The following is a 57,671-nucleotide window of genomic DNA, read 5'->3' on the forward strand; positions in this document are numbered from 1 at the left end:
TCATCGAGCGCCGCAGTGTTGCCGAAGGTGGATCGGATCGCCTGATCGAGCGTCGCAGGGTTGCCGAAGGCGGATCGGATCGCCTGATCGAGCGCCGCAGTGTTGCCGAAGGTGGATCGGATCGCCTGATCGAGCGCCGCAGTGTTGCCGAAGGTGGATCGGATCGCCTGATCGAGCGTCGCAGGGTTGCCGAAGGCGGATCGGATCGCCTGATCGAGCGCCGTGTTGCCGATGTTGGCAATGCATACAACGGCGGGATGGATATCAATGCCCACTTTTCCATGGACTGACAGCTGTCGCGGGGGCGAGGACTCATTTCGCCGCTACGGTTACGCCCAGAAGCGTAAACATTCCGGGCGTAACACGGCGAATGCGAGCGGTGTCAGGTTCAATCCGTCGCAACAGGCAGCGTGAATTGGACCGTGGCCCCGCAAGGTTGATGAGCGCTTGCCCACAACCGGCCACCATGGGCCTCGATGATCGAGCGACAGATCGACAAGCCCATCCCCAGACCCGCAGGCTTGGTGGTGTAAAACGAGGTGAAGATCCGCTCAGCGGTTTCTGCCTCAAACCCGGGGCCCGAATCGCTGACGCTGATCAGCAAGTAGCCTGAGTCGCCCTCACCTGCGCTGATCAACAGTCGACGTTCGCCTTCAGGGTTGCTACTCATGGCTTCCAACGCATTCATGATCAAGTTGAGCAGAACCTGTTGCAGCTCTACCCGATCCCCCTCAATGGATGGCAACCCGTCCATGAGTCGAGTGTCCAACAACACCCCGTTTTTCATCATCTGGCCCCGGGTGAACTCGATCATTTCGCCGACTGCCGAATGAATATCGACTGGCCCCTTGGGCTGCGGCGCCTTGCGAATATGACCGCGGATTCGTCCCAGCACATCAGCCGCGCGATTGGCATCCTTGATGAGGCTGTCGAGTACCTGACGAACCTCGACGAGTTCAGGGGGCTGGGCGTTGAGCCAGCGTTTCGCCGCATTGGCGTTAAGGATGGCGGCGGCAATGGGTTGATTGACTTCATGAGCGATGGACGCCACCAACTGGCCCATGGTCGCCACGCGGTTTGCATGGGCCAACTCCGTCTGAACCTCGCGATATCGACGTTCGCTGTCACGGATTTTTTCTTCCGCCTCCTTGCGCTCGGTGAGATCCAGCACAAAAGCGACCCCTTCCGTGCTGCCAGGTTCGATCATGGCCAGGCCCACGATAACCGGCAGGCGACTGCCGTCCTTTTTGAAGTATTCCTTTTCGAAAGGCTGGGCATGTCCGGTTTGCACCGCCATCACCATCGAGCGTTCGCTGTTGTCGCGAAACTCCGGGACCGTCAGGTCACGCCAACTCAAAAGGCCCTTGTCCAGATCCTCCCGGGCGTAACCCAGCATGCTGAGAAAAGCGTCATTGGTTTCCAGAATGTCGCCGTCGGCGTTCCACACGACGATCCCGATAATGTTGGCATCAACGAGGCGCCGGATCTTCGCTTCGCGCTCCCCGACCTCGCGGTACAAACGGGCGTTTTCCAGTGAAATGGCCGCCTGCGACGCCACCAGTTTGAGAATCGCGACGCGGTCCGGACTGAACACCCGCACGCTCAGATTGTTTTCGAGGTAGAGCGCGCCGACCAGATTGGCCTGGTTCATCAACGGCAAGCACAGAACAGAACGGGTGCGATGCTGACGAATATAAGCGTCTGCGGCGAAGGGCGACTGCGTCACGGCATCGTCCAGAAACACACTTTCCCGGGTGCGCATGACATGGTTCAACACGGATTCGGGCATCAGTTCCATGCTGACCGGCGCATCGCGCAGTTGCGCGGCGCTGTCACCGGCGGTCACCTGCGCGGCGATGCGGTACTCGGCGCCCTTGCACAGAATCAACAGGCCGCGCTCGGCACCCGCCAATTCAATCGCCGTGCGCATCACCGTATCAATCAGTTTCTCCAGCACGATTTCACTCGACACGGCCTGCGACACCTTGAGAACGGTGGCGAGGTCAAGGTGCTCGACCGGCGTGGCCATGGTCGTTATCGCGCCAGGCGCGTGTTCTTCAGTCCTGAGCGACGGATACTTGGCTTCAAGCTGACGCACCTTGCCATCGCTGCCCCAACGCAAGTAGCCATACCGGGCATCCTGCAAATAGACACGGGCAATCTTGCCAAGACCGCGGGCCGCGTAGAAGCGTGAGGCAAGTTCGTTGGCCAACGCTTCGATGTGGATGAAACCGCTTTCCTGCGCCGTTTTGATCGCCTGCTCGTACAGCAGCTCGGCCTCAATGAGGCGCCCTTGCAGTCGTGCGATTTCGGCACCGACCAGTGCGGCCCGGCTCGCGAAATTCTCAGGACATTGCTGCTCCCACGTCTGCAGCTGCGCATGATCGGCCTGCATGGCGAGCAGGTGCTGCGCGCGTTGTTCACCCGAAACGCCATCACACGAGGCGGCCCGGGCCAGCGCGTCGTAGAAGTGATACTCGGCTTCCTCGAAAAACGAGTAGGACGTCCAGAGCAACTGCCGCGCCTTGGCGGAAGCGGACATTGCCGCCTCGATTTCGTCGGCCATGTAGTGCGCTTGCAGTTTACGAACCCAGTACCAACAAGCGGCCAATGCCAGGTCCGGACTGCTGGACAGATGGGCTTCGGTCTCGCGTTCCTCGAACTGTCCGTCGTCGAAGCAACCGAAGGCAGGCGTCAGGCCTCGGAGCATTCGGATCAGGGCAAGCTGCGTCACCATGAAATCAATGACCAGACCAAAACGGACTTTCCTCGCGTACGCCAGCCCCCGTTCGGCTTCGGCCTGGAGCTCGGGAAGCGAATCCCCGGCGAACAGTGAATCGGAGGTGAGGCAATTGCCTGCATAAGCGCCGTATGGAAGGTCGCCTATGCGGTTCGCCGCGACAAAGGCCCGATGCAGCAGGTCGCGACATTGCTCTACGGGTTTCATCCAGCGGACGGCAAAACTCGAGAAGCATAAATAGGTGCTGGCCTCGAATCGCTTAAGGCCGCGTTGCTCCACAAGATCACAGCCGAGTTGCCCAAACCGGAACCCCGCCTGGTAGTCACCGAAGCGCCTTCCGGCCACTCTGAAGACGTTGGCATAAAGCACACATGAGGCGTCGCAGTTACCCCGTTCGAGGCTGAGACTGACCGCTTTGCAAATCAGCAGGCAAGCCAGGTTCGCGTCCGTCTGCAAGGCGGGTGCAAAGAGCTTGCCCAGTGTGTTGACGGTCATCAGTGACGCCGCATCGTCCATCAACGGCAGGTCGATGAGTTCCTCGATCTGTCGGCTGCCCAGCAACGACCAGATGTGGTCATATTCTTCGCGCACTTCATCGTCGCTCGGATGGGCAGACCACTCGATGCCCACATGCCGCAGGTAAGCGAGGCAGACCGCCACGGCGCCGTCGCTGCGGTCCAGAAGCAAGTAGACGTCCATCTGCAAGCAAGCGACATTGGCTCGTTCGACCGTCGTCGTCGCGTGTGCCGACAGTGTCGTCAGGCGAGTGTCCGCGACGGCCAGTTGCCCGGTCAGGAACTCGCACTCGGCCCGGTTCAACTCCATTTCAAAGCGCAACGTGTGGCGGCGCACCCAACACTCGTCGTCCAGCAACTGGACGCCGGTGGTGAGGTAGTTGAGCGCTGACGCATAGGCGCTAGATGCCTTCGCGCGCTGGCCGGCGATCAGGTTGAACTCGGCCAGTTGTTCCTTTTCACTGGTGTCGGTGAGCAGTGCCGCGCCTTGATTGAGTTGACCCACGATGTCAAAGATCGCCTCATCCAACACTGACACCGGCGTTTGTGCGGCCAGTAACCGCCCTATTCGCAGGTGCGTGTGGGGGCGCAGTTCGACGGGGATCAGCGAATACGCCGCCTCATGGATGCGGTCGTGGACGAAACCGAACGCCCCGTCCAGGCGCTCGACCAGTTCCAGTCGGATCGCCTCCCACATCACCGCACGCAACTGTGACTTCGACAGGCCCAGTGCCAGGGAAAGCGTAGCGATTGCAGCGACGTTGCCCAGGCACGCCAGATGCTGCAGCGCCCGCTGTGTCTCGGCAGGCAGTCGGGCGAGTTTAGCGACCATCAGGTCTACAACGTTGTCTGTGTAGCCCATGGCGTGGATGCGATTGGGGTCCCAGCACCAGCGGCGTGCGCCATGATCGAAGGTCAGCAACTGCGCTTCGGCGAGTGCCTGCAGAAACTGAATCACGAAAAAAGGATTGCCGGCGGTCTTGTCCTCGATCAGCTGCGCCAAAGGTTCGACTCGCACGATCTCTTCGTGAAGGGTCTCGGCAATCAACTGCTCAATGTGGGTCCTGGCGAGCGGTGCCAGCATGATCTCATGGACCCGGCCCCCAGCCTTGCGGATGGACTTGAGCTTGGTCGTCAGTGGATGCGTGACATCCACCTCATTGCTGCGATAAGCCCCAACCAGCAACAGATGTCGCATGTCGGCGCTGGTGAGCAGATCCTCCAACAGGTCGAGCGTGGCGACGTCGAGCCATTGCAGATCATCAAGAAACAATGCCAGCGGATGTTCGGCCCGGGCGAAAACGCCGATGAAGTTGCGGAACACCACCAGGAAACGCCGTTGCGCCTGTTGCGGATCGAGCGTGGGGACCGGTGGCGGTTCGCCGATGACCAGTTTCAGCTCCGGAATGAGATCGGTCATGAGCCGTGCATTGGCCTCCAGTGCCTTATGCAACTTCTCACGCCAGTCCGCCAGTTCGGCGTCACTCTTGCCCAATAGCGTACGCACCAGGCTTTGAAAAGCCTGCACCAACGTTGCATAGGGAACATCACGGCGATACTGATCGAACTTGCCGGACACGAATATTCCGCGTGGCGGCACTAACACTTTGTGCAGTTCGTTGACCACCGAAGACTTGCCGATGCCCGAATACCCGGTGACCAACACCAGTTCCGGCGCGCCGTTGGCAACGATCCGACCGAATGCGGCAATCAGTGTGTCGACCTCTTGCTCGCGACCGTACAGTTTTTCGGGGATCAGCAGGCGTTCCGAGGTGCCATGCTCGCTCAACGCGAAGGCGTTGATGGTGCCCAGGCGCTCCCAATCCGCCAGGCACTGGCGCAAATCATGTTCCACGCTGGACGCGGTCTGATAGCGCTCCTCGGCGGTCTTGGCGAGCAGCTTCATGACGATATCGGAGATCACTGGCGGTATGGTTTCAACGCGCAAACCAGGCGCCACCGGTTTTTTGGCGATATGGCAATGCACCCATTCCATCGGATCGGTCGCCGTGAATGGCAGCGAGCCGGTCAACATCTGGTAAAGCGTGATGCCAAAGGAATACAGGTCGCTGCGCGAATCGATCGAGCGATTCATCCGGCCGGTCTGCTCCGGTGCCATGTAAGCGAGTGTTCCCGCCATGGTTTCGGGCGCCTGCCGCTCGCGCGGTAACCGCGAGGTCAATCCGAATCCGGTCAGGCGCGCTTGCCCGTCGGCACAGTTCACCAGGATATGGCTGGGCTTGATGTCTTTGTGAACAAGCCCGCGCTGATGGAGCTTGCCCAACGCCACCGCAATGCTGATGGCGTGCTGCAAGAACGGCGACGTTTGCATGGGCGCGGCAAGCAGCTGCACCAGCGGGTCACCGCCGACATCCTCAAGCACCAAGTGCATCTGGCCGGCTTCGCGCACCAGTTCGAGGGGCCTGAGCGCCCAACTCTCGTCCAGTTCGTCCTTCAGGCCGAACTCATGCACGATGCGGCCCAGGCAGGCTGGATGCGGTTGCTCCGCTGCCGCTCGCGCCAGGAGAACCGTGCGATCACTGCCGCCCTGGCAGCGTCGCTCCCGACTGAACGTGCGCTCACCATCGTCCCACAGTATTTGCATTCTGGAATCCATTGGAGTTGGACATGCCGCAGTATGGCCTGCTGCTTTAATCTGTCGACTGATCGTCCAATGAATTCCAGTTGCCGGCACCATCGCACGGACGTGGCTTCCGGGGCTGCCAAGGGTCTGAGTACTGCGCAAGATGGCACTGAACGGCGGCTGCGGCATCAACACCTAAAGGTTAGTCAGTCATACATAGGTATACTTTCCCCCCCATCTGGACTGCGTATCTTGTAGTGACGACAAGTGCTGTCACGAGAAAACCCAATGACGCAAACCACTGCCATCCGTACGACAGCAATTATTGCGATTGTCGACGATGACGACTCCGTACGGAGTGCCCTGCAAAGCCTGTTAAGGTCCGGCGGTTATCAGACCCGAACCTACAGCAGCGCCTTGGCGTTTCTCGACGCAAACGTGTCGGCTGAAACCCATTGCCTGGTGTCCGATATTCAAATGCCGGGAATGAGCGGTGTCGAGATGTGTGAGCGGCTGGTCTCGATGGGCTTTCACATCCCCACGATTCTCATTACCGCCTACCCTGGTGCGGCGCCCGCCCTGAGTGCCCACAATCCAGAGCTGATCGCCTGCCTGTCCAAACCCTGTGACGCCGACAGACTGCTGAGCTGCATCGAAGCCGCCCTGCTCCAGCGGCATTGAGGGCCGACTAAACCTATGGATGATGGCGACGCTGTCCGAAAGATGATGTATTCACGGACAACGCATCTTCCATTCCTGCCTGACGCCGCGACTCACTCGCCAAGGAAGACCAATGTTAATCGGTTCCACCGCATCGAAAAGTGCGATGTCTGCCTACACGACTGCCGTCGACACTCAATCCGCCACTGAAGCTCAGCAGCGCATGGCCCAGGACGAGGCGCCACCGGTCAAAGCGAAAGAGGCCGATTCGGTGAGTCTCTCCAGCACCTCTACCGACTACAGCAAATCGATCGCAGGCAATGCGCCGTATTTCCCCGTGCGCGAGGGCATGAATGCCGATGCCCTGGTGTTAGGCGCCTCCAAGCCGGGCGCGGTCTCGAGTTCGAAGGACAAGACGTTTGAGCAAGTGGCCACCGATGCTCGCAAGCGCATGGATGAGAAATACGCCCAGATGAACGCCAGCGGCAAACCGTACACCGGCAGCGATGAGGACCGTAATGGCCTGATGGGTGATCTGGATCGCCGTTCGCTGAACGCAGTGGCCACCAATGAAGGCGGGATTTTCACGGCGCAGGAACAGGCCTCGGCACAAGCCTTGATGCGTCAGCAGGGACGGCTTGCCACCGGCTATTACAGTGGCCCGGCGGACCAACAGCAAAACTGGAAAGATCCGTTTGCCAACGACCCTTTTGGTCGCGCCCGGGCGGCACTGGATTTTATGAATAACATGAGCCCGGAAGAAAAGGCCACGCCCGAATGGCTGTCACAACGCCTGTCTCTGGAAGCCGCCTTGAACCTGGGTCACAACACTGGCGCAGACCCAGTGGAAAAGAAAAGCGGACACTTTCACAACCTGGCTGAAATTCTGGCGGGGGTGGTGACCGAGCCGGATACCCGGCAATCCAGCCAAGCCAAATACGGCGATCCCTCCACGCAGATCTTGAAGAAACTCCAATCGCTGATCGCCTGAGCCAGAGATAACGAAAACGCCGCCTCATCGGGCGGCGTTCTCATTTATCGGACAAAGTCCCCAACCATTGATCTTATGAGCTTCGATGCTCAGGGCACGCTTTCAGCCAGAGGGGCGTCGCTGAGGCCTTGTGTCAGGTCGGTATAACGGGCGACACCCAAGTCGAACAGACCGGCCATGCGCGCGGCCTCGAAATCCAGTGGATCTGTATCCAGATCGGATGGCAGCGCCGCATACCGGAGCTGTACGTGATGGCGATGGGCAAACGCCGTGGCCATCGCAACGTGCATGCGCAGGTTGGCGCGGCTCAGCGAGTCGAACGAACGCCCCATGATAGCGACGGCACCGCCACTCAATTGATTGTTACGGGGCGCCATCGGCGCGTTGATGATGATGAAAATCTTGCCCGGCATCAGGCTCGGCTGATTGATCTGCCACTGCACCAACGCTTCCGGCAACAGCAGGAAAGGCACATTGACTCCGCCATCGGCATGGATCTCCGAGGTATTACCATCAGCAATCGGTATCGGCGGAAAAATCCCCGGGACGCTGGCTGAAGCGGTCATGATCGTGCGAAACAGCGCCAGCGCCTGGTGTTCGTTTCCGGGTTCTTGAGCGGACAGCGCAATGGCCCCCATGTCCCAGATGTGCGTTTCCTGGGTATCGAGGTTGGTGGTCGCCACCAGCAGACGGCGACCCAGACGGTGCTGATCCGCCACGGCGTGCAACAACGCCGCACTGGTGTAGTGCTCAATGATCGCTGCAAGCGGTTCACCACTGTAAAGCGAGGGTCGCGCCAGCATGCCCAGGCCGCGCTCGGTCAATTGCGTCGCACCGACATTGCGGTAACCCCGAATCAGGCGCGGGTCCCAGTATTTCCCGGCAAAGGCCAGTGGCGCGATCAACGCACCGGTGCTGACGCCGGTCACGAGATCGAAATCAGGGCGGGTGCCACTGCGACTCCAGCCCACCAGAACCCCAGCGCCAAACGCGCCATTGGCCCCTCCCCCGGAGATCGCCAGCGCAGTGATGCTCGTTCTCCCGGCCTTTTTGCGATCCGCCTCCCAGGCTTGCATGAACGCCATGGATTGCTGCGCGTTATCGGCCACAAAACGGAAGCGATTCAACGACGCGAATTCGCGAGTCGGCTGCGGGGTGGAAACCGTATCAATCATCGGGCGGCGGAGCGAGCCGCAGCCGCTCAACATCAATTCGAAAGTGATCATGATCACCAGCAAAGGCTGGCGAAATTTCAGGCGTAGTGACTGATCGACCATGACAACGGATCTCTTGGCGAATGCTGGGGAAATTCAGGGAGAGCGCCCTGGTGAAGACAGCGCTCTACATAACAAACGTCAGTTTTTGCCAACCCTGAAAAGAAACAGCCAGACAGGTTTTGGGCGATATCTTTTTAGTTCTTAGTCGCTTAGTGAATTCGGTTACGAATCGTCGACTAACAGGAAATATTATCGATTGGCACCGTTATTCGATATGACATATAACCCTGAATTACGGCCAGGAAAACGGGGCCTGCTCCTGCGTATAACCATTCGCAGATTGAGTGATCGCGAAAACTTGACAGGTTTTCAATACCGGCTTATTTCAGTCGCGCCAGTCAAACCCCTTCATCGCCAATAACAGCGATAACCGAGTCTCGACGCAGCCATGAATTCCATTGTTCACGACACCGCCCCGCTCCATGAATCACTCTCTCAGCCGCGCAGCCTGGTGTTCCTGGCTTACCCCCAGATGGGCTTGCTTGACCTGACCGGCGCGCAAACCGTGTTCTGGGCCGCCTCCAAAGCCATGGCCGAACGCGGTCTGCCAGGCTACTCGCTGCACACGGCAAGCCACGACGGTGGATTGATCGCTACCGCCGAAGGCCTGTCGGTCCACACCACAGCCCTGCAGTCACTCAACGGGATGGCGATCGATACGCTGATCGTGCCCGGAGCGCCGAACATCCGTCAGGCCATGATTGACAGCGTCGACCTGGTGAATTGGTTGCGCGAGGCGTCGGTCAAGGCCAAACGCACGGCCTCGGTGTGCAGCGGCACATTTCTGCTCGCCCAGGCAGGGCTACTTGAAGGCTTGCGGGCCGCCACGCACTGGGCAATGTGCGACATGCTCAAGAGCGGTTTCCCGACGATTGATGTCGACATCGATGCGATTTTTGTCCAGCAAGGAACTGTCTGGACATCGGCAGGGGTCACCACCGGCATCGACATGGCGCTGGCGTTGGTCGAGGCCGATTGCGGTCGTGAGGTCGCGTTGCAGGTGGCTCGGGAACTGGTGGTATTTCTCAAGCGCCCCGGTGGTCAGGCGCAGTTCAGCCAACTGCTGCAATCACAAACGGACGACAGCGCCGGCTTCGACGATTTGCACCTGTGGATCAGCGCGAACCTCAGCGATGCCAGCCTGACGGTTGAAGCACTGGCTCGACAAGCCCAGATGAGTCCGCGCAACTTCTCCCGCGTCTACAAACGCAAGGTGGGACGGACACCAGCGAAGGCACTTGAGCTGTTTCGCATGGAAGCTGCACGGCGGATGCTCGAAGACTCTCAGCGCAACATCGACCAGATCGCGCAGTTGTGCGGTTTCGGCGATGAGGAGCGCATGCGCTACACCTTCCACCGCCACCTCTCGATTTCGCCTCGGGAATACCGCAGCCGCTTCTCACGCTGACGGCAGGCGTTTTTTCTGCAGCCAGCCGAGTAAGCCGCTGCGCTTGATGTGCGGCGTTTTTTTCGCAACCACCGACTCACGAATCTCCTCGCGCTGGTGCTGCAAATTATCCAGCGCGAGCTGCAGATCACTGTGGTGTTCCAATTGCGAGCCGAGCATGGCCTTCTCGATACGGAACAGACGCCCGCTGGTGAGGCTGCGAAATTCCGCTCTTGAGCGTCCTTGCGCGAGGATGCCCTCCTCGCCCATGACTTCGCCCGGGCCCAGGCGTCCGGCTTCGATGAAACGCTCGCCATCATGGATCGACGCTGAGATCACGCCGGTACTGATGAGCATGAGGCAGTCGGCGATTTCTTCGAACGCAAGAATCACTTGATCGGCCTGATAGTCCACGGCCGTCATGTGGTCGGCGAGTCGGTCACGGTCTTCCATGCTCAACGACCGGAACACTCTCACGTCTTCCAGCAAGCGTCGCGGCCGGCTCCATGCCTGAACGGCCGGTTCTGAAAGCCACGTCACCCCCGCCGCTTCGAGGTGCCGATGCGCGAGGTCGAACATCAGGTTGCGCACTTCGGTCTTGTGCGAAATCGATTCGATAAAGCCTTTGAGTTCGTATTCGTTGTATTCCAGGTGTGAGCTTTTCACCGACACTTTCGGCTTGAATCCGGGGAGCAAGGCGCGGGTGCCCTGCAAGGCTTTTTCCAGCGCGTCCATGGCCCGCCGTGGGCGCACATGACTGGGAATCGCGATGATCACAACGACCCCGTGCACATTGCCGGGACGGCTGAAATTGAGGATTTTGGTTTTCGCCGCCAGTGAGTTGGGCACGACGGCCATACTGCCCAGATCGGTCAGCAGGTGGGTGGAACGCCAGTCAATTTCCACCACTTTGCCTTCAATGCCGTCGATGGAAATCCAGTCGTCCAGGTCGTATGGCTTGGTGGTGTTGAGCACAATGCCGGAAAACACATCACTCAAGGTGCTCTGCAACGCAAGGCCGACAATGATCGCCATCGCCCCGGAAGTCGCCAGCAACCCTTTGACCGGCAACTGCAAGACATACGCCGCAGCGCCGACGATGGCGATCAGGAAAACGCCAGCCCCCATCACGTCATGCAACAAGCGTGCGGTGTGCCCTTCGCGCGAGGTCAGGCCATTGCCCAGAACCACCGTCAACGTCCTGGCCGCAAACAGCCACCAGGCGATGCCCAGAACGGTCGCCGCCAGATTCAGAATGGCGTCGTCAGGCCACAGCGGTGGCTGCAACGGGCTGATGCCGGCTGCCATCAATACCCAAGAGAACGCCACAAACAACACCATTCGTGAACAGATCCGCAACACAGGTTGGGTGGCGTCCAGGCAGTGCCACAGTGACAAGTCCAGCAGCATCAGGACGGCACCGATAATCAGCGGGTGTTCTTGCAAGAACATGAGCATTATTTCTTCCCGGAAGTCTGGATCGTCTCAGGCAACGGCGTAAGTGAAGGCCTCGGCCGACGCCGGGCGGCAGAGCGTTCCATCCTGCTCAGCCAGAAACGCGCTGCAGCGCGAGCGCAACCAGCGTTCGGCGGGGTCGTTGTGCGTCGCTCCGCGCCAGACCATTGAAAGTTCCTGCTGCGGCAGTTCGAGCGGCGCTACTTCGGCCCTCAGGCCACCGATCAAGGCCATGGACCGGGCAATGTAGTCCGGGACGATGGCAATCATGTCGCTGTTGGCCAAGAGCACCGGCAACGCGCTGAATTGCGGCACGGTCAACACGACCTTGCGATGACGGCCCAGGTGACTCAGCGCGCTGTCCGCGTCTTCAATGACATTGCCCATCGACGACACCACGGCATGTGGGCGTCGGCAGAATTCGTCCAACCCCAATTCACCGGCCTGCGAATCGGCGCGCAACAGCATCGGGCGAATCGAGCGCAGCGTTTTGCGCCGGGCATTGGCCGGCAGCTCAAGGGTGTGACTGATGCCCAGGGAGATGTCCCCTGAAGTCAACAGCTGCGGCATCTGCCAGTGATCCGCTCGGCGCACCACCAGCGTCATGTTCGGCGCCTCTGTCCGCAGGCGGCGCAGCAGTGTCGGCAGCAGCGCGTATTCGACATCATCCGAGAGACCGACATGAAAGGTTGCTTCGCTGGTCGCCGGATCGAAGGCCTGGCAACGACTCAGGGCCGCCGCAATGCCGTCCAGTGCTGGCGCAAGGTTGGAAAAGATCTCTTCCGCACGGGAGGTAGGCTCCATGACCCGACCGGACCGGATGAACAGCGGGTCGTCAAACATCAAGCGCAAACGCCCCAGGGCGCTGCTGATGGTGGGTTGGCCCAGAAACAGCTTCTCGCCGACACGACTGACATTTCGTTCGTGCATCATCGACTCGAAAACCACCAGCAGATTGATGTCAGCACGACGCAGGTCATTTCTGTTCATCATGGAAACCGCCCGACCATCAGGTCATTGAGGTTAAAGGATGCGGTGTCACCTCGCCCCTTCAAGCAATCGGAGCAGCGATGCGCGGTGTATGAACAGGTTATGCAAGTGGCCGCAGAACGTCTGTCGTACCTGAGGACAGCGCATTCATCCATGCGTCTAGCGTTCGATACTTGAGTATAGGGAGGGGGCATGAGCGGGAGCGCGGGAAGACTACGCGCGCGCACTTGGCGGTATTTCAGGGGTTTATGTCCTATTAGATGGAAACCATTGCTTTTACGATAGGCATCCATGCTCCGCCCCCATGACATCAGGAATGCATGACCACGATGAAAAACAACAGGTCAGCTACTGCGCGCAAATCGTCGCCATTTTTCTTCAACTTATTCGCCGCCACGCCGCGCACCTCCGACACGAGGACCGTTGACGCGGCCTCCAGCATCAGTCCCAATCCACTGATCAACGCATTGGGTTGGCTGGTCGGCCTGGTGGTGGTCATCGGCATCCTGGTGATCAACTCCGAAACCCGATCCGACTTCGCCCCGACGATTCTTTACATCACCTTGTTGTTGATGGCGGCCAATCTGTTCTCCATTAACGTGGTGATCAACATTGCACTAATGTGCATAGTGCTGCTGACAGCCACGTATTTTTACAACGGCGGTTATGAACGCTGGGAGTCGACCACTGGTTTTTTCCGGTGCCTGACGGCGCTCTCGGCAATCACCTTTCTCGCCCTGCGCAGCAAACACGCCGCGGACCGGCTGCGCCATAACGAGCTGTACCTGATCGGCGCGCAGCGCTTGAGCCAAACCGGCAGCGTCGGTTTCTGCGGTGACGACGAAGCAATGAGCTGGTCCGACGAATCGGCGCGGATTTTCGAATACCCCCTGACCCAACATCCGACGGCGGCGATGGTTCTGGCGCGGACTCATCCCGACGATCTGCCCTTGGTGCAGGGGGTGTTTGCCAAAGCAGCGCGCCATGAGCCGCTGCTCGAAATCCAGCACCGACTGCTGATGCCCGACGGCCGCATCAAGCATGTACATATGATTGCCAGCCCACTCTTCGAACAGCAGGACCGTTGTGAATACATTGGCGCGCTGATGGACATCACCGCCAGCAAGGAAGCCGAGACGGCGCTGTTCGGCATGCAGGCGCAATTGGCACATGTCACGCGCGTCACTTCACTCGGTGAGCTTGCTGCTTCCATTGCCCATGAAGTGAACCAGCCACTGACGGCGATCACCAGCAGCGGCGAAGCGTGTCGGCGCTGGCTTGATCGCCCAGTGCCGGATCAGAACGAAGCCCTGCAATCGCTTGATCGCATCATCGCCAGTTCGTGCCACGCCAGCGATGTCATCCGCCGAATCATCGCGCTGGCACGCAAATCCGATCCACTGCGACAGCGCGAGTCGCTGGAGGACATCGTCAGCCAGACGCTTGGCCTGGTCCAGCATGAGCTGGCCCTGCACAAGATCAGCTTGAAAGTCGAGCTCCCGGAGCACTCGAACTACGTGCATGCGGACCGGGTGCAATTGCAGCAAGTCATCATCAATCTGGTCGTCAATGCCTGCCACGCAATGGACGGGGTCAAGGTTGGCGACCGTTTTCTGCAGGTGCGCACGTGGGCAACGGATGATGAGGCCGTGGTGGAAGTGGCGGACCAGGGTTGGGGCATCGCGCCCGACGTTTTGTCTTCATTGTTCAACCCGTTCTTCACCACCAAGGAACGCGGGTTGGGCATGGGGCTTTCCATCTGCCGCTCAATCATCGATTTCCATGGGGGACGGATCTGGGTAACCAGTACAGTCGGGCATGGCGCGTCATTCAAATTCGCGCTACCGCTTCTCTCCCAATGCGAATCGGACTAAATTGCTTTGACGCAGAACATTTCGCTTGAATCAGGATTACTGCTCTCTATGGATGCCTCATGAACGAACATCACCCTATGAACAAAGTCGTGAACCATGAGCCGCTGGTCTATATCGTCGATGATGACGCCCCGCTGCGCGAAGCACTCGGCAGCCTGTTGCGCTCCATCGGATTACAGGTGGCGCTGTTTGGCACGGTTACCGAGTTCATGAACTACGCCCGCCCCGACATCCCCAGCTGCCTGGTGCTGGATGTGCGACTGCAAGGCACCAGCGGGCTGGATTTCCAGAATGAGTTGGTGGCCGCCAATATCAACGTGCCGATCGTCTTCATGACCGGCCACGGCGACATCGCCATGACGGTCCGGGCCATGAAGGCAGGCGCCGTGGATTTTCTGGCCAAACCGTTCCGCGAGCAGGATTTGATTGATGCCGTTTCCGCCGCGCATGCCCGAGACAAACTGCGCCGCGAATCCGAACGTGGCAATGAGGAGTTGCGCAGCCGCTACGCGACACTCACACCGCGCGAGCAAACCGTCATGGCGCTGGCGGCCTCGGGGCTGATGAACAAACAGATTGCGGGAGAGATCGGCCTGAGCGAAATCACGGTAAAGATTCACCGTGGTCAGGCCATGCGCAAGATGTTCGCCCGCTCCTTCGCCGATCTGGTACGAATGGCGCAAGCACTTGGCGTCGATCGTTCTCAGTAAGGTTTTATACGCACGTATAGTACGTCCCCCGGGTGGACGGCGTATCTTGCGCTGATGGCGGGCGCCCTTGATGGGCTGCCTGATATCAGTCCAGGGATTGAAATGCCCCATACCGCTGTTGTTTCCGTTGTCGACGATGATGAGTCCGTGCGCATGGCGCTCGACAGTCTGTTGCGCTCCAACGGTTATACCGTGCGGGTGTATGCCACCGCCGAAGCGTTCCTCGCCGCCACCGGGACGCAAGACACCGGCTGCCTCATCTCCGATATACAAATGCCCGGCATGTCAGGCATTCAAATGTATGACGAGTTATCGGCCAGGGGGATCAGGATGCCGGTCATCTTCATCACCGGCTACCAAGGCTCGCCGCCCCGGGTCAGCGACAGATCCCCCGAGCCCGTCGCTTATTTCCCCAAGCCCTTCCCCTGCGGCGAGCTGATGGCCTGCCTCGAAGACATCCTCGATCGCAAGGCCTGAGCGTCGACGCTCCCTTGCTTTAATACCTTGGTATACACACCCCACACTTAGGCGTGTCGCAAATTACCCTATGTAGAAGTGCCCTGCCCATCCCCCCTCGATACCATCTCCTACAGCGAACCAAGCCGGATTAAGTGTTGCGGTTTTCCATTGAAGCCACGCACCTGGATCAAGCCGCATCACGGTCACGCTTAAACCGACAAACCCTTCAATGATCGACTTTTGTCTTCAGGAGCAACCCCATGAAACAGAACATTTTAGTAATCGGCGCAGGGTTTGGTGGTGTGTGGAGCGCATTGAGCGCTGCCCGTCTGTTAGACAAACATGACCGTAAAGACGTGCAGATCACCGTTTTGGCTCCCCAGGCAGAATTGCGCATCCGTCCGCGCTTCTATGAAGCGGATGTCCACACCATGATGGCGCCGCTCGGCGACCTGTTCGACGCTGTGGGCGTGAAATTCGTCAAAGGCAGCGCTGATCATATTGATGTGGAAAACAAGCAAGTCGCCTACAGCGACGTGTTTGGTACCCAAGGCACGCTGAGCTACGACCGACTGGTGCTCGCCGCTGGCAGCCGCGTGATTCGTCCAGCGCTTGAAGGCATGATCGAACACGCTTTCGACGTCGACCAGATCGAAGAAGCCAGCCGTCTTGAAGCCCACATCAAGTCACTGAAAAACCTTCCGTACAGCACCGCCCGCAACACTGTGGTGGTCGCCGGTGGTGGCTTTACCGGGATTGAAACGGCCACCGAAATGCCCGCCCGTTTGCGTGCCGCGCTGGGTAGCGATGCCTCCATCAGAGTCATCGTGGTGGATCGCGGACCGCAAATTGCCGCCTCGATGGGCGATGGTATTCGTCCATCCATCATCGAAGCGTCGAACCACCTGGGGATCGAATGGGTGCTCAACAGCTCGGTCGCGTCGGTCGATGCCGGCGGCGTGACGCTCGCCGACGGCCAGCGCATTGAATCCAACACCGTGATCTGGACCGTCGGCTTTCGCGCCAGTCCGCTCACCGAACAAGTGGTGGGCACTCGCGACCCGCAAGGCCGTCTGCACGTCGACGGCAACCTGAAGGTGCTGGGCCATGCCGACGTTTTCGCCGCGGGTGACGTGGCGTACGCCGCCACCGACACCCTTGGCAACTTCGCCGGGATGTCCTGCCAGCACGCCATTTCACTGGGCCGCTATGCCGGCAATAACGTCGCGGCGGATTTGCTGGGCGTCGAACCGATAACCTACAGCCAGCCCAAGTACGTGACCTGCCTGGACCTTGGCGCCTGGGGCGCGGTATTCACCGAAGGCTGGGATCGTCAATTGAAACTGGTCGGGCATGAGGCCAAGGAGCTCAAGACCCAGATCAACACCGTGTGGATTTATCCGCCGGCGGCTGATCGCGCGACTGCGCTGGCTGCTGCCGATCCGTTGATTCCAGTGGCCTGAACCTCTTCACAATGACCGCTCGCGGCCTCGGGAGACCGAGCCGCAACTCGGCGAACGACAACGCTGCGAGCGTTCATTGTGCTTCACGACATCCACCAGGGGCTGACCGACATGTATGACTTTTTCGAAAATCCGCACCGTGTGTTGAAGCTGTCGCACCTATTGCTGATCGGCGGGCTGGTGATGCTGTTGGTCGGGATCATCCTGGCGTATGGATGTGAGGCCTACCTGAAGTTACCCGAACTGATAGGCGCCCATGCGATGACGATTCTCGGTCCGACCGCGATCAAGCTGGGTTACGTCATGCGATTGCTGGCTTTCAACCGCTTGCGCCTCGACGGGATCGCGCAAGGCTATGGCGTCGCCGTTTGATCTGAATGTTCTTCCCTGACCGGTTCGGCTCTCTCCTTGCCGAACCGGCACTTCCCAAGCGCCCGCCACTGTTTTTTTTGGCGGGCGTTTTTTTGCCTGGAATTCACCGGTGCTCAGCACTCACTTTTGAGCGCAGGCAACGCGATCGAGAACACCGCCCCTTCACCTTGATTGCTGGTTGCCCAGATGCGTCCCTCATGGAACTCGATGATGGAGCGGCAGATGGAAAGCCCCATGCCCAGCCCGTCAGCCTTGGTGGTGAAGAACGGATTGAACAACGATGGCAACGCCTCGGCTGTGATACCGGTGCCACAATCCCTGACTTCCAGAATGGCATCGTCGTTATGCACCCACGTGCGGATCTTCAATATCCGCGTGCGTGGATCCACCTCGGTCATTGCCTGACAGGCATTGATGATCAGGTTCAGGATCACTTGCTGAAGCTGCACCCGGTCGGCGCCGACGTGCACCGGTATCACGGCCAGCTCCACACGCAACTTCACATGGTTGCGGCTCAGTTCGTATTGCACCAGGGCCAGCGTGTCACTGACGATCTCGTTGAAAGATTCACGCTGACGTTCAGGGTCGCCGTTACGCGAAAGCGTGCGGATGCGCCGAATGACTTCGCTGGCGCGATTGGAACTGCTGATCATGCGGTCAAGCGATGTGCGCACTTCACCGAGATCAGGTTCGCTGCGGTCGAGCCAGCGATGACAGGCTTCACCGCTGGTTCTGATCGCGGCAAGTGGCTGATTGACCTCGTGAGCAATGGACGCAGCCAGTTCGCCCAGCGAGGTCACGCGCGTGACATGCGCCAGCTGTGACTGTGATTGGAACAGCGCGTCTTCGGACTTTCTGGCTGCCGTGACATCCATCACCGCGCCGACGTACTCGAAGCCGTTATGTTGAGCCGGCAAGGGGTGAGCAATCATGTGGATGTACTTGATGCGACCATCCGGCATCTGCAACCGATGCTCGACTTCCAGGCGCGGTTCATGATGCGAGACCTGGTCGAAAACGCTTTCGACCAAATGCCGGTCATCGGGGTGCGTGCGCGCCAGAATCTTCAGCATGCTGGGGGTTTCTTTTACTGAGTACTCGAAGATCCTCGCGGTCTCCGCCGACCAGAAAATCTCTGAACGGTCGACCCGAAACCCGACGCTGCCGACCTGGCTGAGCCGTTGGGCACCCACCAGATAAGTCTCGTTACGACGCAACGTGTCCGCCAGTTGCTTGCTGCGCAAGGCTAGAAAAGTGATGGCAGACAACGAAACGATACAACGCACATAAGCCCCCACGGCTTCAGTGTTCAGGTAATCGCGTTCGACGATAAAAATGAAGGTCAGCACTGACAGACACGCCAAAGCGACGCAGATCACCAGTTTCACCGAAAACACATTGGCGGACATCAGCACCAGGGTCACGTACAGGACCGTCGTCGCCACGCTCAAGTTGGTAAAGAATTTGAACACGACGACGAAAGAGGCGACCAGCAAGGCGATCAGCAGCGCCATGGCATCGGTCTGGAAGTAATCTTTTCTAAGGGTCAGGGGCGGCATGAATTGTCCGGGCGTAACGGGTTGGCAACATACCCGCAGCGGACCGTGAGCTCCGCACCGAGCGACTGAAAGTCGACGTATGGAACGTTCGAAATGTGGACCGAATATAGTAAAAACACAGGCCTGGTGACAGGACGAATAACCCTGAAATCAAGACGTGTCAGCGCCCAAGGCGCTGACCTGTTGCACCCGCCACGCCTTTCAACTCGATACGCTTTTCCGGATGAGTTTCTTGTCAATCTTCCCGACGCTGGTTTTGGGGATTTCGGCGACGAACTTGAACTGCTTGGGGATCGCCCATTTGTTGATGCGGCCGCGCTCGACAAACCCTTGCAGGTGCGTCTCCAGGATCTTGCGGTCGAGGTACTGCCCCGGTTCGGACACCACCAGCGCCATGGGCCGTTCGCCCCATTGCTCATCGGCGATGCCCACGACCGCGACCGACATCACGGCAGCGTGCTCGCTGATCAGACTCTCCAGTTCCAGGGAGCTGATCCACTCCCCGCCTGTCTTGATCACGTCCTTGATTCGATCCTTGATTTCCACACCGCCCAACCCGTCGATGGAAGCCATGTCGCCGGTGTGCAGCCAGCCATCGCGCCAAAGTTCTGCACCCTTTTCCGGTTCCTTCAAATAGCCCTGGGTCAGCCACGGCGCGCGCACCACGATCTCTCCCAGCGACTCGCCGTCATGGGCAACGTCTTTGCCACTGGCGTCGATGATTTTCAGGTCGACCATCGGCACCGGCGTGCCCGTCTTGATACGAGCAGTCAGTTGGGCTAACGGGGATTGTTCGAGGTCTTCGTTACGCAGGTACGTCAGGCACAGCAATGGACAGGTTTCCGACATGCCGTAACCGCTGTGCACCTGCATACCTTTGGCGTTCGCTTCGCTGGCTATGCCTAAGGTCAGCGCGCTGCCGCCCAGGAGCATTTTCCAGCCATCAAAACGGGTGTGTGCCGCTTCCTCACAACCCAGGATCATTTGCAGAAGGGTCGGCACACAATGGGAGAACGTGACTTTCTCCTCCCGATACAGCCTGACCAGGCTGTTGGGTTCGTAGCGACCGGGGTACACCTGCTTGATTCCCATCAGGGTGGCAACATAGGGCACACCCCAGGCATGCACGTGAAACATCGGCGTGATCGGCATGTAGACATCATCCGAGCGCAGCAGCGGCAACCCCTGATAGACGCCCAAAGTGCCCACGGCATTCAAGGTGTGCAGGACCAGTTGGCGATGGGTGAAATACACGCCTTTAGGGTCGCCAGTGGTGCCCGTGGTGTAGAAAAGGGTCGCCACCGAGTGTTCATCGAAATCGGGAAAGTCGTATTGGTCTGTGGCCCCGGACAACAGGTTTTCATATTCCCCCAGCACCGGTAGCGACGTGTCGGTTGCTGTGTCGTCCGTGAGCTGCAGGTAACCTTTGACGGTTTCAAGCCGCCCGTGAATCTGTTCAACCAGCGGCAGGAAATCATCATGCACCAGCACCAGGTCATCCTCGGCATGGTTCATGGTGAAGAGCACCTGATCCGGCGAAAGACGGATGTTCACGGTGTGCAGCACCGCGCCGATCATCGGTATGGCAAAGAAGCACTCCAGGTAGCGATGGCTGTCCCAGTCGAGCAGGGCCACCGTATCCCCGGCCTTGACGCCGGCAGCGGTCAAGGCGTTGGCCAGTCGGCGGATCCGCTGGTTGAGGGTCTGGTAGCTGTAGCGCAGTTTGTCGGCATACACGATTTCCCGGCCCGGCTCGTAGCGCACGCCGGACAGCAACAATTGCTTGATCAGCAAGGGGTAGGCATAGGCGCCGTCGGCGGGCGGAATTATTTTTGTCGCCATCATGGTTGTGGTTCCCGGTCCTTTTTACGTGGGCTCAGAACTGCTCTGCATCCAATTGATAGAGGCATTCGCTGCCAGCCTTGGCCGACGCGCTCAACGAGTGGATACGTGGCAGCAAACGGGCGAAGTAGAAGCGCGCGGTCGCCAGTTTGCTGGCGTAGAAATCGTCTTTGGAATGCGTGCTCATGGCAGCCTTGGCCATTCGCGCCCACATGTAGGCGTACGCGGTGTAGCCGAATACATGCAGGTACTCGACCGACGCCGCACCGATTTCATTCGGGTTGCTCTGGGCTCGGTCCAACAGCCATGCGGTCAGTTCGTCGAGGGTGTCGAGGGCGGCGTTCAACGGTTGGGTGAACTCGGCGAGGTCAGCGCAGGCGTTGGCGGTAAAGTTGCGGATTTCCGAAGCGAACAGCCGGTAGAGCGCCCCGTCGCTGCCGACGATTTTACGCCCGACCAGGTCCAGGGACTGGATACCATTGGTGCCTTCGTAGATCTGGGTGATGCGCACATCGCGCACCAATTGCTCCTGGCCCCACTCGCGAATATAGCCGTGGCCGCCGAGGATCTGCTGACCGTGGAGGGTGGTTTCCAGGCCCATGTCGGTGAGGAATGCCTTGGCCACCGGGGTCAGCAGCGACACCCGTTCCTGGGCGCGACTGCGGATCGCTGCGTCATCACTGTACTTGGCGATATCGAGTTGCAGCGCCACGTAGCTGGAGAACGCCCGCCCGCCTTCGTTCAAGGCCTTCATGGTCAACAGCATGCGGCGTACATCCGGGTGAACGATGATCGGATCGGCCACTTTGTCCTTGTTCTGTGCGCCCGTCGGCGAACGGCTTTGCAGACGGTCACGGGCGTATTCGACGGCGTTCTGGTACGAACGCTCACCCAACGCCAGCCCCTGGATACCCACGCCCAGACGCTCGTAATTCATCATGGTGAACATTGCCGCCAGGCCCTTGTTTGGCGCATCGATGATCCAGCCGGTCGCCCCGTCAAAGTTCATCACGCACGTGGCCGAGGCCTTGATGCCCATCTTGTGCTCGATGGAACCGCAGGACAGCGCGTTGCGTTCGCCCAGCGAACCGTCGGTATTGACCAGCACCTTGGGCACCAGAAACAGCGAAATTCCCTTGGGACCGGCGGGTGCATCCGGTAACCGGGCCAGTACCAGATGAATGATGTTTTCGGTCAGGTCGTGCTCGCCGCCGGTGATGAAGATCTTGCTGCCGCTGATCTTGAAACTGCCGTCGGCCTGAGGTTCGGCACGGGTGCGAATCAGGCCCAGGTCCGTACCGGCATGCGCCTCGGTCAGGCACATGGAACCGGTCCAGGTGCCGGCGTACATGTTCGGCAGATAGCGTTCCTTGAGCTCCCGACTGGCGTGGGCATTGATCGACAGGCACGCACCGGCGGTCAGCATCGGGTACAGGCCGAACGACAGACTGGCCGAGTTGACCATCTCCTCGACCTGAGCCGAAATGGCCTTGGGCATGCCCATGCCACCGAACTGCGGATCACCACCAACACCCACCCAACCGCCGTCGGCGAATGCCTGGTACGCCGCGACAAAACCGTCCGGCGCCGTGACCGTGCCGTTGCTCCAGGTGCAGCCCTGCTCGTCGCTGCTGCGGTTCAGCGGTGCGATAACCTCACCACTGATTTTGCCAGCCTCTTCAAGGATCGCAGCGGCCGTTTCTTCATCGATCACCTCCCCAAGGCCAGGCAATTTGGCCCACAACCGGGACACCTGGAAGACCTCGTTGAGTACGAAGCGCATGTCGCGCAAAGGAGCTTTGTAATCAGACATCGTTGGCTTACTCGGAAGTGGTCAGGGCATGTGGCATGCCGGGACGTTGAGAGATCGGGGTGTTGTCGGCCTGCGTAACAGGCCCGGGTTCCAGCGCTCGTTCGCGAAGGAGGAAGTAAGACAGGGCAGGAATCAGCACCAACGCGCCCAGCATGTTCCACAGGAACATGAAGGTCAGCAGGATGCCCATGTCAGCCTGGAACTTGATCGGCGACCAGACCCAGCACACCACGCCAGCCGCCAGGGTGATGCCCACCAGGCCCACGACCCGTCCGGTAAACGACACGGCGTTGCGGTAAGCCTGAGACAGCGGCAGGCCCTGGCGCTGGTAATGCAGTTGCACGCTGAGCAGATACAACGCGTAGTCCACGCCGATTCCCACGCCCAATGCGATCACCGGCAGGGTCGCGACCTTCACGCCAATGCCCATGGCCACCATCAACGCCTCGCAGAGGATCGACGTCAGCACCAGTGGCAACAGGGCAACCAGGGTCGCGCGCCAACTGCGGAAGGTGATCAGACAGAACAGCGTCACCGCCGCATAGACGTACAACAGCATGGTGCGATTGGCCTCACGCACCACAATGTTGGTGGCCGCCTCAATCCCGGCCGACCCGGCCGCCAACAGGAACTGGCGATCTTCGCTGTTGTTCTCCCGGGCGAATTTTTCCGCGATGCCGACCACGGCATCGAGCGTCTCGGCCTTGTGGTCCTTGAGGAAGGTGATCACCGGCATCAGCGAACAATCGGTGTTGAACAACTCCGGCGAGTTGACCGAGGCTTGCTGCGCAGCGTAATTGAGCACGTCCTGATTGCGCTGGATGCTGTTGAGCTTGGGGTTGCCTTCATAGGTGCCAGCGGTGATTTGGCGCACCGCGTTCACCAGCGAAGCCGTCGCCTGCACGCCCGGATACTGCTGCAGCTCCCAGGCCAGTCGGTCGGCGAGAATCAACGTCTTGTAGTTCAGACAGCCTTCCGGTGCGGTCTTGATCATCACTGCGAACAGGTCGCTGGACAGCGCGTAGTGGCGGGTGATGTAGGCGTTGTCACGGTTGTAGCGCGAGTCGGCACGCAACTCCGGTGCGCCACTTTGCAGATCGCCGATTTTCAGTTGCAGGCTGACCATGAAGCCGCCGATGCCCATCAGCACCGCGACCAATACCGCCCCCGTGGCCCATTTGCGCGTGGTGAAACGGTCGAGCACGTCCCACAGTTTGCCGAAGCCTTTGTGCCCTTCTGCGCGCGTGTCGATGTTCAGTGCACGCTCGGCCGCCTTGGCGCCGACGCCGACATAAGACAGCGCCACCGGCATCAACAATAGCGAGGTGAAAATCAGCACCGCCACACCGATACTGGCGGTGATCGCCAGGTCCCGGATCACCGGAATATCGATCAGCATCAGCACCGCGAATCCGACGGCGTCGGCCAGCAGCGCCGTGACACCGGCAATAAACAGACGGCGGAAGGTGTAGCGTGCGGCGATCAGTTTGTGGGTGCCACGGGCGATGTCTTGCATGATCCCGTTCATCTTCTGCGCCGCATGGGACACACCAATGGCGAAGATCAGAAAAGGCACCAGCACCGAATACGGGTCGATGGCATAGCCGAGCCAGGCGACGATGCCGAGTTGCCAGACCACAGCGATCAACGAGCAGCCGACCACCAGCAGGGTGCTGCGCACGCATCGTGTATAGGCGTAAATGATGACCAGCGAAGTGACCACGGCCAGGCCGAAGAACATCATCACTTGAATCAGTCCGTCGATCAGGTCGCCCATCAGTTTGGCGAAACCGATCACCCGGACTTTGTACGGGCCCTTGCCCTCCTCCCCGGCCTTGCGTGCAGCGCTGTCGCCGGCAAACTCGATCTTGTCGCGCAACTGCTCCTCAAGCATCTGCGAAAAGGCGTGGTAGTCGATGCGCTGACCGCTGGCCGTGGCCTTGTCCAGCAGCGGCACGATCAGCATGCTCGATTTGTAGTCGCTGGCCACCAGACTGCCGACGATGCCGGCGCGGGAAATGTTCTGGCGCAGTTGTTCTATTTCTTCAGGCTTGCCCTGGTAGGTATCGGGCATCACCGGACCACCCTGGAAACCTTCCTCCGTCACTTCGGTCCAGCGCACCGCCGGGCTCCACAACGACTTCATCCAGGCGCGGTCGACGCCTTCGGTGAGAAACAATTGATCGTTGACCTGTTTGAGCACGTCCAGGTAAGCAGGGTCGAAGACATCGCCCTGAGTGGTCTCCACCACCACCCGCACCGAGTTGCCCAAACCTCGCAGTGACTGGCGGTTTTCCAGGAAGTTCTGGATGTAGGGCTGGCTCTGCGGAATCATTTTCTCGAAACTTGGACGCAGCTCCAGCCGAGTCGCGGCCATGTAACCGAAGACCAGAGTGGCCAGCGCCATCAACAGCATGAACAGCGGACGGTAGTTGAACACCAGCCGCTCCAGCCGATTGCCGGAATCGCGGTCGAAATCATGCAGATCGCGGATCACCGGCATGGCGTCTTGTTTGATATTGCCCATGTCTGGGTTCTCGCTTTAAGGGTTCGAGGACTTATTCAACGGACAGCGTCCGCGCACCACGGCTGCCGACCACCACCAGCGCATCGTTGATGGCGCGCGTGACGCCCGTCACTGGCACCGGCTGGGCTTGCTGCACCCAGCGCTGTTGCGCACCGGTGCCCTGGCTCGCCAGCATCTGCCCGCCCTGGGTAAACAAGCGGTAATCACCATGGGCATCGACGAGGCCGGCGGTGATGCTGACGTGTAGGCCAGTGACCAGCGAGGTCCAACTGAGGCCGGCATCGGTGCTGCGCAGCACATTGCCGCGCAAGCCGTAGACGAGCACTTCGCCGGGTTTGCCGACGACGCCGAAAAAGCTGCCCTGATAAGGTGTTTGCAGGGCGGCGAATCGCTGCTGGGCGTCATCCCACTTCAGCAACAAGCCCTGCTCGCCGGCGATGTACAGCGCATCGCCGGTGGCGGCGATGGCGTTGAGGTGAAAACCTTGCGGGTTGTCGGTGCGATCCTGGAACGGCGTCCAGCTCTGGCCGCCATCCTCGGTGCGCAGGATCAGGTTGAACACCCCGACCACATAGCCGAGGCGGTCGTTGGCGAACCAGACATCGAGCAAGGGTTTGTCGGCACCCTGCGCCTCCAGCCGCTGACCTTCGGCGACCCGCAGCGGCCATTGTTCATTGCCAGGTTCGGCGCGGGCCAACGCCTGGTAATGCTTGACCAGCAAGGCGCCGATCTCGCGGCCGTCGAGTTGCTTGCTCCAGGTTGCACCCGCGTCATTGCTGTGCAACACCACGCCGTCGCCGCCCACCGCCCAGCCCTGAGTGGCGGAAGGAAAACTCACGGCATTAAGGTCGGCACTGACCGGCACAGCGGCCTGCTGCCAGTGCTGGCCGGCATCATCGGAATACAGAATGTGGCCACGCTGCCCGACGGCGACCAAGCGGTCGCCGGCGCGGGCCATGTCGGATAACGGGCTGTTGACGGCCAAGGCGCTGACCCTGGCCGGCAGATCCAGCACGTCGACATAAGCGGACGCCTGGCTCAGGCCCTGCAACATTGCAAGCAGAGCGCCGAGCGCCAGCTGCAGGTAACTTTTGTACGAACACATACCGCGTCCTCTTCGGAAAACTGCGCCGGGACACACGTCCGTGTGCCTGACGTTCCAACCTGGCGCCCGAAACGGTCGGTATGCGCCGACCGTCGCACGATCCCCTGCCTTGCAGGCAGCGGACCGAATGGACGCTTGTCACGGTTTGCTTAACGAATCCCGCTACCTGCCAGAGACTCCGACGACCATTGCGCCTTGGAAAGCGGATCGGTGTACTTGATGCCGCCATAAGGCCCGACCACACCGTTGATGTTGTAGGAACCACCCACCAGGTCGTAGATCATGAAGGGCGTGGAATCCGGGATCTGCTTGTCGTAGCTCTGGCTGAGGAACGCGAAGGAGCCACGGTACAACTGACCACGTGCGTCGTATTGATCAGAGGCCAGCGCGGTCCAGCTGTCTTCATCGAGGTAGAAGCGGCGCTTCTGATAGATGTGTCGGGCGCCGGACTTGAGGTTGCCTTCCACCACCCAGACGCGGTGTTTTTCCCAACGCACATAGTCGGGTGCCAGGTGATTGGCCGTGGTCAGCGATTTGGGATCCTGGGCGTAGGTCAGCTTGTAAGTGTTGTAGGGCACGATCATTTCCTGTTTGCCCACCAGCTTCCAGTCGTAGCGATCCAGCGCACCGTTGAACACGAAGACATCGTCGTAAGTGCCCGCGCCAGCGGTGCCAGGGTTAGGCGTGTCGTAGGCCAGGTTCGGTGCCAGCTTGACCCGACGCTGGCCCGGCAGGTACTGCCAGGCACGGCGCGGTTGTTGCAACGGGTTGGCGGCGTCCTTGAGCATCACCGCTTCGCCGGCCCGGCGCGCAGGGCCGGTGTAGGACAGCTTCATCTGGTAATACACGTCGGCGCTGCTGATCGGCTGCGCGAGGTTTTCGTAGATCGGGTAGGAAATGAACGCCTGCCCAGTGGTCGCCAGGCTTGGCACCCCAGCGGAATCGACGTTCCAGGAGTCGTACTTGGAGCTGATGCTCACGCCCTGATATCGCAGCAGAAAGTTCCACATCGCTTCGTTGCCCGACTGCGGGATCGGGAACGGCACGCCCGGCAGTACGTTGTCGATGGCCAGCCCGTTTTCGAGGGATTTGGCGCCGCTGGCGTTTTTCACGCCGTTATCCAGAATGGCCTGGGGCAGCGAAACGGTGCGGTGGGTCGGGAACACATCGACACGGAAAGTCGGGAAACGCTTGGCCAGTTCAACAGTGGTAGCGCTGAGCATGCCCTTGTACTGCTCGACGTTTTTGCCGTCGATCTGCAGCAACGGTTTTTCACTGGCAAACGGATCCGGACGCATGCTGTCACCGGATTTGAAGCTGGCCGGCGGCGTGGTCAGGCCACCGTTGTAGGCGGGGATGGAACCATCAGCGTTCCCGGCTTTTTCAGCGCCCACCAGGGTCAGGCTGGTGCCCAACCGGGCAGCGTCCTGAGTTGAAACAGCGGCCTGTGCCTGAGCGGCAAGGACCATGGCCAGCGAAGCGGCCAACACGGTTTTTGCGAATGTCATCTTGTTATTCTCCTGCTTGCATTGAGCAAATCAGTGGTGAATCAAAAAGTGGTTTTCATCGTCAGGTAAACGGCGCCACGGTCCTCAGTCGTGGCCCCGCCACCGGAGAAGGCGGAGTAGCCACCGGCGTAACAGGCGTAGTTTTCGTTACCGCTAAAGGCATTCGGCGCAGCGCCGTCGCCTCCGGTCGGGCCGGTACTCACGCCGCTGACGTTGCACTTGTCGGCCTTGCCGAATGAGTCCACGTACTTCAGGTCGACAAAGTATTTGTTGTACACAGCGGCCCCGAGGCCGATGGCGTAGTTACCGGTGTCTTTGGCGCCGCCACCGGAGACCGGTGAAACACCATCGAGACCGACGTTGATGGACATCGGGGCGTTGAGGTCGACACCGGGAAACACCTGGTACCAGGTCGGGGTGAAGTTGACCGCGATGCCCCAGTTGTCCCGGGTCGGCTGGTCGATGCCGCGATAGGTGTCCTTGCCCTTGTAGAGCGCCTCGTTGTTGCTATCGAGCTTGAGCAGGTTGCTGTAATACAGCTCGCCCAGCAGAGTGGCCGAATCGAACACAGGCGTTTTAGCAATGGTCATCAGGCCGTTGAGCGTCCAGTGCAAGGTGTCGCCGGTGGCGGCCATGCTGTCGCCCTTCTGCGGGGTGTCATAAACCACGCCGGTGGCAGCCGTGCGCGCAGGCAACAGGCCAAGACCTGCGCCCAGGCCCAGCGGACTGTTAGTGCTGACAACCGCCGGAATACTGGCCAACGGCATATTGTGACGAATGTTCAGGTCCGAACCGACGCTGATCCCGCCCACGTCCTTGGACAGGCTCAGGCCAACGATCTTGATGTTGTCGGCATAGGCCATTTGATAGGTGGCGGTGCTCAGCGAGTTGAGGGTGTTGACCACCGCAGGCACTTGCCCTGCCGGCCGGGTGCCGTTGGGATTGGCCGAACTCAAGCCTCTGGCATCCAGCCAGGCTTGCGGCAGGATTTCCGAGGTTTCGCGGTAGTAAACGCCGAGGGTCCCGTCCAGCCAGGCTGGCGACCACTTGGCCATAATCCCCCAGTCTCCGCGCTTGTCCGGCGTCAGGTCGTGACCGCGACGCACATTGGTCAAACCGTTGCAGGGTGCCAGACCACACCCCAGCGGACTGCCCGGCACCACGCCATTGGTGTTGCCCAGCAGGAAGGATTGCGCACCGAAACCGACCAGATCGGAACCGCCGTAATAAGTACCGGCTTCCGGCAGGCGCGCGGCGTCCCAATCCAGGAAATACTGAGCGCCTACGGTCAACTCGGGATTGACGGTGAATGACATCGACAACTGGTTACGCGGAACGAACAGTTCCTTGGCTTCGGTACCGGGCGAGGCAGCCAGTTTGGCCAGGTCCAGGCCCGATTGGCCGTAACTGTTCGAGTGCACCGGGTTGAGAATAGTCTCGCCCCAGAACACGTTATGCTGACCGGCCTTGACGCTTAACAGCGACTCCTCGCCCACTTCGGTGCTGTAGAACACGAAGGCGTCGAGGATTTCGCCGGAAGGACCGGTGTAATAACGCTGGGCGTAGTTGCTCAGGTGCGGGCTGCCATTGCCGACGTTGTCACGGGTGACCGCGGCCAGACGTGGGTCGTTGGCGACCAGCCCCGACCTTGCGTCGTTGCCGTTGACGAACGGATTGGAATTGGAACCGGTGTTCTCGTAGGCCTTGTCGTACCAACTGGCAGCGCTCACACGGAAACCCATGTGGTTCTGGTAGACCACATCCATCTCGGTCAACAGGTCGACACGGTGGGTGATGTTGGTCCCGGCCTTGCGGAAGTTGTAGTCGCCGTCGTTGTTGTTCGGCGTTGCCAGCATGCGCTTGTCGGCGCTTTCGGTGCGTACGCCGTAGTTGTACTTCACAGTGTTATCAAAACGCACGGTCCAGTCCGGGTTCCCGGTGTCGAGCTCGATCGCCTGCGCGACCGGCACGCCTGCGGCCAGAATGGCCGAGGCCAACAAGGTGTAACGCGAGGGTGCGAACCCGTGACTCTTATTGTTGTGCATTGCGTTGTCTCCGCCTTTTTGTATTTGTTTTAAGCGCAGCCGCCCTCGCGCAACCCCTTGTTCCAGGGGTTTACGTTTTCAGGAGTGAGGGCAAATGCCGGATGGCGCGGGCCAACCGGCGCCTGAATCAACGGTCCAGTTCGAGGATGAGTGCTTCGGCTTGTGGCCAGCGCCCATACCCGGCGGCAGGATTGAGATGACCGACTTCGCCGAGATTGAGCAGCTCGCTGCCCCAGCCTTCGGCCATGCGCGTGGCGGCGTCCAGACTGGCGAGGTGGTCGTTGGTACTGGCGGCCAGCAGACTGCGGAACGGCAACCGGCCTTTGGGTAGAGGGTCCCAACTCTGGGTACGCAGGGTTTCAGCGCAGGGGTAGCCCTGCGGCCATTGGGCATCAAGGTCCGGCGGAGCGGCCAGCAGCGCGCCCTTGATCGGCCGACTGTGACGCGCAGCCCAGTGCGCAACCATCAACACGCCGGCGCTGTGAGCGACCAGAATCACCGGCCCGTCGATCTGCGCAAGTGTGTGCTGAATGGCTTCGACCCGCTTGCTGCAATCAAGCTTGTCGGTTTCAAGCGGCGGCACACTGCGCACCTTGCACAGCCTGGATTCAAGCAACGTTTGCCAATGCTCGGCAACGTGCTCACGCAGACCCGGTACGATCACAACGGTTGCGGCAGTTTGCAGTTTGTCCACGTCAACACCTTCGCTTTCTCGATGACTCGACTGGCTCTATTGGCCAGGGGCTTTTTGTAGGAGTGACATTAAAGAGCGCCCGACCGAGGCGCTTTTCATTGGACGTCAGGCACTTTTCTTTTCATGACAAAATTCCGCGTGTTGTCGCGCAGCGACCATTGGTCGAATATCCCCGCAGCTTCTCTCCAGCTCACTGTAATCAATGGGTGCGTGTCGTTTTTTACACTGTAACGATGTGATTCCGGCCAGCACCAGGCGAGCGCCCTCGACGTTGTCACAACTGTTCAATTGCTGAAGTGCTGGATATAGTCGCCACGCTCATTTGAATCGCAACCGGCCCAGGAAAGACCTTCGCATGCCCAAGCTTGTTCGCGCCGCCGTCTTGACCAACTACCTGGAGGTCACCCAGTACCTGGGGTTCAACCCCCGAGACGTACTGGCCGGCGTCGGTTTGAGTAAAGCCATATTGCAAGCTCCTGAACATCGCATCCCCATCGACGCCGCCGTGCGGTTGCTGGAGGATTCAGCCGCCGCCAGCGGCTGCCAGAGCTTCGGCTTGAGCATGGCCGAGTCGCGCCAGCTCTCGGACTTCGGTGTGGTCAGCCTATTGCTCTCTCATCAGCGAACGCTGCGTGATGCGTTGCAAGTGTTGGTGCACTACCGTCATCTGATGAACGATTCGCTGGCCCTCTTCATCGAGGAGGCAGGCAAGATGGTGATCATTCGCGAAGAGGTGGTCACCGAATCGCCGATGCCCTGCCGACAAGCCAATGAACTGGCCATCGGGGTGATGTTCCGCCTGTGCGCCGCCCTGCTCGGCGCACACTGGCATCCCTACAGCGTCAACTTCACGCACCAGCCTCCCGACAACCTGCAACTGCATCGCCGCCTGTTCGGCTGCAAACTGGAGTTCGGCAGCGAGTTCAATGGCATCGTCTGCCCCAATGCCAGCCTCGACATGACCAACCCCCATGCCGACCCGGCCATGGCGCGCTACGCCCAGAGTTACCTTGACTCGCTGCTCAGCCACGAAGGCCCTTCGATGCTGTTCGAGGTGCGCAAAGCCATCTACCTGTTGTTGCCGATGGGGCGCGCCACCATCGAGCAGATCGCCCAGACCCAGGGCATGAACGTTCGGACCCTGCAGCGCCGCCTCAAAGACGACGGCTGCGCCTTCAACGACCTGATCAACGACGTGCGCCGCGACCTGGTGTTGCGCTACCTGGAAAACCCGAATTACTCGTTGGGGCGCATTGCCGACATGCTCGGCTATTCGATGGCGAGTTCCTTCACCCGTTGGTTCATCACCCAGTTCGGCATGCCGCCCGCGGCATGGCGCAGCGCGCAAAAACAACCCAAGGTACCCAGCGAGCCGAGCGCCCTGCCCGGCTCCACGGAATCTTGGGACGACTGAAACGGTCCCAGGGTCTTACACAAAAAAAAGCGGCGACTGTTGGTACAGTCGCCGCAACAACCGGCGTTTGTGACACCGGTCGAGGAGTCCTGTGGCGAGGGAGCATGCTCCCGCTGGGGTGCGCAGCGGCCCCAAAAAAGACGCCGAGTAGTTTCTGAAAAAGCGCGGTGGTCTTTGTGGGGCGCTTCGCTCCCCAGCGGGAGCAAGCTCCCTCGCCACAAGTTTGTGTACCTACATTCCCCAGCGCAGCAACAACAGCACCAGCACGACGAGGAACACCGTCTCCCCCACCATCAACAAAATCGGCTTGATGCCCACCGCCGCCAGCTCCTTGAGTTGGGTTTTCATACCCAGGGCGCTGATGGAAACCACCAGGCACCAGCGCGACAACTCGTTGACCGACCCTTGCACCACCGGGGCCACCCAGCCGGTGCTGTTGATACAGGCCAACAACAGAAACCCGACGGCGAACCAAGGTAGCAGCGGAGGTCGTTTGCCGGTCGGGTCGGCGCCCTGCATGCGGGTGATCATGGCGGCACACACGATCACCGGCAGCAACATGGCAACCCGCATCAACTTGACCACCGTGGCCGTATCGCCGGTCTCGGTCGACATGCTGTAACCGGCACCGACGACCTGGGCGACATCGTGAATGGTCGCCCCCAGAAACACGCCCGCCACTTGTGGCGACAACGACAGCCAGTTGGCAATCATCGGATACACGATCATCGCCAGGGTCGACAGCGCCGACACCCCGATCACCGTGAATAACGTCGCGCGTTCTTTCTGCGGATGATTGGGCAATGCCGCCGCCAGCGCCAACGCAGCCGATGCCCCACAAATCGCTGTGGCGCCGCCGGTGAGCATGCCGAACAAACGCTGAAAGCCCAGCGCCTTGGCTGCGATCACTGAAACGCCGATGGTCACCACCACCAGAATCACCACCAGCGCCACAGGCTTCCAGCCCAGCGCAGCCATCTGTTCGAGGGTGATGCGCATGCCCAGCAGCGCCACACCAATGCGCAACACGGTGCGTGCGGTGAACTCAATGCCCGGCTTGCAAACACCGTCACCGGCCAGGAAGTTCAGCGCCATGCCCAGCAACAAAGCGAACAGCATTACCGGCGCGCCGTAGTGCTCGGACAAAAAGGACGCAGCCGCTGCAACGATCAGACTGACGATAAAGCCCGGCGCCAGTTCGCGCGTTCGGCTGTGGATACGGGTGAGAGCGATGGCGCTCATGGCGCGGCCTCCTCGGGAACGATAACGATGAAAGCCTGGCCGTCGATGATCTCAACCGGGTAGTTGGCGACTTTGACTGCGGTGGAATTAAGCAAGTAACCGCTGCGCAAATCGAAGCGCAGGCCATGGGCGCAGCACTGAATCACCCACCCCTCAAGGCGCCCGCCACACAGCGAGGCCCCTTGATGGGGGCAACTGTCGTCGACGGCGAACACGTCACCTTCGACGTTGAATAACGCCAGGCTTTTGTCATCGAATTCGAACAGTGCACGACCGCCCGCCTGCGGGAGCTTTCCGGCAGGCACGGGGATACGTCGGTTCATGCAGGTTGCCGCTCGTGATCACTTTCTTTCAGGGCCTGGTTCATGGCCCCGAGCAGCGCCTGAGCAGGTTGTGCACCGACCATCGTCATGCGACGGTCGAACTGAAAGCCCGGCACCCCACTGGTCGCGCCGGGAAAGCCGTCAAATGGCGTGGCGTCGCCCTTCAGGCAATCGAGCACCACCTGCGCATCAACGCCGCAGGAGCGGGCAATGGCGAGCAAGGTCTCGCGGCACCCCAGGTTTTCGCGTTTGCGGAAATAAGCGGCGAACAGCCGTTCGAGCAACATTTCACGCTGAGTAGCATTGCCCAGTACGCTGACGCGTTCGAACAAACGGTGCGCGTCTGCGGTGTTGGGCATTGTCTCGATGCGGCTGAAGTCGATGGTCAGCCCAACCGCCGCGGCAGCCTGCTGTACCTGGGCCTGGCGCATGGTCATAGCCTCGGCATTGCCCAGGCGTTTGCGGTAGAAATCGGCGAAGGGCTCCCCTTGTACCGGCAACTGAGGCAGCAACTGCACGCCATGCCACACCGTGGTGACCTGCACATCCGGGTGACGACTGCGAAACTGTACTTGCGCATGCTCCAATTGGCGTTTGCCGATCAGGCACCAGGGGCAGATGAAATCGAAGAACACATCAATACGTAAACGACGACTACTCACAACTTCACCTCTAACACTGCTTTGCTAACCGAATCGTGGACTTGCTCGTCCTTAAGCCGGGCAATGTCCTTGTGGTAATGACACTTGGCATAAAAGAACACGGCCGCAGCCGCGATGCTGACCAGCGGCACCCATTGAAAAGCAGCCTGCAAGCCAATGAGGTCGGAGACCCTGCCGGTAATGAACGGCCCAGGCGCCAGCCCCAGCATGTTGTTGGCCAGGGTCAGCGTGGCGAAGGCCGTGCCGTGGACCGAGTAATGGGTCAGGTTGGCAACCATCGCTCCGCAAGGGCCAGTCGTGCCGGCGGCAATCAACATGCCCAGGCAGATCAGCGCCAGCTGCACAGGCCCTGCCGGCAGGGCAAATGCCGCCGACAACAGCAGGCAACTGCCCAGGCAATAGGCGATGGCCAAAGTGACTTTGCGTTCCGGCGAATGGCGCGACAGTCGATCGCTGAGCATGCCGCACAGGATCATCCCGGCCCCGCTGCACAGCACGATAATGGCCGCGACGCCGCCCGCCTTGTCCGTGGCCATGTCGTAATAGCGATTGAGGTAACTGGGCATCCACACAATCACCGTGCCGCCGACGAACAGTTGCAAGCCACTGCCGATGTAGGCAGCGATCACCGAACGGCTGGAAAACAGCGTACGCAACGGACGCTTGACCGCTGCCACCGCCTTGTTCGCCGCCTGGGCGGCACGTTGCGGCGCAATGCGCGCCTCCTTGACGATGACCGGGTAAAGCACGGCCAGCAGCAGACCGAACAACGCCATGCCGGCAAACGACCAGCGCCAGCCAAGTTTGGCGGCGATTGCACCGCCCAGCGCCATCCCTAATACCGAACCGAACATGCCGCCCGCCATGAAGGCACTGGCCAGCGTTGCACGCAGGTGCTTGGGAAAGACCGAAATGACGACTGCGATGCCGACGCTGCCGTACGCCGCTTCGCCAACGCCGACCATGAATCGTGCAATGAACATCTGCTGATAGTCCTGCGCCACGGCGCAACCCAGCGTCGCCAGACTCCACAGCAAGGCCATCAGCGCCAGGCTCTTGACCCGGCCAAAGCGATCTGCCAGCAATGACAGGGGAAATGTCAGCAGCCCCACCATCAGCGCGACAATGCCACTGAGCAAGCCAAGCTGGCCGTCGCTCAGAGCCCATTCGCCCTTGAGCATCGGGAACACCGCGTTCAAGACCTGGCGCGACATGTAATCGGATATCAACAGCCCGAACGTCAGTGCGAAGACGATCCAGGCATACGGTCGCGCAACACCGACAGCACTGTCGTCATCGTCTGCGGCGATTGGGTGAAAGGCCATGCAGCCTCCTCAAAGCTTTGTTTTATTGTTGTTATCAAGCGTGTTGCAGTGCAGCGAGCGGGAGGCCTGACCGCCCGCTGCGTCTGCCGATCAGCCGCGTTGCGGCACACCTTTCTGCCCAGCCTTGCGGTTGGGGGCCATGCCGTTGGCCAACAGCGTTTCTTCGATGCTCTGGTACTGCACGCCGATGCGGTAGATCTCACGGGCTTCTTTGCCGGTGGCGATTTCGCGTCCCAGTTCATGGGCGATACGCACGGTCTGCCTGATCTGCGCAACTGAGCCGAAACGATCGCCCTTGTGATCAATGATAGTGTCTTCATTGCCCACTCGCGGGTGCAGCCCCATGGCCATCGACATGGTGTTGAACGGCATGACGTTCTTGAGCAGCGACTCGGAGGTCAGGGTGCAACCGTCCGGCGCGCGGTGGATGAAGTTGAAGAAGTTGAACGGATTGGGGCCATCGAAACCGCCGCCAATGCCGATCCAGGTCAGGTTCAACGGGCCCTTGTAGACGCCCCTGCGCACCAGACGCTCGAGGGTTTCCATCGCGTGCATGCCGGTCAGCTGGAAGTGCGGCTGGATGCCGTTGTCCATCAGACGCTTGAGGTGTTCGGCGACCCAGGCCGGACCTGCCGGAACGGTCATTTCGCTGTAGGCGGCCTGAAACAGGGGATTGGCCAGGGACGTGCCTTCCAGGTATTGCGGATACAGCAGCTCCATGATGTTCATCTGGGTGGTGTTGATAGCCACCGTGACCTGATCCGGTTTTGGCGTCAGCTCGGCCAGCATGTGTCGCGTATCGTCAGACAGCCACTTGGCGGCTTCGCCATCGCTTTCCGGCGCGAAGGAAATCGAACCACCGACCTGGATGATCATGTCCGGCACGGCTTCACGCACACCGGCGATCAATTCGTTGAATTTGGACAGACGCTTGGAACCCTTGCCGTCCAGCTCGCGCACGTGCAAGTGCAAGACGGTGGCCCCGGCCTCATAACATTCGACCGCTTTTTGCACCTGTTCATCCATGGTCAGCGGGATGTCTTCGGGGAAGTCTTCCGGCATCCATTCCGGGCCGTACGGGGCCACGGTGATGACCACCTTTTCCATGTTTTCCGGGTGCAGGGAATCGTCAAAAAATTGCATGAGTTACTCCTGTTCTTATGATTGTCGCGCCCACCCGGGATCGTGCCGGGCAGACGCGTTTACGAGTGCGAATGCAGAAGGGGTTGATCAGTAGGTCTTGTCGCCGATGATTCCGGCACGCTCCATCTTGCGATGGCACGGCGGATAATCCATGACGGCGTAGTGCTGGGTGCTGCGGTTGTCCCAGATGGCGATGCTGTTGGGCTTCCAGCGCCAGCGCACCTGATACTCGGGGATGTAGGCCTGGCTGATCAGGTAGCGCAGCAACTCGCTCGCGCCGGGGTTGGCGTCCTGGCCGAAGCGCACCCGCTCGGGGGTGTGGTAGTTGCTCAAGTGCGTCGTGAAGGCGTTGACGAACAGCACCTTTTCCCCGGTTTCCGGGTGGGTGCGAACCACCGGGTGTTCGGCATCGGGATACATCGCCTTGAGCGCCAGACGCTTTTCGATTGGCATGGCAGCACCGAAACTCGCTTCGATGCTGTGGCGGGCGCGCAGGTCGGCAATTTTCACCTTCACGTCCTCCGGCAAACGCGCGTAAGCCTCGACCATGTTGGCCCACATCGTGTCGCCGCCCACCGGCGGGCATTCTACGCAGCGCAGCACGCAGCCCATCGGCGGCGCCTCGCGCCAGGTCGCGTCGGTGTGCCAGGCGTTTTCGTAGCGGTCCATCGGCTGGTCCGGATTCTTGTAGATGCGCACCAGCCCGGGATGATCCGGATCGCTGCCGGCCACCGGATGGTCCTCCAACTCACCGAAGCGGCGGGCGAAGGCCACGTGCTCGGCGCGAGTGATGTCCTGATCACGCAGGAACACCACCCGATGCTTGAGCAACTGAGCACGAATCTCGCAAAAAAGACCGTCGTCATGGACCGCGTCGGCAAGATTTACGCCGATCAGTTCGGCGCCAATGCTGCAGGTCAATTGTTCGACTTTCATGGCAGATCGCTCCTTAGATGACGAAAATCGACGAGCCCGTCGTTTTGCGTGACTCAAGGTCGCGATGGGCCTGTACGGCGTCCTCTAACGCATAATGCTGGTTGATCTCGATCTTGATCCGACCACTGCCGACGTGGTCGAACAGCTCGCCGGCCAGGGCAGCTTTCTCTTCCGGATCGGCGATGTAGTCGGCCAGCGCCGGACGGGTCAGGAACAGTGAGCCCTTCATCGCCAGCATCACCGGGTCGAAAGCCGGAATCGGACCGGATGCGGTGCCAACGCAGACCATCAGTCCCCGACGCTTGAGCGAATCCAGTGATCCCATGAAGGTGTTTTTGCCAACGCTGTCGAACACCACGTTGACTCCCACGCCGGCAGTCAGCTCGCGCACGCGCTGGGCGACATTTTCGTGGCTGTAATTGATGACATGGTCGCAGCCATGGGCCAGGGCAATTTCACCCTTGACCTCGGTGGACACAGTGCCGATGACGGTCAGGCCGAGCAGCTTGGCCCACTGTGAAACGATCAGCCCCACGCCACCGGCAGCGGCGTGCAGCAGAATGCTGTCGCCGGCCTTGAAATCATAAATGCGCCGCATCAGGTACGACGACGTCAGGCCACGCATGGTCATGGCGGCGGCCGTCTCGAAACTGATGGTTTCCGGCAGCTTGATCAGCGGCGCGGCCGCAATCAGTCGCTCGGTACTGTAGGCGCCCAAGGTATTGAGAAATCCGGTGTAGGTGACGCGATCCCCCACCTGAACGTTAGTCACACCCTCGCCGATGGCCTGGACCACACCGGACGCTTCAACCCCCATGCCGTTGGGCATCGGGATCGGGTAAGTGCCGTTACGAAAATAGGTGTCGGCATAGTTCAGGCCGACCGCCACATGACGAAGACGGACCTGGCCCGGACCGGGTTCGCCGACATCGACCTCTTCATAACAAAGAACGTCGGGACCACCGGTTTCGTAGAAGCGTACGGCTTTGGCCATTTTTTCTTATTCTCCAGTCTGTGCAGCGTCGATTTACGCTGATTGGACTGTAGGACGCCGCCTGGCCAGCTGCTTTTCATCAGACGACAATGGCTTTTCATTTCATGACAATTGGCCCCTGGCGCCCCCTTCTTAGCAAACCCGGTCAGCGCCATAGCGCAATTCAATTGACGCGCCACGGCCGGCTGTATGGGCTCTCACACTCAAAACCCGGACACAAAAAACCCCGCACACTGGCGGGGTTCTCAAACAGCAGGTGACTTACCAGGTACCCGTGCCACAAGGATTTTCTTTTGACGCATAAGGCTTGGTCAATTTGCTGAATCCCAACTTTCAATCGCCTTAAGGCTTGGGATGTTCGCTCGATACTGAATTATTGGCATCTACATCGGCCATTTCTTCATCGACAGGCGCCTCGTCGCCCCCTGGCAGCGGAACCTCAGGTTCATTCTCCTTTGGATCATGGCCTGTTTCGTTATCAGTGCCGCCCGTGACGCCCTGTTGGGATTTGTTTCCTGGGGCATTTTCATCAATGTCCATGCTGGCTCTCCGTTCTGATGCACGGGATGTCGGTGCATGAACATCAGAGAGAAGCCAGGCCTTGCTAGTGCCGGGCACTGGACGAACGGCAGTGTGAGCTCGGATACAAAAGCAGACCGCCGGCATAACAATCTCGAAAAGTCATAACCCGACCTTTTCACCTGCGTCTCACGCTATAGAGGCAGAGGTCGATCTTGCACAACGCGTTTCATGACAAGCGTTGAGGTTAACCGTTGAGCGTTGGGCCCTGACTCCCATTTCGAAGGCTATGGTCGCAGCGATTCCGGTTGATCGTGATAGCCACCCTGGAGGCGCCCCTGAATCGGTCTTTCAGCACCACATCCTTGAAAAATTTTTCCGCGTACAACTGATCGAAGTCAAAGCCGGTCAACGCACAGCGGATAGCATAAAACCTGACCTTAACGCTAAGGATTGAGGGCTCTCCATGGACCTCGTACTGAAGCTATTCAATGGCGGAGCCGGCAGTCTGGCTTCCTACTTGGCAGCCCACGTCCTTCTTTGCCTGTTGCCGGCGTTTTTTATCGCCGGGGCCATGACAGCACTTATTCCTAAAGCCAGCATCACTCACTGGCTAGGTCGACATGCACCTGTTTACGTTTCCTACCCTGCGGCGGTACTAGCCGGGTCACTGATTGCCGTCTGCTCATGCACAATTGTTCCTTTGTTCGCGGGCGTTTACCGCAAAGGAGCAGGTATCGGCCCGGCGATCACCTTCCTGTTTTTTGCTCCCGCAGGAAACATCATGGCCCTGGCCTATACCGGCAATATTCTGGGAGCGGAGTTTGCAATCGCCCGTCTGATCCTCTGCCTGATCTTCGGTATCGGTATTGGCTTGCTGATGGCTACCCTATTCTGGAAAGACGACCTGACCCACGACGCACAGGCGGATGCCCTGTTCGCAGAGAAGGCCAGCGTTTCCGGGCCTGCACTGGGCGTACTGCTATCTTTGGTGGCCTTGCTGATTGCGGGCACCTTGAAACTGTGGCCCCTGACCGCAGATCTGATCAGTTTCAAAGTTCCGCTTTTCTGGCCCCAGGCGTGGCAGGACACCTTGTTTGACTGGGTTCCATACGACGCCAGTAAAGGAGAAGAAGGCGTGAGCTTCCAAGGGTCTGTTCTCATCGCCCTACTCCTGATGATTGCCGCCACGGCCAAACGTGGTCTGGATAACATCACTGAAGGTGCCAACAACTGGACATGGGTTGCGCTGGGGCTGACCGCTAGTACCTTGCTGATCGCGTCAATGCGACTGACGCCAGAACCTGGCACATTAGCCTTTACCTTCACGGGTCGTGTATTCGGTGTCGCATTGACCATGCTGTCTGTTGGGTACTTTGCCCGAAAACTGCCAGCCGAAGACTGGCAAGGCTGGCTGTGGGAAGCCTGGCGCTTCGTCAAGCAGATATTTGTTGTGCTGGTGGTGGGTGTATTCATTGTCGGCATGGTTCGCCAGGTGATTCAACCCGAGTGGATTGAAAGCCTTGCAGGCAGCAACACAGTGCTCGCCAATGCCATAGCGGTAGGGTTCGGCGTGTTCATGTACTTCCCAACCCTGGTAGAAGTGCCCGTCGCCCGCATGTTCCTTGATCTCGGCATGCATCCTGGTCCGCTCTTGGCCTACTTGATGGCGGATCCTGAACTTAGCTTGCAGAGCATGCTCATGGTGGCGGCGGTGATTGGTCGCAAGAAGACCGCAGCCTACGTTGGGTTAGTCGCTTCGTTCAGCATCGTGGCCGGCCTGCTATTTGGTGCCTGGGTCGATGGCACCCACTGGCTGACCCTTGGTGCAGGAATGGCGGCCTCGCTGGCCATAACTGGCGCAATTTACCAGCTGATCCGTTATCAACGTAAAGAAACAGCAAGCTAACTTACACACCAAGGAGCTTCCAATGCTGAACATCAAAATCCTGGGTTCGGGGTGTGCCAACTGCAAGAAGCTGGAGGCCGTTGCCCGTCAGGCCACGCAGAATCTAAATATCCAGGCCGAATTCGAAAAGATCACCGACATGGGCAAGATGATGACTTATGACATCCTCGCCACGCCGGCTCTGGTGATCAACGAGAAGGTTGTAAGCAGCGGGAAGATTCCGACTGTTGCGGATATTCAGGGCTGGATTTCGACTGCGCAATGATGCGCTGAAGGAGGATATCCTTCATCCCCCTGGTTATTGCGCCACTCAGCTGTAAATCATGTCCCTTCAATCGTCTTGTCCATACCGGACGGACGCTTGGCGGGTGTCTCGCCGTTATCAAAAGCGCTCAATGCGAACGCTGCAATCACCACGAAAGACAGTGCGGGGATGTGGATAAATTGCCCATGGCGTACCTCCGACAGCTGCTGATTCAGGCTCTACCGCCCCCCCCAAAAAAACGCACATAGCGCGAAGAGGCTCATCGGCCTGACAGTTTCATATCGCCTCGGCATGCCTTGGCAGCCCGATAGAAATCAGTGCTGCGAGCAGAACGAATGCGCTCGATATCCACAAGCACGCTTGCAGCCCATACACCTGATAAACCCACCCGGACAGTACTGTACCTATCAGCCTTCCCATCGCATTCGACATGTAATAAAACCCCACATCCAGCGACACGCCATCTTCCTTGGCATAGGACACGATCAAGTAGCTGTGCAGCGACGAATTCACCGCGAACAGCGCACCAAAGACCATCAATCCGCCGAGTAGCATCATCTGCTGCGACAAAGCCGTGTTAAGCCCGAGAGCAATTGCCGCAGGCAGCCCTGCCAGTGCAAGGGCCCACAGAAATGCCGCACGACCATCCGGTACGTGGCCGCGTTTCTTGCCAGTAATGTTGGGCGCAAACGACTGCACGATGCCGTAGCCGATCACCCACGCCGCAAGGAAGCCGCCAACCTTCCAGAAGTCCCAGCCGAACACGCTGCTCAGGTACACCGGCAAGGCCACCACAAACCAGACATCACGGGCTCCGAACAAGAACATCCGCGCCGCCGAGAGGATATTGATCGCCCGACTCTTGGACAGGATGTCGCGAAACTTGGGTTTGGCTTTCGCTTTGCCCAAGTCCTTCTTCAGCAGTATCAAGCTGCTGATCCAGATCAGCGCCAGAACACCCGCCATGGCCAGCAATGCACCTTTGAAGCCGATCAATGCCAGCAAGGCTCCGCCGAGAAAGAAGCCGACCCCCTTGAGTGCGTTCTTCGAGCCGGTGAGGATTGCCACCCACTTGTAGAGCTTTCCCTGTTGCCCATCCGGAACAAGAAGCTTGATGGAGCTTTTGGCGCTCATCTTGTTCAGGTCTTTGGCAATCCCCGACAGCGCCTGTGCGCCCATCACCCATGGGATGGTTAGCCAAGCGACAGGAACCGTCAGCATCAACAGCGCCACGACTTGGATGCCCAGCCCGATATTCATGGTTCGGTTCAGGCCCAGCCGGGCGCCGAGGTAGCCACCCACCAGGTTGGTGATCACGCCAAAGATTTCGTAGAACAGAAACAACGCCGCGATTTGCAGTGGGCTGTAGCCCAACGCGTGAAAGTGCAACACCACCAACATGCGCAAGGCACCGTCGGTGAGGGTGAAGGCCCAATAGTTGCCCGTGACGAGCAAGTACTGCCGCACTTCCGGAGCGAGGGCTGACAACGCTTTCATGACCGCTCCTTAGTCCGCCAGACTGACCAGTCTGGCCAGTTCGACGGCGCGATTGGCATAGCCCCATTCGTTGTCGTACCAGGCATAGATCTTCACTTGAGTACCATTGATCACCATCGTCGACAGGGCATCGATGATCGATGAGCGCGGGTCGGTGCGGTAGTCGATGGACACCAACGGACGCTCCTCAAAACCGAGGATGTCTTTCAGCTCGTTCTCGGAGGCGTCCTTGAGGAGTTGATTCACCTCTTCGACAGTGGTAGCACGCTCGACTTCAAAGACGCAGTCGGTCAGCGACGCGTTGGCCAGCGGCACGCGTACGGCGTGGCCGTTTAGGCGCCCACGCAGCTCTGGGAAGATTTCGGCAATCGCGGTGGCCGAGCCGGTGCTGGTTGGAATCAGGCTCATGCCCGAAGCACGCGCACGACGCAGATCCTTGTGCGGTTGATCGAGAATGCTTTGGGTGTTCGTCAGGTCGTGGATAGTGGTGATCGAGCCATGACGAATGCCCAGTTTCTCGTGGATGACTTTCACCACGGGCGCCAGACAGTTAGTGGTGCACGAAGCGGCGGTAACGATGCGATGTTCAGCCGGTTTGAACAACTGATGGTTGACGCCCATGACGACGTTCAACGCCCCTTTTTCCTTCACCGGAGCGCAAACCACCACACGCTTGACGCCCTGATCCAGGTAGGCTTGCAACACCGCCACGGTTTTCATCTTGCCGCTGGCCTCGATCACCAGATCGCAACCCGACCAGTCGGTGTCGGCAATCGCTTTGTTAGCGGTCACCTTGATGCGCTTGCCGCCAATCACCACCTGATCGCCTTCCGCGCTGGCTTCGTGGTGCCAACGACCATGCACCGAGTCGAAGTTCAGCAAGTGTGCATGCGTCGCCGCGTCACCCGCTGGATCGTTGATCTGCACGAATTCGAATTCTGGCCAGCCCCAGGCTGCTCGCAGCGCGAGGCGACCGATCCGACCGAAACCATTGATGCCAACTTTGATAGTCATGTTGTTGTGCTCTGTATCTGTTGTCAGTGGGAGTTCGACTGAGTGTCGAACTGGCCGATGTATTCGATATGGGCAGGATGTTGAATGGCGCGTGGACGCAACGACTGAACATCGCGGATGGCATCGCTAAAGGGCACATCGCTCTCGATCAACAGTTGAGCGGCGACCAAACCGGTACGACCCGAGCCGCCCTTGCAATGGATGGCGATGGTTCTCCCTTCGGTCAGCCGCTGCGGGGTGAAGATCAATTGGCCATTGAACTGTGCCAAGGGAAGTACGGAATATGGGTGTTGTTGCACGGTGAAAAATCCTCAGATGGAGCGCTGATTGACACGTTTCATGAGTTCTTCCGCCGACTCTTTGCGCTCGGAATAACGATCAACCAGATAGTCCTGACGGTCGCGAAGCAGCAGCGTGAATTTCACCAACTCTTCCATCACATCCACGATGCGGTCGTAGAACGGAGAAGGTTTCATCCGGCCGTTATCGTCGAACTCCATATAGGCCTTTGGCACGGAGGATTGGTTGGGGATGGTGAACATGCGCATCCAACGTCCCAGCACTCGCAGCTGATTGACCACGTTGAACGACTGCGAGCCACCACACACCTGCATGACGGCGAGGGTTTTGCCCTGGGTCGGGCGTACCGCACCCATTGCGAGTGGCACCCAGTCGATCTGCGCCTTGAAGACCGCGCTCATGGAACCGTGACGCTCCGGGGAACACCAGACCTGCCCTTCCGACCACAACATCAGCTCGCGTAACTCCTTCACGCGCGGATGGTTGTCGGGGGCGTCATCTGGCAGCGGCAAACCGGACGGATTGAAAATCCGCGCCTCGGCGCCGAAGTGCTCCAGCAGTCGAGCGGCCTCCTCGACCATCAGGCGACTGAAGGAGCGCTCACGGGTCGATCCGTACAGCAGCAAAATGCGCGGCTTGTGGATGGAGGTCTTCTCGATGCCCAGCTTGTCAGCCGATGGAAGATCAACCAGGTCGGTATCGAGTTGGGGGATGTCGTCTTCAAACATAGTCTTTGTCCTGCGCAACAGCGCTCTTGGAGTCATCGAACCAACGGCACTTCAACCAGATATCAGTCCAGGAAGGAAAGGCGATTTTTACTCATGGTCATTGTTCCTGTGGTTACAGCATGCCAATCAGGGCCAGTTCTGCCTTGAGCTGTTCGGCACTCAGTTGGGCAAGCGGTAAAGCCAAGAAAGCTTCAATACGGGTTTTGATCTGCTCCAAGGTGGCTTCAAAAGCCGCCCCGATCTCTTCTTGCGTCCCGTGGTATTCCGAAGGGTCAGCCAACCCCCAGTGCGCCTTGGTGGCCGGTCCGAAAAATACCGGACACGCCTCACCGGCAGCCTTGTCGCACACCGTGATGACGAAATCAGGTGCCAAATTCACATGGACATCGCTGGACTTACTGAACAGCCCGAGCGTCGACATACCAGCGTTTTCCAAAGTTTTGAGACTCAGCGGATGCACGTCGCCTTTGGGTTGACTGCCCGCGCTGTAGGCTTTCATGCCTTGCGGTGCCAAGTGATTGAAAACCGCCTCACAAAGGATGCTGCGACAGCTATTGGCCGTGCAGAGGAACAGGATTTTCATCGAGTGATCTCATAGTCGAAGACGGAATCAGGCGATTTTGTTTTCACAGCACACGGCTGCCCGTTCAGGACGGTCACCCATTTCATCAAGGCGTTTGGCATCAGGGCTCAACCAGTGCTTGTTGCTTTCCAGCACGGTGGTCAGCACTTGATGAACCCAATCAGGGAGATTCGGGTGAAGTCGGTAATACACCCATTGGCCTTGCCGACGGTCCGACAACAGGCCACAAGTACGCAGTTGCGCCAGGTGCCTGGAGATTTTTGGCTGACTCTCGTTCAACGCGCAGGTCAGCTCGCAAACACAAAGCTCTCCTTCACGGGTGATGAGCATCATCGTGCGGACCCGAGTGTCGTCAGCAAGGCATTTGAAAACAGTGGTCGGTGTCAGATGGTCAGCCATATCGTTTTCTCAGTGCTTGTTTTTGACCAAGACGAACATCTTGATGCGCTCATGAATTTCGTGAAGGGTGTGACGGAAGGCATCGGGTTTGGTGCTGGTGACTGGGTCTTCAAAACTCCAGGCCAATGCCTCACCCGCTCCAGGTAAAGACCGGCATTGCGCAGCGGATTTATCACACAAGGTGATGACGTAATCGAAACGCTCACCATGGAACTCGTCTATCGACTTGCTACGTAATCCTTCGGTGCTCACACCGATGTGTGAAAGCACCTCGAAGGTGCGCGGATCTACCTGAGTTGGAGTTGTGCCGGCGCTGAACGCCTCGAAATGCTCCGAATCGGTATGCCTCAGCAACGCCTGGGCCAACTGGGAGCGTGCAGCGTTGGCAGTACAGACAAACAGAACACGGGCTTTGCTGGTCATTGTGAAGCCTCAGCTCATATGCGGTTTGACGAATATATGTTTTTCCGTATGTAAGGTAAAGAGCCAACGAACATTAATCCATCAAAACGATTGGACGCCGCCGAGCACCTTCAATAAAAGCTTTGTATCAAGGCGCTAGCCAGCCTTCCGTGTCTCCTCAAATATCTGCGACGATGTATATATGGTTTCTGTAATGAATCTGTCACCCACGCAGAAATAGGTCGCCCTTGGTTCAAGGACTACCTGGACGTGCAAAAGAAAAAAAGAAGGTCGCCCCTATGCCGCCCCGGTCATCGAGGCGGGTCAGGTTGCTGCGCACTAGGCTTTGCAACAAACCGGCGAGGTACGCTTTGAGTTGCGGGATCAAGTGCGATACGCAACTCGGCGAGCAGGCTCCTGTCAGGTCGGAATCCAGTCGCCACAATGATTGGGTCCACAGGTGGAAGTATCTGGCCTCCCGCCTTCACAACCAACCCTTGATCTATCCTTCTGGCATCAGATCCGGATCAAAAAACAGATCAGCATCTCCAGCAAAAAAGTATCTTGGAGGACGGCTCGATGGAACGATGGCGACCAAAGGGTCTCGGTCTACCCGTTGGATAAACCTCATATCTAATGCTGCCGCTTCCGACTGCGAAACTATCTCGTCACCCAGTGAATCCATGCTCACCGCCCCAGCAAAAACGCTATTAACACCCAAGCGACTTAGCGCTCGTGCAACGTTCCAGGGAGCACCGCCTGGGTAACCTTTCCACTGTCCAGGAGTGCCTTGGACAAGGTCGGTCAGGGCTTCGCCAAATACTACTGCGCGAGGTAATACCATCGTCATTTCCTCATTTTTTTTAGGGATAACTGCTGGCTGATCAGTTTTGACCGGTAATCAATTACTCAATACGCTTGGTGAAAAGCAGGGATCGATGAGCTGAAGGCGTGTTGGCCGACGCGTTCAAACATTAAAACCAGGTTTCCATTTGTATCCCGTATTGCCACACACCTCCGGCGTTGAAGTCCGTCTTGCCGAAGGAGTCTGAGGTACTGTATCTGTCCAGATCCGAAGACCAATTCATGAAGCTCGCGAACACACGCAGTTCGGGACGAGTGAGCAGGTCTCCAACGTCAGGTTTGAATGTCGGCGCGATCGTGAATTTCCAGAAGTTACCGTCGACCGCATTACGTTGTAGATAGCCCTTCGGGTCGAGGTTCATGGTTTGCCAGCTCATTTCGTAGGCCATCTCGAAATTGCTGTTGATTGCATTGGCCAAACGCATGTTCAGGGTCATCCAACGGTAATTGTCACCTTTAACGTATCTATCCTTGCTCTGTTCGACCAACAAGCTGGGGCCGATGCGCCAACCAGGCGCTATGGGTGTCTCGCCGTAAAGTGCCAGGCGCAGAGCGCGGGCATCGTCAATCAGTTCCCCATCCGAGCCGACGTTCTTGACCTCTGCCCCCAGACCTTGCCCATAGAGCAGTGCCGTTTTGAAGAAGCCTTCTCGGCCGAAAAAGTTTTTCTGGTGATTGGCCAGCATGCTGTGCAACCCGGAATCTGCTGGTGTCAGCCCCGCTTCATTACTGCGGGTGCCAATGTCGTTTTTCCTGGAGCCAATGGCATTGAACATCCACTGCCACTGACCATTATCGAAGAACTGGTTGGAGGTCAGAATGTAGCTTTCCACGTCTGCGTTGATGCCGCCCTCACTGAAATCCCCGTAGTTACGCCCGACCAAGGAGTAATTCGAGCGCCAACTCTTGTTCATCTGCACATCGTAGATTCCCCCCCCGGTACCAGCCAGATAGACAACGTCCGAGTCCAGCCAGTGGATATCGAAGTTATCTCGATCAAATCGCTTACCTGCCCACAAGGTCGCGTTCTCGAACACTGAATTACCCTTGAATGCAGCGAGATGGTCGAGCTCTGTAAATACCTGACGCACGTTCAGGTTGCTTTCGTCGGCCGTCCAGTCATTGGAGCTTTCCACTCCATCGGCAATGGAAACCGTGAATTTGGAACGGGTGCCGTTCTGCGCATAGGCCTCTTTCGACAGGTCGATGCGCATGTAGGTGTCGTCTTCATTGCCGAGTCGCCCGACGGCGCCACCGACTGAACCGGCCGGGGTTGTATAAGGGCCGCCACGACCACCACCTAGCCCATCGTTGATCAGCAATCCGGAACGGGCATAACCCTTAAAGCTGAAGCCGTCCGTGAGGTGGCCGCTGCTGCCCTGCTTTTCCAAGCTTTGCTGACGGGCTTCCAGTTTTGCCAGCCGGGTGTCCAACCCAGGCGCCTCAATGGCTGTCGCAGTGGACGCAACAGGCTGCGCGGCGGGAGTGGCGAGTTTGATCTGCTGCAATTCCCTGGCGAGTGCCTGGGTTTGTTGTTCAGCTGCGGCTGCGCGCTTTTCCGCTGCGCTGGCACGGACTTCAAACGCGGCCATGCGTTCTTCCAGAGTCGCGGCCTGAGAGGTCGCCGCCGAGGTGCCGAGCACACCTGCGAGTAGCCAGCTTGATGCTTTCTGCATGTGGATTCCCTGTTTTGTTTTTATTGTGTAATTCCCGCGACCATCCATTTTTCGTGAGTTGTAAATTGTGGTAATCGACGAAAAAATGGATGCTTCATCGCAAATACGCTGCTACATTTGGCGATGTTAACGTTAACTTTTCTAAAAACAAAAATAAAGGGTGCTCAATGAAACATCTGAAATCTCTCCTTCCTGCAGCACTAATCACCCTCTGTGCCGGACTTCCATCCGTCTCGAGCGCAGCCGATTTGACGATTTCGTGCGGTGCAGTGGGGGCCGAATTACAACTGTGCAAGGAGGCTGTCGAGGCGTGGTCGAAACAGACCGGCAACAACGTCGAGGTGGTTTCCACGCCTAACTCGGCAACCGAGAGGTTGTCGTTCTACCAACAGATCCTCAGTGCTCAGTCCACCGACATCGACATCATTCAAATCGATATGGTGTGGCCAGGGATGCTGGCCAAACATCTGATGGATCTGCGCGAGGTGCTGCCCGCCAACGCGACTCAAGGTTACTTCCAGACACAGGTGGATAACGCCACGGTGAATGGACGACTGGTGACGATGCCGTGGTTCACCGACTCGGGCCTGCTGTATTACCGCAAGGATTTGCTTGAGAAGTACGCCAAGCAGGTTCCCCAGACCTGGGAGGAAATGACCGCGACCGCCAGGGATGTTCAACAAGCAGAGCGCACTGCCGGGAACCCCAATGCATGGGGTTACATCTTTCAGGGACGCGCTTACGAGGGGCTGACGTGTAATGCGCTGGAGTGGATCAGCAGCCATCCGGAAGGCGGACTGGTCAATCCAGCAGGAGATATCGTGGTCAACAGTCAGGCCTCGAGAACTGCTTTGACCCTGGCGAAAAGCTGGGTAGGAGACATCTCCCCGCGTGGCGTACTCAACTACACCGAGGAAGAAGGACGAGGCGTATTCCAGTCGGGAAATGCGTTGTTCATGCGTAACTGGCCTTATGTCTGGGCCTTGGTACAAAGCCAGGATAGTGCCGTAAAAGATAAAGTCGGCGTCGCTCCCCTGCCCCGAGGCGGCATGACCGGCACCCATGCCTCCACCCTCGGTGGCTGGGGCCTGGCGGTATCGCGTTACAGCGCCCATCCAAAACTTGCCGCAGAGCTGGTGACCTACCTGACCAGTGCCCGACAGCAAAAACATCGAGCTTTAGTAGGCGGCTATAACCCGGTTATCGAGTCGCTTTATCAAGACCCCGAGCTGCTCGCGGCCATGCCTTATTACAGTCAACTCCTCAGTATTCTCAACGAAGGGGTCATGCGCCCCGCCTCAATAACAGCCGAGCGCTATCCACGGGTCTCCAACGCGTTCTTCGATCGAGTGCATGGCGTGCTGGCAGGCGAGTTGCCGGTCGATCAGGCGCTGGCCGAACTGGAAAGCGAACTCACGCGCATCAAACGCCGGAACTGGTAAGCCACAAGGAAGGAATTCACCATGTCTGTCTCTATTACCCATGCCCCCTGTGACGAGCTCCTGGTCACCAGGGAAACGCCTGTACAGCGTCGCCGAGTACGCGCCGCCTGGCTGTTTCTGACACCGATGTTGATGTGTCTGGCCCTCGTGGCCGCCTGGCCGCTACTGCGTACATTCTGGTTCAGCCTGACTGACGCCACCCTGACTGACACCCGTGGTGGATCCTTCGTAGGCTTGAGCAATTATCTGTTCCACAACGGTTCCAACTGGTCGGGCATCCTGGTCGATCCACAATGGTGGAACGCTGTGCGCAACACGTTGCATTTCACTGTGGTGTCGGTGGGACTGGAAGTCGTACTAGGGCTACTGGTGGCGTTGCTGTTGAACATCAAGTTCACCGGCCGTTCTTTGGTGCGTGCGTTGATTCTGATTCCGTGGGCGATTCCTACCATTGTCTCGGCGAAGATCTGGTCATGGATGCTCAACGACCAGTTCGGCATCATCAATCACCTGATGCTGAGTATCGGCCTGATTGACGCTCCCCTGGCCTGGACAGCAGACGCGGATCTGTCGATGTGGGCGGTGATCATCGTCGACGTCTGGAAGACCGTCCCTTTTGTCACGCTGCTGATGCTGGCGGCCTTGCAGATGTTGCCGAGCGATTGCTACGAAGCCGCCAGGGTCGATGGCATTCATCCGCTGAAGGTATTCTGGCGTGTCACGCTTCCCCTGCTGATGCCCGCACTGCTGGTGGCGGCGATCTTCCGCATCCTCGACTCGCTGCGGGTTTTCGACGTCATCTATGTGCTGACCTCGAACTCATCGAGCACCATGAGCATGTCGGTCTATGCCCGCCAGCACCTGGTGGAGTTCCAGGATGTTGGCTATGGCAGCGCGGCCTCGACTCTGTTGTTTCTGGTCGTTGCGGTAATCGCCATGCTTTATCTCTACCTCGGACGCCGTCAACTGGAGGTTCGGTCATGAGCCAGCGCCTACTGAAAAAAGCGCTGTGGCGCCTCGGGTTCTGGTGTCTGATCGGGGTGTTGCTGCTGTATGCGGTCTTCCCTTTCTACTACGCCATCGTGACTTCGCTAAAGCCGTCCAGTGCCTTGTTCAAGGTGAGCTACTGGATCGAAAACCCCGACTTTTCAAATTACGCGGCGGTACTCCATCAAGCCTCATTCCTGCGGGCTATCGGTAACTCGCTGCTGGTTGCGCTGTGCGTGGTGACGCTGGCGCTGTTTCTCAGCCTGACCGCCGCCTATGCCTTGGGAAGGGTGAAATTCCGTGGACGTGGCACGGTATTGATGATGGTTCTCGGCGTGTCGATGTTTCCCCAAGTCGCTGTACTGTCGGGGCTGTTCGAAGTGATCCGCGCCCTGGGTCTGTACAACACGTCTTTGGCGTTGATCCTGAGCTACACGATTTTCACCCTGCCCTTCACCGTGTGGGTGCTGACCACGTTCATGGGGCAACTGCCCCATGAACTGGAGGAAGCAGCAATCATGGATGGCGCTTCGCCCTGGGTCACGCTGACCCGCGTGTTGTTGCCGCTGCTCTGGCCTGCACTGGTCACCACTGGCCTGTTGGCCTTTATCGCAGCCTGGAACGAGTTCCTGTTTGCCTTGACCTTCACCCTCACAGACACGCAACGCACAGTACCGGTCGCCATTGCCTTGATTTCCGGCGGTAGCCCCCATGAGTTGCCTTGGGGGCTGTTGATGGCCGCCTCGGTGCTGGTCACCGTCCCACTGGTGATTCTGGTGCTGATCTTCCAGCGCCGAATCGTTTCCGGTCTCACTACCGGCGCGTTAAAGGGTTGATGCCCAACACGTACAAGGAACAGCATCGTGATCAAATTGAAACTGGACAACGTGAACAAACAATTGGGCGGCGTGCGGATTCTTCGCGACGTTAGCCTGGAGATTGCAGCGGGTGAATTCGTGGTGTTCGTTGGCCCTTCTGGCTGCGGAAAGTCGACCCTGCTGCGACTGATTGCCGGACTGGATTCGATCTGCGGCGGCGACCTGCTGATCGACGGGCGACGGGTCAACGACCTGGAACCGCGCGAGCGTGGCGTCGGTATGGTGTTTCAGTCTTATGCGCTGTACCCGCACATGAGCGTCTACGACAACATCAGCTTTGGTCTCAAACTGGCCAAGACTGAAAAGAGCAGCCTGCGCGAGCGCGTGCTGAAAACAGCGCAAATCCTTCAGTTGGACAAACTGCTGCAACGCAAGCCAAAAGAACTGTCTGGAGGGCAGCGTCAGCGAGTGGCAATGGGCAGAGCCATGGCGCGCGAGCCGGACATTTTGTTGTTCGATGAGCCGCTCTCCAATCTGGATGCATCCTTGCGGGTGCAGATGCGCAACGAAATCGCCCGGCTGCATGATCGACTGGGCTCGACGATGATCTACGTCACTCACGATCAAGTGGAAGCGATGACCCTGGCCGACAAAATTGTTGTACTCAACGGCGGTCGCGTAGAGCAGGTCGGTTCACCGCGCGAACTCTATGAACGCCCGGCCAGCCGCTTTGTCGCCGGTTTTCTCGGTTCGCCCAGAATGAACTTTCTGACGGCGCGCCTGCATGCCCCGGGCGAAACCAGCCTGGTCGATACTCCCGTTTTGGGTATGACCTCCCTGCCCTTCGACAGCTCGAACCTGGCGGCAGACGCCCCGCTTAGCCTGGGAATTCGCCCGGAACACATGTCGCTCAAGGCGGCGCAGGGAACTGCCGGCGTCGTCGTTACCGCGGTCGAATACCTGGGCAGTGAAACCTATGTGCACCTGGATACAGGTCAGGACGAGCCACTGATCTGTCGTTGTGAAGTCAACGCCGGATGGCAGGCAGGCGATCGGGTCGAACTGCAGCTGGACTTCGACAACCTGCACCTGTTCGACGCCGACGGCACGGCCTTGAGGCGCCACCCACAAGTCATTGAAACCCTGCCGGATGACGTCTCTCCACGCTCAGTCCGAGCAGGCGCCCTATGACCTTATCTTTGAATACCATGAGCGATCCAATGTCTTCGTCCCTTGACCTTGCGCAGCGCGCACTGGGAGACAGCCTGTCTCGCGTCATCCAGGATTATCGACCCGGTTATCATATTTCCCCGCCGGCAGGCTGGATGAACGACCCTAATGGGGTAGTGTACTTTCGTGGCGAATATCACGTTTTCTATCAGCACCACCCCTTCGACGCGAAATGGGGCCCGATGTATTGGGGCCACGCCAAGAGTGCCGATCTGGTTCATTGGCAGCACCTGCCCATTGCGCTGGCACCCGGCGATGACTTCGACCGTGACGGATGTTTTTCCGGTAGCGCAGTGGTGTGTGGAGACACCTTGGCACTGATCTACACCGGACACACCTGGCTGGGGGAAGTGGGTGATGAACGCTTGATCCGACAAGTCCAGTGCCTGGCCACCAGCATCGACGGCATCCGGTTCGTCAAGCATGGCGCAGTCATCGAGACCGCGCCGCAAGACACTATCATGCACTTTCGTGACCCCAAGGTATGGAAGGAGGATGACTATTGGTACCTCATTGTCGGCGCACGTCTGGGCGATATGCCGCTGCTTCCGCTGTACCGTTCCACGGATCTGCATACTTGGGAGTTCCTTGATTATGTGTCCAGCGGCAGCGAGGGCGATGGCTATATGTGGGAGTGCCCGGATCTGTTTCGACTGAACGGACGCGATGTGCTGCTGTACTCCCCCCAAGGCATGCTACCCCATGGCTACGAACGGCTTAACAAGTTCCAGACTGGTTACCGAGTGGGCCGACTCGACAACGAGTGGAACTTCACCGGCGGGCCTTTTATCGAGTTGGATAACGGCCACGATTTCTATGCGGCGCAGACGCTATTGGCCGCCGATGGTCGACGCCTCGTGTGGGCGTGGCTCGACATGTGGGAAAGCCCGATGCCGAGCCAGGCCCATCACTGGTGCGGCATGCTCGGATTGCCACGCGAACTTGAACTGTGCGCAGATCGCCTTTTCGTGTATCCGGCACGGGAGCTCACCGCTCTGCGAATGACGCAATTGCCTGGTACGCCGTGGTGGGAGGAGTCGGGAACCCGGTGGGTGCCGGAAGTGAATGGCGATATGCTCGAAATCCATGTGCATCTGGATTTGTTCGGGTGCACCGACGGCCACTTGGGAGTCGCCTTGCGTTGCAGCGACGATGGCCGTGAAGAAACCCTGCTCTACTACGATGCATCACTGAATCGCCTGGTGCTTGACCGCAGCCGCTCGGGTGCGCAAGTCACAGGCCAGCGCAGCGTATCGATAGACCCGATACAAGATCGACTGGAACTGCGCGTGTTCCTCGATCGCTCGTCCATCGAGGTGTTCGACGAAAACGGACGCTTCAGCCTCAGCAGTCGCCTCTATCCGCGGCCCGACAGTCTGGGCGTGAAGCTGCTAGCAAGCGGGAGTGGCGGGCGTGTCTCGATTCCCAAGGCATGGCCTCTCGACTCGGGATGGCTATGAGCGGCGTCATTCGGGTCGCGAGAAGCGCGGGCCATGTGTCATGATTCTGCGTCAACCTGACCGGCCTCACTTCGCATGACTTCAGTGAAAGACGTTGCACAGCTGGCCGGCGTGTCCCTGATGACGGTTTCTCGAGCGCTCAACACTCCGGAAAAACTGAGCCCCGAAACTCTTCTGCGGGTGCGTCGTGCCATTGATGAACTGCAATTCGTACCGAGCCTGTCGGCGCGCAAGATGCGCGGCGACAACCTCCAGTCGCGAACCATCGGTGTGTTCGCGCTGGACACCGCGACCACACCATTCGCGGTCGAGCTGCTGCTGTCCATCGAGCAGACCGCGCAGCAAGCCGGCTGGAATGTATTTATCCTCAACCTGTTAAGCAACCCGCCCACCGACCAGAACATCGACCTGATGCTATCGCACCGTCCGGACGGCTTGATCTTCAGCGCCATGGGGTTTCGCCAGGTGTGTATTCCCGAGCGATTGAAGACCAAACCGCTGGTGCTCGCCAATTGCCTGGCAGATGACAGCCGTCTCGTCAGCTATGTACCAGACGACGAAATGGGGCAGTATCGGGCCGTACACCACGCGTTGAACCTCGGCTATAAGCGCCCTCTGTGTATCAATCTGCCAAAACAAAGTCTGGCCTGGGGCCTGCGACAAAAAGGCATGCAGCGTGCCTGTCAGGCATTCGGACTGGCGCCTGACGCGCTCCTGCAATACGACCTTTCCGATCATGATGCCTATTGTGAAACAGCAGCTATCCTCGACCGGCACGTCATTGATGGTCGTCCCCAATTTGATATTCTGATCTGCGGCAATGACCGCATTGCCTTTTGTGCCTATCAGCTGTTGTTGGGCCGTGGCCTGAAAATTCCCAACGATGTCGCCGTGCTCGGCTACGACAATATGATCGGTATTGCTGAGCTGTTTATCCCGCCGCTGACCACGGTGCAACTGCCGTACTACGAGATCGGTCGCAAGGCTGCACGGCACCTGATAGAGACCCTCGACGTATCGGGAGCCCAGCCAGTTGATTGTCCATTGGTGGTTAGGGCATCGCTATAAGATTTAGTTAATTCGGTGATAGCGCCCCCGCTTGCTTTCGATTTGCCACTGGCCTGTCACCGACCACTTATGGCCCAAAGTGTGCTGCATTCCTGCACTCCAAGCCTACCCTTCCGCTGTTCCTCTGACTTTCGACGCACAACCTACAGTTACCGCGCCCGCAAGTGCGGTCACTCCGGAACGAATTGGCGGTAACTGGGATTCCAACCCTTGGGTCTGGGCGGTTCCGTTCAAGCAGTCGATTCCGTGATCGTCCCTATCGCCGCCCTCGCCTATATGGCCTGGCTCATCTACAAGGGGCCACGGGGATGAGTCGACGCCTAGCGTCTTCCTGCCAACACAAGAAATTGGTTTACGACGATAAAGAACGGCGCGTTTGGTGCAGGTGATTGTGAAACAGGAGTGGAGGCCTTCGACGCGCTCATAGGGCTCGTTGAGGTATTCAGCGGTGGTATGAGCTCGATACAGCGACGTCGCCGCTCACTGGAAGAGGCCGAGAAACCCCAGATAAGAAGCTGATAGAAACATGCGCAGACGAAGGACCACTGGACGAAGATTGAAGAGAGGTATTTGACTCGAGGGCTCAAGGACGCCCGGGAGGCGGCAGACTGCTACAAGGGATGGAGGAGGAAAAGTTGCCGGACTTTCACAAAGTGCGAGTGCGCTGTCGCTGCACCTGTACAAGAAAGCCGGAAAGGATGGTCAAAAAATTGCGGGCCATGCGAGCGAGGGCATGACCAGAAACTACCAGCGAGACCACGAGAAAATGATCTGGTCCGAGGCAATTCCGGACCTGAATATCAGCGAAATCACCGGGTAGTCTTGCGCGGGTTTTGCGCAGACACAAAAAAGCCGACCTAGCTGATCGGCTTAAGTGTCTGACTCAGTAAATATGGTCGGGACGGAGTGATTCGAACACTCGACCCCTAGCACCCCATGCACGCAGTCCCCCTGTAAGACCTTGTGAAACGGCCGTAATCATTGGCGCTCGCTGCAATCGAATGCCCACAAGTGCTTACAGATGCGTGAGAGAGTCACGCAAAAGTCACGCACCCTCCCCCGGCGTCCTGCCGACAGAATACCAATCCTTTTTTTGGCTGCTACGCTGTCCTCTTCACGGAGGAAATCGCGATGCCTGACTCAGACCTGCTCCCTTCCCTGCTCTACAAGATCAACGAAAACCAACTCGCCCTAGAGGCCGCTATCATGGAACTCACCTTGCTGGTTGAAAGCCAAGGCTCGACAGAGGCTGGCAACAATGTTCGCTGCGCCCTGGAGGTGATTGACCGAAATGAGGAGTTCATCAAGATGACCCTTGCGGTCATGATGACGCCAGAGTGACTCTGCATCATGAACAGAATTACACCGCGATTCTAAAGGGGTAAGGCAAAGTAACAATAGTCAATGAATCCGGGCACTTGCATACTTTGGCGTACCCGGTTTTAACCTGCTTTACACGGCCAGTGGTACAAAAATTGGTACAAGCTTCATTCCTTCCTTGGGCGTCCTGCCTACCGTTCGTCACTCCAAATACCCTACAGCTCGTCGCCTCACCCTCGCCCGAAACCTGCGCCTCGATTACTGTATATCCGAACAGTATCGATAAGGCATGACCGTGGACCCCCTCGAAATCGAAGACACCAGCGACTGGCTTGGCTGCCCCACTGAGCTTGAGACCTGCCGCTACTTCCTTCGCATGACCGAGAACGAGGTCCAGGAGCTGACGCTGCAGCTGCGCAAAGCGCGAGAGGACATCTTCGGCCTGGTTCAGATGCATGCGGACGTGTCGAGGGAGCGTGATCAGCTGCGCGCTGAACTGAACTGCGCCCTCGCCGCTGCGTCTGATGCCAATAGAAGAGCCACGGACATCGAGACGAAAACTAACTGGGAGCTGATGGCCA

46 protein-coding genes and 5 pseudogenes (1 of these 51 running past the window's edge) are annotated in these 57,671 nt (G+C 58.8%); 21 read left to right on the top strand and 30 right to left on the bottom strand.

The window, feature by feature from the left end; genetic code table 11:
• Window positions 1-290: pseudogene (locus FBY01_RS31715) on the top strand (hypothetical protein); the annotation flags it as partial.
• A 98-nt stretch (window positions 291-388) separates the two neighbouring features.
• Here the strand turns inward: FBY01_RS31715 and FBY01_RS00360 are convergent.
• Window positions 389-5,860, bottom strand: coding sequence for an AAA family ATPase (locus FBY01_RS00360; RefSeq protein ID WP_145306275.1), 5,472 nt, complete (start codon window positions 5,858-5,860; stop codon window positions 389-391).
• A 267-nt stretch (window positions 5,861-6,127) separates the two neighbouring features.
• Here FBY01_RS00360 and FBY01_RS00365 point away from each other — a divergent pair, with 267 nt between their 5' ends.
• The gene (locus FBY01_RS00365) at window positions 6,128-6,520 is read left to right on the top strand and encodes a response regulator transcription factor (RefSeq protein ID WP_010455803.1); all 393 of its coding nucleotides are present in this window, start codon (window positions 6,128-6,130) and stop codon (window positions 6,518-6,520) included.
• A gap of 112 nt (window positions 6,521-6,632) precedes the next feature.
• Window positions 6,633-7,490, top strand: coding sequence for a hypothetical protein (locus FBY01_RS00370; protein WP_145306273.1), 858 nt, complete (start codon window positions 6,633-6,635; stop codon window positions 7,488-7,490).
• An 89-nt stretch (window positions 7,491-7,579) separates the two neighbouring features.
• On the opposite strand, the gene FBY01_RS00375 is transcribed toward FBY01_RS00370, so the two are convergent.
• Entirely contained in the window at window positions 7,580-8,767 is a 1,188-nt protein-coding gene (locus FBY01_RS00375) for a patatin-like phospholipase family protein (RefSeq protein ID WP_010455805.1), read from the bottom strand.
• A gap of 388 nt (window positions 8,768-9,155) precedes the next feature.
• Between FBY01_RS00375 and FBY01_RS00380 the strand changes: the two genes are divergently transcribed.
• The gene (locus tag FBY01_RS00380) at window positions 9,156-10,175 is read left to right on the top strand and encodes a GlxA family transcriptional regulator (RefSeq protein ID WP_145306271.1); all 1,020 of its coding nucleotides are present in this window, start codon (window positions 9,156-9,158) and stop codon (window positions 10,173-10,175) included.
• Here the strand turns inward: FBY01_RS00380 and FBY01_RS00385 are convergent.
• Together FBY01_RS00385 and FBY01_RS00390 are read right to left on the bottom strand one after the other, a co-directional pair.
• Complete coding sequence (locus FBY01_RS00385) at window positions 10,167-11,612, bottom strand: mechanosensitive ion channel family protein (protein ID WP_042932733.1); 1,446 nt, start codon at window positions 11,610-11,612, stop codon at window positions 10,167-10,169. The genes FBY01_RS00380 and FBY01_RS00385 overlap by 9 nt on opposite strands.
• A 27-nt stretch (window positions 11,613-11,639) precedes the next feature.
• On the bottom strand, window positions 11,640-12,602 hold the full coding sequence (locus tag FBY01_RS00390) for a LysR family transcriptional regulator (protein WP_049870754.1): 963 nt from the start codon (window positions 12,600-12,602) through the stop codon (window positions 11,640-11,642).
• Between the two features lie 317 nt (window positions 12,603-12,919).
• Between FBY01_RS00390 and FBY01_RS00395 the strand changes: the two genes are divergently transcribed.
• The 5 genes from FBY01_RS00395 (at window position 12,920) to FBY01_RS00415 (ending at window position 17,477) form a co-directional block, all read left to right on the top strand.
• Window positions 12,920-14,473 (top strand): sensor histidine kinase, encoded by a 1,554-nt coding sequence (locus FBY01_RS00395; protein WP_224795526.1) that lies wholly within the window; start codon window positions 12,920-12,922, stop codon window positions 14,471-14,473.
• A 59-nt stretch (window positions 14,474-14,532) separates the two neighbouring features.
• The gene (locus FBY01_RS00400; protein ID WP_042932731.1) at window positions 14,533-15,183 is read left to right on the top strand and encodes a response regulator transcription factor; all 651 of its coding nucleotides are present in this window, start codon (window positions 14,533-14,535) and stop codon (window positions 15,181-15,183) included.
• Window positions 15,184-15,285: 102 nt separating this feature from the next.
• The gene (locus tag FBY01_RS00405; RefSeq protein ID WP_042933056.1) at window positions 15,286-15,660 is read left to right on the top strand and encodes a response regulator transcription factor; all 375 of its coding nucleotides are present in this window, start codon (window positions 15,286-15,288) and stop codon (window positions 15,658-15,660) included.
• Window positions 15,661-15,902: 242 nt separating this feature from the next.
• A complete protein-coding gene (locus tag FBY01_RS00410) occupies window positions 15,903-17,105 on the top strand; it encodes an NAD(P)/FAD-dependent oxidoreductase (protein ID WP_010455816.1) in 1,203 nt (400 codons plus the stop codon).
• Window positions 17,106-17,216: 111 nt separating this feature from the next.
• Window positions 17,217-17,477, top strand: a complete 261-nt coding sequence (locus tag FBY01_RS00415) for a hypothetical protein (protein WP_010455820.1) — start codon at window positions 17,217-17,219, stop codon at window positions 17,475-17,477.
• 113 nt (window positions 17,478-17,590) lie between these two features.
• Here the strand turns inward: FBY01_RS00415 and FBY01_RS00420 are convergent, their stop codons facing one another.
• The 8 genes from FBY01_RS00420 to FBY01_RS00455 all read right to left on the bottom strand — a co-directional run bounded on the left by FBY01_RS00420 (window position 17,591) and on the right by FBY01_RS00455 (window position 30,570).
• Entirely contained in the window at window positions 17,591-19,036 is a 1,446-nt protein-coding gene (locus tag FBY01_RS00420; RefSeq protein ID WP_010455821.1) for a sensor histidine kinase, read from the bottom strand.
• Window positions 19,037-19,237: 201 nt separating this feature from the next.
• Window positions 19,238-20,881 carry a fatty acid--CoA ligase gene (locus tag FBY01_RS00425; protein ID WP_077748128.1) on the bottom strand — a complete coding sequence of 548 codons (1,644 nt, stop codon included), beginning with the start codon at window positions 20,879-20,881 and terminating at the stop codon, window positions 19,238-19,240.
• Window positions 20,882-20,912: 31 nt separating this feature from the next.
• Window positions 20,913-22,691 (bottom strand): acyl-CoA dehydrogenase C-terminal domain-containing protein, encoded by a 1,779-nt coding sequence (locus tag FBY01_RS00430; protein WP_145306269.1) that lies wholly within the window; start codon window positions 22,689-22,691, stop codon window positions 20,913-20,915.
• A gap of 7 nt (window positions 22,692-22,698) precedes the next feature.
• Window positions 22,699-25,218, bottom strand: coding sequence for an RND family transporter (locus FBY01_RS00435; RefSeq protein WP_083376325.1), 2,520 nt, complete (start codon window positions 25,216-25,218; stop codon window positions 22,699-22,701).
• 31 nt (window positions 25,219-25,249) lie between these two features.
• On the bottom strand, window positions 25,250-26,323 hold the full coding sequence (locus FBY01_RS00440) for a YCF48-related protein (protein WP_145306267.1): 1,074 nt from the start codon (window positions 26,321-26,323) through the stop codon (window positions 25,250-25,252).
• A 149-nt stretch (window positions 26,324-26,472) separates the two neighbouring features.
• Window positions 26,473-27,831, bottom strand: coding sequence for a DUF1329 domain-containing protein (locus tag FBY01_RS00445; RefSeq protein ID WP_010455826.1), 1,359 nt, complete (start codon window positions 27,829-27,831; stop codon window positions 26,473-26,475).
• A gap of 41 nt (window positions 27,832-27,872) precedes the next feature.
• Window positions 27,873-29,876, bottom strand: coding sequence for a DUF1302 domain-containing protein (locus FBY01_RS00450; protein WP_145306265.1), 2,004 nt, complete (start codon window positions 29,874-29,876; stop codon window positions 27,873-27,875).
• A 127-nt stretch (window positions 29,877-30,003) separates the two neighbouring features.
• A complete protein-coding gene (locus FBY01_RS00455) occupies window positions 30,004-30,570 on the bottom strand; it encodes an alpha/beta hydrolase (protein ID WP_145306263.1) in 567 nt (188 codons plus the stop codon).
• A gap of 355 nt (window positions 30,571-30,925) precedes the next feature.
• On the opposite strand from FBY01_RS00455, the gene FBY01_RS00460 reads away from it, so the two are divergent.
• Complete coding sequence (locus FBY01_RS00460; protein ID WP_145306261.1) at window positions 30,926-31,984, top strand: AraC family transcriptional regulator; 1,059 nt, start codon at window positions 30,926-30,928, stop codon at window positions 31,982-31,984.
• Between the two features lie 231 nt (window positions 31,985-32,215).
• Here FBY01_RS00460 and FBY01_RS00465 read toward each other — a convergent pair whose 3' ends face one another.
• The 9 genes and pseudogenes from FBY01_RS00465 to FBY01_RS00505 form a co-directional block, all read right to left on the bottom strand.
• The gene (locus FBY01_RS00465; RefSeq protein ID WP_083376323.1) at window positions 32,216-33,226 is read right to left on the bottom strand and encodes a YeiH family protein; all 1,011 of its coding nucleotides are present in this window, start codon (window positions 33,224-33,226) and stop codon (window positions 32,216-32,218) included.
• Window positions 33,223-33,549, bottom strand: coding sequence for a Rieske 2Fe-2S domain-containing protein (locus FBY01_RS00470; protein WP_010455834.1), 327 nt, complete (start codon window positions 33,547-33,549; stop codon window positions 33,223-33,225). The genes FBY01_RS00465 and FBY01_RS00470 overlap by 4 nt, the downstream gene beginning before the upstream one ends.
• A complete protein-coding gene (locus FBY01_RS00475; protein ID WP_077748122.1) occupies window positions 33,546-34,211 on the bottom strand; it encodes a DsbA family oxidoreductase in 666 nt (221 codons plus the stop codon). The genes FBY01_RS00470 and FBY01_RS00475 overlap by 4 nt, the downstream gene beginning before the upstream one ends.
• Complete coding sequence (locus tag FBY01_RS00480; protein WP_145306259.1) at window positions 34,208-35,536, bottom strand: MFS transporter; 1,329 nt, start codon at window positions 35,534-35,536, stop codon at window positions 34,208-34,210. Before FBY01_RS00480 ends, FBY01_RS00475 begins: the two co-directional genes overlap by 4 nt.
• Before the next feature lie 90 nt (window positions 35,537-35,626).
• The gene (locus FBY01_RS00485) at window positions 35,627-36,679 is read right to left on the bottom strand and encodes a 3-keto-5-aminohexanoate cleavage protein (RefSeq protein WP_077748120.1); all 1,053 of its coding nucleotides are present in this window, start codon (window positions 36,677-36,679) and stop codon (window positions 35,627-35,629) included.
• A gap of 87 nt (window positions 36,680-36,766) precedes the next feature.
• Entirely contained in the window at window positions 36,767-37,615 is an 849-nt protein-coding gene (locus FBY01_RS00490; protein WP_083376320.1) for a TauD/TfdA family dioxygenase, read from the bottom strand.
• A gap of 13 nt (window positions 37,616-37,628) precedes the next feature.
• Window positions 37,629-38,609, bottom strand: coding sequence for a quinone oxidoreductase (locus FBY01_RS00495; RefSeq protein WP_145306257.1), 981 nt, complete (start codon window positions 38,607-38,609; stop codon window positions 37,629-37,631).
• A 342-nt stretch (window positions 38,610-38,951) separates the two neighbouring features.
• Window positions 38,952-39,149: a hypothetical protein gene (locus tag FBY01_RS00500; protein WP_010455843.1), complete on the bottom strand. Its 198-nt coding sequence runs from the start codon at window positions 39,147-39,149 to the stop codon at window positions 38,952-38,954.
• A gap of 173 nt (window positions 39,150-39,322) precedes the next feature.
• Window positions 39,323-39,394: pseudogene (locus FBY01_RS00505) on the bottom strand (AsnC family transcriptional regulator); the annotation flags it as partial.
• A 200-nt stretch (window positions 39,395-39,594) separates the two neighbouring features.
• On the opposite strand from FBY01_RS00505, the gene FBY01_RS00510 reads away from it, so the two are divergent.
• Both FBY01_RS00510 and FBY01_RS00515 read left to right on the top strand, forming a co-directional pair.
• Window positions 39,595-41,037, top strand: a complete 1,443-nt coding sequence (locus tag FBY01_RS00510; protein WP_145306255.1) for a permease — start codon at window positions 39,595-39,597, stop codon at window positions 41,035-41,037.
• A gap of 22 nt (window positions 41,038-41,059) precedes the next feature.
• A complete protein-coding gene (locus FBY01_RS00515; protein WP_010455847.1) occupies window positions 41,060-41,302 on the top strand; it encodes a thioredoxin family protein in 243 nt (80 codons plus the stop codon).
• A gap of 276 nt (window positions 41,303-41,578) precedes the next feature.
• Here FBY01_RS00515 and arsJ read toward each other — a convergent pair whose 3' ends face one another.
• The 9 genes and pseudogenes from arsJ to FBY01_RS00555 form a co-directional block, all read right to left on the bottom strand.
• Window positions 41,579-42,799, bottom strand: coding sequence for an organoarsenical effux MFS transporter ArsJ (gene arsJ, locus FBY01_RS00520; protein ID WP_145306253.1), 1,221 nt, complete (start codon window positions 42,797-42,799; stop codon window positions 41,579-41,581).
• A gap of 9 nt (window positions 42,800-42,808) precedes the next feature.
• Complete coding sequence (locus FBY01_RS00525) at window positions 42,809-43,813, bottom strand: ArsJ-associated glyceraldehyde-3-phosphate dehydrogenase (RefSeq protein ID WP_077748114.1); 1,005 nt, start codon at window positions 43,811-43,813, stop codon at window positions 42,809-42,811.
• A 23-nt stretch (window positions 43,814-43,836) separates the two neighbouring features.
• Window positions 43,837-44,031 (bottom strand): annotated as a pseudogene (locus tag FBY01_RS00530) (protein phosphatase); the annotation flags it as partial.
• 93 nt (window positions 44,032-44,124) lie between these two features.
• Window positions 44,125-44,841 carry an arsenical resistance protein ArsH gene (arsH, locus tag FBY01_RS00535; RefSeq protein WP_010455860.1) on the bottom strand — a complete coding sequence of 239 codons (717 nt, stop codon included), beginning with the start codon at window positions 44,839-44,841 and terminating at the stop codon, window positions 44,125-44,127.
• A 112-nt stretch (window positions 44,842-44,953) separates the two neighbouring features.
• Entirely contained in the window at window positions 44,954-45,424 is a 471-nt protein-coding gene (locus FBY01_RS00540) for an arsenate reductase ArsC (RefSeq protein ID WP_145306249.1), read from the bottom strand.
• Between the two features lie 27 nt (window positions 45,425-45,451).
• On the bottom strand, window positions 45,452-45,823 hold the full coding sequence (locus FBY01_RS31720; RefSeq protein ID WP_145306247.1) for a metalloregulator ArsR/SmtB family transcription factor: 372 nt from the start codon (window positions 45,821-45,823) through the stop codon (window positions 45,452-45,454).
• Between the two features lie 9 nt (window positions 45,824-45,832).
• Window positions 45,833-46,246, bottom strand: a complete 414-nt coding sequence (locus FBY01_RS31725; protein ID WP_083376316.1) for an arsenate reductase ArsC — start codon at window positions 46,244-46,246, stop codon at window positions 45,833-45,835.
• Between the two features lie 484 nt (window positions 46,247-46,730).
• Window positions 46,731-47,069, bottom strand: a pseudogene (locus FBY01_RS00550) (PfkB family carbohydrate kinase); the annotation flags it as partial.
• Window positions 47,070-47,199: 130 nt separating this feature from the next.
• The gene (locus tag FBY01_RS00555) at window positions 47,200-48,765 is read right to left on the bottom strand and encodes a carbohydrate porin (protein ID WP_145306245.1); all 1,566 of its coding nucleotides are present in this window, start codon (window positions 48,763-48,765) and stop codon (window positions 47,200-47,202) included.
• A 167-nt stretch (window positions 48,766-48,932) separates the two neighbouring features.
• On the opposite strand from FBY01_RS00555, the gene FBY01_RS00560 reads away from it, so the two are divergent.
• The 9 genes and pseudogenes from FBY01_RS00560 to FBY01_RS00600 all read left to right on the top strand — a co-directional run.
• Window positions 48,933-50,207 carry an ABC transporter substrate-binding protein gene (locus FBY01_RS00560; RefSeq protein ID WP_145306359.1) on the top strand — a complete coding sequence of 425 codons (1,275 nt, stop codon included), beginning with the start codon at window positions 48,933-48,935 and terminating at the stop codon, window positions 50,205-50,207.
• Window positions 50,208-50,228: 21 nt separating this feature from the next.
• A complete protein-coding gene (locus tag FBY01_RS00565; RefSeq protein WP_077748108.1) occupies window positions 50,229-51,191 on the top strand; it encodes a carbohydrate ABC transporter permease in 963 nt (320 codons plus the stop codon).
• A complete protein-coding gene (locus tag FBY01_RS00570; protein ID WP_077748107.1) occupies window positions 51,188-52,030 on the top strand; it encodes a carbohydrate ABC transporter permease in 843 nt (280 codons plus the stop codon). Before FBY01_RS00565 ends, FBY01_RS00570 begins: the two co-directional genes overlap by 4 nt.
• Before the next feature lie 27 nt (window positions 52,031-52,057).
• Entirely contained in the window at window positions 52,058-53,203 is a 1,146-nt protein-coding gene (locus FBY01_RS00575; RefSeq protein WP_077748106.1) for an ABC transporter ATP-binding protein, read from the top strand.
• The gene (locus FBY01_RS00580) at window positions 53,200-54,702 is read left to right on the top strand and encodes a sucrose-6-phosphate hydrolase (RefSeq protein WP_077748105.1); all 1,503 of its coding nucleotides are present in this window, start codon (window positions 53,200-53,202) and stop codon (window positions 54,700-54,702) included. Before FBY01_RS00575 ends, FBY01_RS00580 begins: the two co-directional genes overlap by 4 nt.
• Window positions 54,703-54,777: 75 nt before the next feature.
• Window positions 54,778-55,770: a LacI family DNA-binding transcriptional regulator gene (locus FBY01_RS00585; RefSeq protein WP_145306243.1), complete on the top strand. Its 993-nt coding sequence runs from the start codon at window positions 54,778-54,780 to the stop codon at window positions 55,768-55,770.
• A gap of 522 nt (window positions 55,771-56,292) precedes the next feature.
• Window positions 56,293-56,590 (top strand): annotated as a pseudogene (locus FBY01_RS31730) (integrase); the annotation flags it as partial.
• A gap of 311 nt (window positions 56,591-56,901) precedes the next feature.
• Window positions 56,902-57,111, top strand: a complete 210-nt coding sequence (locus FBY01_RS00595; protein WP_145306241.1) for a hypothetical protein — start codon at window positions 56,902-56,904, stop codon at window positions 57,109-57,111.
• Between the two features lie 268 nt (window positions 57,112-57,379).
• A protein-coding gene (locus FBY01_RS00600; RefSeq protein ID WP_145306239.1) for a hypothetical protein crosses the window boundary here: on the top strand, window positions 57,380-57,671 show its 5' portion. The gene runs 83 nt beyond the window's last position; 292 of the gene's 375 nt are visible here — the first part of the coding sequence; its start codon is at window positions 57,380-57,382; its stop codon lies beyond the right edge, outside the window.

It is taken from the genome of Pseudomonas sp. SJZ077, assembly GCF_007993905.1.
GTDB classification, from domain to species: Bacteria; Pseudomonadota; Gammaproteobacteria; order Pseudomonadales; family Pseudomonadaceae; genus Aquipseudomonas; species Aquipseudomonas mandelii.

What these genes read in the sequence shown, in the direction of transcription:
- FBY01_RS00365 (WP_010455803.1), top strand. Translation starts at nt 6,128, where the DNA reads ATGACGCAAACCACTGCCATCCGTACGACAGCAATTATTGCGATTGTC.
- FBY01_RS00410 (WP_010455816.1), top strand. Translation starts at nt 15,903, where the DNA reads ATGAAACAGAACATTTTAGTAATCGGCGCAGGGTTTGGTGGTGTGTGG.
- FBY01_RS00450 (WP_145306265.1), bottom strand. Translation starts at nt 29,876, where the DNA reads ATGCACAACAATAAGAGTCACGGGTTCGCACCCTCGCGTTACACCTTG.
- FBY01_RS31725 (WP_083376316.1), bottom strand. Translation starts at nt 46,246, where the DNA reads ATGACCAGCAAAGCCCGTGTTCTGTTTGTCTGTACTGCCAACGCTGCA.
- FBY01_RS00380 (WP_145306271.1), top strand. Translation starts at nt 9,156, where the DNA reads ATGAATTCCATTGTTCACGACACCGCCCCGCTCCATGAATCACTCTCT.
- FBY01_RS00500 (WP_010455843.1), bottom strand. Translation starts at nt 39,149, where the DNA reads ATGGACATTGATGAAAATGCCCCAGGAAACAAATCCCAACAGGGCGTC.
- FBY01_RS00585 (WP_145306243.1), top strand. Translation starts at nt 54,778, where the DNA reads ATGACTTCAGTGAAAGACGTTGCACAGCTGGCCGGCGTGTCCCTGATG.
- FBY01_RS00580 (WP_077748105.1), top strand. Translation starts at nt 53,200, where the DNA reads ATGACCTTATCTTTGAATACCATGAGCGATCCAATGTCTTCGTCCCTT.
- FBY01_RS00405 (WP_042933056.1), top strand. Translation starts at nt 15,286, where the DNA reads ATGCCCCATACCGCTGTTGTTTCCGTTGTCGACGATGATGAGTCCGTG.
- FBY01_RS00460 (WP_145306261.1), top strand. Translation starts at nt 30,926, where the DNA reads ATGCCCAAGCTTGTTCGCGCCGCCGTCTTGACCAACTACCTGGAGGTC.
- FBY01_RS31720 (WP_145306247.1), bottom strand. Translation starts at nt 45,823, where the DNA reads ATGGCTGACCATCTGACACCGACCACTGTTTTCAAATGCCTTGCTGAC.
- FBY01_RS00415 (WP_010455820.1), top strand. Translation starts at nt 17,217, where the DNA reads ATGTATGACTTTTTCGAAAATCCGCACCGTGTGTTGAAGCTGTCGCAC.
- FBY01_RS00480 (WP_145306259.1), bottom strand. Translation starts at nt 35,536, where the DNA reads ATGGCCTTTCACCCAATCGCCGCAGACGATGACGACAGTGCTGTCGGT.
- FBY01_RS00465 (WP_083376323.1), bottom strand. Translation starts at nt 33,226, where the DNA reads ATGAGCGCCATCGCTCTCACCCGTATCCACAGCCGAACGCGCGAACTG.
- FBY01_RS00495 (WP_145306257.1), bottom strand. Translation starts at nt 38,609, where the DNA reads ATGGCCAAAGCCGTACGCTTCTACGAAACCGGTGGTCCCGACGTTCTT.
- FBY01_RS00570 (WP_077748107.1), top strand. Translation starts at nt 51,188, where the DNA reads ATGAGCCAGCGCCTACTGAAAAAAGCGCTGTGGCGCCTCGGGTTCTGG.
- FBY01_RS00555 (WP_145306245.1), bottom strand. Translation starts at nt 48,765, where the DNA reads ATGCAGAAAGCATCAAGCTGGCTACTCGCAGGTGTGCTCGGCACCTCG.
- arsJ (WP_145306253.1), bottom strand. Translation starts at nt 42,799, where the DNA reads ATGAAAGCGTTGTCAGCCCTCGCTCCGGAAGTGCGGCAGTACTTGCTC.
- FBY01_RS00510 (WP_145306255.1), top strand. Translation starts at nt 39,595, where the DNA reads ATGGACCTCGTACTGAAGCTATTCAATGGCGGAGCCGGCAGTCTGGCT.
- FBY01_RS00440 (WP_145306267.1), bottom strand. Translation starts at nt 26,323, where the DNA reads ATGTGTTCGTACAAAAGTTACCTGCAGCTGGCGCTCGGCGCTCTGCTT.
- FBY01_RS00395 (WP_224795526.1), top strand. Translation starts at nt 12,920, where the DNA reads ATGACCACGATGAAAAACAACAGGTCAGCTACTGCGCGCAAATCGTCG.
- FBY01_RS00370 (WP_145306273.1), top strand. Translation starts at nt 6,633, where the DNA reads ATGTTAATCGGTTCCACCGCATCGAAAAGTGCGATGTCTGCCTACACG.
- FBY01_RS00430 (WP_145306269.1), bottom strand. Translation starts at nt 22,691, where the DNA reads ATGTCTGATTACAAAGCTCCTTTGCGCGACATGCGCTTCGTACTCAAC.
- FBY01_RS00420 (WP_010455821.1), bottom strand. Translation starts at nt 19,036, where the DNA reads ATGCCGCCCCTGACCCTTAGAAAAGATTACTTCCAGACCGATGCCATG.
- FBY01_RS00515 (WP_010455847.1), top strand. Translation starts at nt 41,060, where the DNA reads ATGCTGAACATCAAAATCCTGGGTTCGGGGTGTGCCAACTGCAAGAAG.
- FBY01_RS00595 (WP_145306241.1), top strand. Translation starts at nt 56,902, where the DNA reads ATGCCTGACTCAGACCTGCTCCCTTCCCTGCTCTACAAGATCAACGAA.
- FBY01_RS00400 (WP_042932731.1), top strand. Translation starts at nt 14,533, where the DNA reads ATGAACGAACATCACCCTATGAACAAAGTCGTGAACCATGAGCCGCTG.
- FBY01_RS00490 (WP_083376320.1), bottom strand. Translation starts at nt 37,615, where the DNA reads ATGAAAGTCGAACAATTGACCTGCAGCATTGGCGCCGAACTGATCGGC.
- FBY01_RS00470 (WP_010455834.1), bottom strand. Translation starts at nt 33,549, where the DNA reads ATGAACCGACGTATCCCCGTGCCTGCCGGAAAGCTCCCGCAGGCGGGC.
- FBY01_RS00565 (WP_077748108.1), top strand. Translation starts at nt 50,229, where the DNA reads ATGTCTGTCTCTATTACCCATGCCCCCTGTGACGAGCTCCTGGTCACC.
- FBY01_RS00525 (WP_077748114.1), bottom strand. Translation starts at nt 43,813, where the DNA reads ATGACTATCAAAGTTGGCATCAATGGTTTCGGTCGGATCGGTCGCCTC.
- FBY01_RS00390 (WP_049870754.1), bottom strand. Translation starts at nt 12,602, where the DNA reads ATGATGAACAGAAATGACCTGCGTCGTGCTGACATCAATCTGCTGGTG.
- FBY01_RS00425 (WP_077748128.1), bottom strand. Translation starts at nt 20,881, where the DNA reads ATGATGGCGACAAAAATAATTCCGCCCGCCGACGGCGCCTATGCCTAC.
- FBY01_RS00375 (WP_010455805.1), bottom strand. Translation starts at nt 8,767, where the DNA reads ATGGTCGATCAGTCACTACGCCTGAAATTTCGCCAGCCTTTGCTGGTG.
- FBY01_RS00385 (WP_042932733.1), bottom strand. Translation starts at nt 11,612, where the DNA reads ATGCTCATGTTCTTGCAAGAACACCCGCTGATTATCGGTGCCGTCCTG.
- FBY01_RS00435 (WP_083376325.1), bottom strand. Translation starts at nt 25,218, where the DNA reads ATGGGCAATATCAAACAAGACGCCATGCCGGTGATCCGCGATCTGCAT.
- FBY01_RS00360 (WP_145306275.1), bottom strand. Translation starts at nt 5,860, where the DNA reads ATGCAAATACTGTGGGACGATGGTGAGCGCACGTTCAGTCGGGAGCGA.
- FBY01_RS00445 (WP_010455826.1), bottom strand. Translation starts at nt 27,831, where the DNA reads ATGACATTCGCAAAAACCGTGTTGGCCGCTTCGCTGGCCATGGTCCTT.
- FBY01_RS00560 (WP_145306359.1), top strand. Translation starts at nt 48,933, where the DNA reads ATGAAACATCTGAAATCTCTCCTTCCTGCAGCACTAATCACCCTCTGT.
- FBY01_RS00540 (WP_145306249.1), bottom strand. Translation starts at nt 45,424, where the DNA reads ATGAAAATCCTGTTCCTCTGCACGGCCAATAGCTGTCGCAGCATCCTT.
- arsH (WP_010455860.1), bottom strand. Translation starts at nt 44,841, where the DNA reads ATGTTTGAAGACGACATCCCCCAACTCGATACCGACCTGGTTGATCTT.
- FBY01_RS00485 (WP_077748120.1), bottom strand. Translation starts at nt 36,679, where the DNA reads ATGCAATTTTTTGACGATTCCCTGCACCCGGAAAACATGGAAAAGGTG.